A 56,006-nucleotide genomic window follows, 5' to 3' on the forward strand; every position below is an offset into this window, starting at 1 on the left:
GGCGCCGGCCCGCCGCCACCGCGCCCGTCAGGCGCTCCGCGAGCCCGGGCCCCGGCGTCACCGGCGGACCGGCCACCGCCAGCGAGTGCGCCACCCCGGCGAACTCGCGCGCCCGCGCACGGCACCCGGGACAGTCCCCCAGGTGCTCCTCGAACCGGAAGGCGTCGGCCCTCCCGAGCACCCCCAGCGCATAGGCCCCCACCCGGATGTGGGGTTCGGTCGTCTGCATGTACTGCGGTACGGGAACCAGCTGCCAATCACTCACGCCACCGGGCCCGGGACATCCCAGGAGGTGCTGGGCGGATCGCGGCCGGGCCCGCCCCGAGCCGCCCCGCACCCCCTAAACTCCGGCCCATGCTGCGCGTACTCGCCGTCGACGACGAACAACCCGCCCTGGAGGAACTCCTCTACCTCCTGCGCGCCGACCCGCGCATCCGCAGCGCCGAGGGAGCCACCGGCGCGACCGAGGCGCTGCGCCTCATCGGCAGCGCGGTCGACGCGGGTCCCGACGACCCGTCCGCCATCGACGTCGTCTTCCTCGACATCCACATGGCGGGGCTCACAGGCCTCGACGTCGCCCAGCTGCTCGCCGGATTCGCCGCGCCCCCGCTCATCGTCTTCGTCACCGCGCACGAGGGCTTCGCCGTCCACGCCTTCGACCTGAAGGCCGTCGACTACGTCCTCAAACCGGTCCGCCGCGAACGCCTCGCCGAGGCCGTGCGCCGCGTCGCCGAACAGGTGGGGGAGCGGTCGGCCCCGGTACACGACAGCGCGAGCGACCAGATCCCGGTCGAGCTCGGCGGCGTCACCCGCTTCGTCCCCGTCGACGAGATCGCGTACGCCGAGGCGCAGGGCGACTACGCGCGGCTGCACACCGCCACCGGCAGCCACCTCGTCCGCATCCCGCTCACCACCCTGGAGGAGCGCTGGCGCACCCGCGGGTTCGTCCGGATACACCGCCGCCACCTCGTGGCGCTGAACCGGATCGACGAACTGCGCCTGGACGCGGGGAGCATGAGTGTCCGCATCGGGGAGGCCGAGCTCGCCGTCAGCCGTCGCCACACCCGCGCCCTGCGCGACCTCCTCATGCGTCAGGGCGGCCGCTGAAGGAGGGTGCGGGGCCGTCGCTGACCTGCTGCGTTCTTCGGCGGTCCCTTCCCACCAGCACCCGCCGCCGCCTACACTCCGAGCCCATGTCCGCAGAGCCATCCCCCCGGCGCGAAGTGGTCACGCGGGAACCGAGGCGGGTGCGCCCGCTGCCCCGCCACCGCACCCAGTCGGAGATCGACGAGCAGACCGCCCTCGGCGGCGCCTATGTGCGCTCCCTGATGCGCGGCCAGCTCCGGGCGGCCCTCACCGTCTTCGGTGTGCTGGCCCTCGTCGCGGGCACCCTGCCGCTCCTGTTCGCCGCGCTGAACAGCTCCGCCCTGGTCTGGGCGGTGCTCGGCTTCGCCACCTACCCGCCGCTCACCCTGGCCGCCTGGTGGTACGTCCGCCGGGCCGAGCGCAACGAACGCGACTTCGCCCGGCTGGTGGAGGGCCGCCCCGCCTCGTGAGTACCCCCGCCCCCATGGCGTCCTGGGTGGCCGTGGCCCTCGTCGTCCTCGCCACCGTCCTCGTCGGCGGCTTCGGCCTGCGCATCTCCCGTACGACCTCCGACTTCTACGTCGCCTCGCGCACCGTGCGCCCCCGCCTCAACGCCGCCGCGATCAGCGGGGAATACCTGTCGGCCGCCTCCTTTCTCGGTATCGCCGGGCTCGTCCTCGTCCACGGCCCCGACATGCTCTGGTACCCGGTCGGCTACACCGCCGGATACCTGGTGCTGCTGGTCTTCGTCGCCGCCCCGCTGCGCCGCTCGGGGGCGTACACCCTGCCCGACTTCGCCGAAGGGCGTCTCGAATCGCCGCAGGTCAGAAGGCTGGTGAGCGCGCTCGTCGTCGGGGCGGGGTGGCTCTACCTCGTGCCGCAGCTCCAGGGCGCCGGGCTCACCTTGAAGATCCTCACCGGCGCGCCCGGCTGGCTCGGGGACGTCCTCGTCGCCACCGTCGTGACGGCCGCCGTCGCGGCGGGCGGCATGCGCTCCATCACCTTCGTCCAGGTCTTCCAGTACTGGCTGAAGCTCACCGCCCTGCTCGTCCCCGCCCTCTTCCTGGTCCTCGCCTGGCAGGGCGACGGGCGGCCCCGGGTCAGCTTCGACGACCAGCTCGCCGTCTTCCGCGCCGACCACCCGCTGTACGCCACCTACGGGCTGATCGTGGCGACCTTCCTCGGGACCATGGGCCTGCCCCACGTCGTCGTCCGCTTCTACACCAGCCCCAACGGCCGCGACGCCCGCCGCACCACCGTCGCGGTGCTCGCCCTGGTCGGCCTCTTCTACCTGCTGCCGCCGATCTACGGGGCGCTCGGCCGGCTCTACACCCCCGAACTGCGGTACGGGGGCGACGCGGACGCCGCCGTGCTGCTGCTGCCCGCCCGGGTCATCGGCGGGCTCGGCGGCGACCTCCTCGGGGCGCTGATCGCGGGCGGGGCGTTCGCCGCGTTCCTGTCCACCGCCTCCGGGCTCACCATGGCTGTCGCCGGGGTCATCACCCAGGACGTGCTGCCCGGGCGCGGGGTGCGGCACTTCCGGTTCGCCACGGTCCTCGCCGTCGCCGTGCCGCTCGCCGGGTCTCTGCTGGTGAGCCGGGTGCCGGTGGCCGATGCGGTGGGCATGGCGTTCGCCGTCTCCGCGTCCTCCTTCTGCCCGCTGCTCGTCCTCGGCATCTGGTGGCGGCGGCTCACCCCGCCGGGGGCCGTCGCGGGTCTCCTGCTGGGCGGCGGCTCCGCCCTGCTCGCGGTGGGCATCACGGTCAGCGGAGCCGTGACCCCGCCCGGCTGGCCGCACGCGCTGCTGGCCTGGCCCGCCGTGTGGTCCGTGCCCGTCGGGTTCCTCGCGATGATCCTGGTCTCGCTCGCCACGCCGGGGCGGATACCGCCGGGCACCAACGCGGCGATGACCCGCTTCCACCTCCCCGAGGCCCTCACCTCGGCGCGGGCGGCCGCCGGGAGGGACCGATGACGGGGGCAGCCGTCGCCGTACTCGTGGTCCTGGCCGCCCTGCTGTTCGGCGCGGGGTACCGGCTGGGCCGCCGCGCCACCCGCCCGCTGCGCCCCAGCGACGTCGGCACCCCCGTCGAGCACGCCACGTTCGAGACCCTGCACACCGCGTCGCTGGCCGCGCCTCCGCTGCGCGCCGGCCTCACCGAGGAGAGCGCCCGCAGGGCCGCCCGGCGGCTGCGCTCGCTGCTCGGCACGGATGCCCTCTGCCTCACCGACCGGGACCGGGTGCTGGTCTGGGACGGGGCCGGGCACCACCACGGCAAGGACGTGATGGACCATCTGAGGGGGTTGCTGGACAACGGCCGCGACACCGCCTTCGACAGCGGCTGCGGCGATCTCGACTGCCCGCTGCGCTGGGCCGTCGCCGTCCCGCTCACCGTGGAGAACCGGGTCCTGGGCGCGCTCGTCGCCTATGCCCCGCGCGAGTCGGCCGTCCTGGCCAGAGCGGCGGGGGAGGTGGCCCGCTGGGTCTGCGTCCAGCTGGAGCTGGCCGAGCTGGACCGCTCCCGTACGCAGCTCATCGAGGCCGAGATCAAGGCGCTGCGGGCGCAGATCTCCCCGCACTTCATCTTCAACTCGCTCGCCGCGATCGCCTCGTTCGTCCGCACCGACCCCGAGCAGGCCCGTGAACTGCTCCTGGAATTCGCTGACTTCACCCGCTACTCGTTCCGCAGGCACGGGGAGTTCACCACCCTGGCGGACGAGTTGCACTCCATCGACCAGTATCTGGCCCTCGTGCGGGCCCGGTTCGGTGAACGGCTCGCCGTCACCCTCCAGGTCGCTCCCGAGGTGCTGCCGGTCGCGCTGCCCTTCCTGTGTCTCCAGCCGCTGGTGGAGAACGCGGTCAAGCACGGTCTGGAAGGGGCGGTCACCCGCAGCCGCATCACCATCAGCGCGCTCGACGCCGGATCGGAGGCCGAGGTCGTCATCGAGGACGACGGGACCGGAATGGACCCCGAACGGCTGCGTCAGATCCTGCGCGGTGAGGGCGGCACCTCCACCGGCATCGGCCTGCTCAACGTGGACGAGCGGCTGCGTCAGGTGTACGGCGACGACTACGGGCTCGTCATCGAAACCGGCGTCGGGGCGGGGATGAAGGTCACGCTGCGGCTGCCCAAGTACCGTGCGGGGGTGCACGGTTCCTGAGCGCGGCGCTCAGTACAGGTGCACGGCCAGATGCCCCAGCGGCAGCCCCAGCTGCCACGCGGGCGTCCAGACCTGGACCTCGCCCTCCTCGTGCGGTCCCGCCCCCACCGGCTCCCGGGGCACGGGCGGCCCGATCGCGTCCAGGTCCGCGGCTAGCAGCTCGGTCTCCTCCAGCCACCGCCAGGCCGCCCGCGCCAGCGCCAGATCGGGGTCACCGGGCGCGGCCCGCCGGCCCGCCTCATCCAGCCGCTCACAGACCCAGCTGCGCCAGGTGCTCCCGTACGCGGTCAGCAGCCGCAGTTCGTCGACACGGGGTTCGGGCAGGGCGCGGGGCGCGGGGGTGTCCCGGAGGTACTCGCTGAGGAACATCGTCAGCGCGAGCGCGTCGCGCCCCGCCCGGAACTCCAGGGTCGTCGGCTCCATCAGGTCGCCGGTCCGTAACAGCTCGTCGGCGATGTACTCGGTGGACAGCCAGGCCATCGGCACCGGCAGCCCGTTCCCACCGGTCCCATCGCTTGTCTCGGGACGCATCCCGTCTCGCCTCTCTTCCTCGTCCGGTACCGGGCTTCACGCAGCATTGAACCGGGGGCGGGCGCCCCGCGTGGGCAGAAGGGAGCGATCGCCCTCGGGGGAGTAGCCGGGCAGGGTGCGCGACAGGGTCCGCAGGGCGTAGTGCGAACGGGACTTGACGGTCCCGGCGGGGATGCCGAGCGCGGTGGCCGCCTCGCCGACGCTCATCCCGCGGAAGTAGATCTGCACCAGCACCGCCCGGTGCTCGGGGCTCAGGGTGCGGACCGCCTCGCGGACGTCCAGGGCGCGGACGGCCGAGTCCGCGGTGTCCTGGGCGGCCGGGGTGCTCTCCAGTACCGTGTCGCTGACCTCGACCGGGCGGGCCCGGCGGGAGCGGCGCGCGTCGATGGCGAGGCGACGGCCGACGGTGAACAGCCAGGGCCGCATCGAGTCGTAGGGCGCTTCGAACGCCTCGGGGTGCTGCCAGGCGCGTACGAGTGTCTCCTGCACCAGATCCTCCGCCCGCTGCCGGTCCCCGAAGGTCAGGCCGAGCAGGAAGTGGAACAGGGCGGGGCCGTGTTCCCGCTGCAACTCCGCGATGGCCCGCTCATCGGTCGTCGTCGTGGTGTTCATGGACGTCCTCTCCCGCCGAGGCCCCTGACGGCCTCGCTCCGACGGGCGTATACGAACGCATTCGGGGGCGCGGGAACAGGTGGTGTGCCGAGGCGTGCGACGAGCGGTCGCTCAGTGCGGCGAATGGTGCGGTGAACGGTCGAGGGGCCGTCGGGGTCGGCCGGTACGACCAGTTCAGCTAGGTATACGGCAATGCTCCTTGCTTCTGCGGTATGACGATCTATTTAGTCGGATGGTCGTAATCATCCGAACGTGGAGTCGAGCAGATGACGCAGCGCATCCGACCGGGCGCCGTGGCCGCCCTCGCCCTCCTGCTCGCCGCGGCCACCGGCTGCACCGGGCAGCAGCACCCCGCCGCCGCACCCAGCACGCCCGCCGCGGCCCGGGGTGCGGCCGGCCAGGACGCCCACGGGCCCCGCCCCTTCACCCTCATCGCCGCGGGCGACATCCTGCCGCACTCCTCCGTCATCGACCGCGCCGCCGCCGACTCGGGCGGCCGGGGCTACGACTTCACCCCCATGCTGGCGGGCGTCGCCCCGGTCGTCTCGGCGGCGGACCTGGCCATCTGCCACATGGAGACCGTGTACGGGAAGGAGGGCGGCCCCTACACCGGTTACCCGAACTTCAAGTCGCCGCCCGAGGTCGCCACCGCCCTGCGCACCACCGGCTACGACTCCTGCTCCACCGCCTCCAACCACACCCTCGACGACGGGGCCGAGGGCATCCGGCGGACCCTCGGGGCGCTGGACAAGGCGGGCATCCGGCACGCCGGGTCCGCCCGCACGGCCGCCGAGGCCGCCCGGCCCACGATCCTGCCCGCCGGGCCGGGCAAGGGCGCGGCCAAGGTCGCCCACCTCGCGTACACCTACGGCACCAACGACATCCCGCTGCCGGCGGGCCGCCCCTGGGCGGTCAACCTGATCGACGAGCGGAAGATCATCGAGGAGGCCCGGGCGGCCCGCCGGGCGGGCGCCGACGTCGTCGTGCTCTCCGCGCACTGGGGCACCGAATGGCAGGACGAACCGGATGCCGAGCAGCTTCAACTCGCCCAGCGGCTCACCGCCTCCACCGACGGTGGCCGCCCCGACATCGACCTGATCATCGGCACCCACGCCCATGTCCCGCAGGCGTACGAGAAGGTCAACGGCACCTGGGTCGTCTACGGCATGGGCGACCAGATCGCCGGGGCGATGATCAACTACGAGGGCGCCCAGGACCCGCGCGGCAACCAGGGCTCGATGGGGCGCTTCACCTTCGCGCCGCCCGCGAAGCCCGGCGAGCGCTGGACCGTGAAGAAGGCCGAGTTCGTACCGCAGTGGTACGACACCGTCACCGGACGCGCCGTCAACCTCAACGCCACCCCGGACCAGGGGGCCGGGCATCTGCGCGAGGTCCGCGACCGCATCCGGACCGTCGTCCTCGGCCGGGGTGCGGAGGCGGACGGGCTCCTCATGGGCAAGTAGGCGGCCGGGGAAGCGGTCACGGCACTACGGTGACCGGCCAGCGCCCCGCCTTCACCAGGCGCACCGCCACCGAGCCGACGAAGCGGTGCCCCGCCGACTCCGACGCCCCGACCACCACCGCGTCCGCCTTCAGCTCGTCGGCCGCCGTCACGAGCCCGTTGTAGGGGTCGCCCCGGAAGGTGTGGAACTCCCACCGCACGTCCCACGCGTCCCGGAAGCGCTCCGTCGCCTCGCGGATCTCGGTGACCAGGTCCTCTGCCACCTCGGCCGTCGCATCGCCCATCGGCACACCCAGCGCCGCGCTCGCGGTCAGCACCGGCTGCACGTAGACCAGGGCCAGCATGGCGTTCTGCCGCCGGGCGAGTCCGGCGGCGTAGGCGGCCGCACGCATCGACGGGTCGGAGCCGTCGAGCCCCGCGACGATCACCTTGGGGCCGTCCGTGCCGCGTTCGAACTGATGAGGCTGCTGCTCTGTCACGGCTCCGAGGCTATCGGCTCGGCCCGAGCGGCACGGCCCGGGAAGCCCCCTCGCGCTCATCGCGAGGAACATCCTCACGGCGAGCATACTGTGTCGATCGGGTGCAAAACGGTCGATGCCCGGTGTCGGCGACCGGGCCGGACGGCCAGCCGTGCGAGCAGTTGGCCATGAGAAGTGATCACACCGGACCCGAGCGCCGCACCCTGCTGAGAGTCGCCCTCGGCCTCGGAACGGCCACCGCCCTGCACCTGATCGTCGCCGACCCGGCGTCGACGCCCACCCGCCCCGCACGGGCCGCCGGAACCCCGCCCGCCGCCGCGGCGGGACCCCCGGCAGGCGTCCGCGGCAGGCCCTCCCCGTACCGGTTGGAACCCATGACGGCGAGGACGCCGCCCCGGTTCAGACCGGCCCGGCCGCCGGTGCGCACCCGGCCCTTCGAGCACCTCCCCGACCTCGGGCACTCGATGGTCCTCAGCTTCGACGACGGCCCCGATCCGCTGTACACCCCGGACATCCTGAACACCTTGCGCAAGCACCGGGTCCGCGCGATGTTCTTCGTCTGCGGCGAGATGGCGGACGCCAACCGGGACCTGCTGCGCGAGATGGCGGACGACGGCCATGTGGTGGGGAACCACTCCTGGTCGCACCCGCTGATCCCGGAGCTGTCCCGCGCCGCGATCCGCGACGAGCTCGGACGCACCAGCGAGGTGGTCGAGGCGACGCTCGGGACACCGCCGCTCTGGTACCGCGCGCCGTACGGTGCGTGGAACCGCAACTCGTTCGAGATCGGGGCCGAGTTGGGCATGGAGCCCATGGCCTGGACCGTGGACACCCTCGACTGGAAGGAGCCGGGGACGGGCACGATCGTGCGCCGGGTGCTGGAAGGGGCGGCGCCGGGCGTGGTCGTCCTCTCGCACGACGCGGGCGGCGACCGCTCGCAGAGCGTCGCGGCCCTGCGCCGCTACCTGCCCCGGCTGCTCGACTCCGGCTATCGCATCACGGTGCCGCACCGGGTCTGAGCCACGTCGCGCAGGGCTGTGCCCCCGGCTCTCGGCCGGGGGCACAGCCCTGTCCGGCGGACTCAGCGGGTGTCGACCAGCCGGGCGAAGACCACCACGTTCCCGTCGTAGCCGCCCGCCTTCGAGTAGCCGCCGCCGCAGGTAATGACCCGCAGCTCCGCGTGGCCGGTGTCGCCGTAGACCCGGGGGCCGGGGAAGTTGTTCTTGGAGAAGACCTCGACCCCGTACACCTCGAAGATCCCGACCCTGCCGTCGTAGCGGGTGACCTCGACGCGATGCCCCTTCTGGAGCGAGCCGAGGCCGTAGAAGACGGCGGGGCCCGAGTTGTTGTCGACATGACCGACTACCACGGCGGTGCCGCGCTGGCCGGGGGCGATGCCGTTCTGGTACCAACCGGCGAGGTTGGGGTCCTCGGCGGGCGGGGCGTCGATCCAGCCGCCCGCGTCCAGGTTCACATCGACGATGGGGGCGTCGACGTTGATCGACGAGATCTTCACGCGCGAGGCCGGGGCGTAGGGCAGTGGCTGCACCGGCTCGCCCTCGGCCTGCGGCACCGGGGCGTCCTGGCTCAGATCCAACGAGGCGGCGGCGGCGGGCTGGGGCGGGCCCGCCTCCCCGAACTCCGTGCCGTTGCGCATGAGGGCGAGGCCGGTGAGCATCACCAGGGCGACCGCACCCCAGGGCACACGTCTGGTCCGCTCGCCACCGGCGTAGTCCCGGCCCATGGTTCTCCCTTCGTCGCGACGCTGTGAACGCTAGGGGCGCTGCGGCGGGGCGGCGATCAGAGAAGAGCGAACGGGTGGCGGGCGAATTGGCGCCGCCTCGGACGGCTGCCCATCGGAGTAATGAGCGGATAAAAGTTTTGATGGTCTGTGACCTGCGACTCCGTCAGCTCACGGGGTTTCCTGACGGCGTGTCGCGTCACCGGGGTGGAGCAGTGCCGAAGTGCGAGCCGCCGGTCCGCTGGTGAGTGTTCGTCATGGGAGGCGTTCTCGTCGATCCAGCCCGGAGGAAAAGCCTCCGGGGGCGTTTCCCGCAGGAGGTTCACACGATGCGCGCTTCACGCGTTCTCGCGGTCACCGCGACCGCATTCGCGGCCGTCGGGCTCGCGGCCCCCATGGCCGCCGCCACCAACGGTCCGAGCAACGTCACCGTCAACCCGTACTCGGTTCATCAGGGCGCCACCATGAAGGTCACGGCGCAGGGCTGCGGCCACGGCGGCAAGGTCTGGTCGAACGCGTTCCCGACGACCACGCTCTCCGCGGGGGGCACCGGTCACGCCACGGCCCACATCCGGCACAACACCACGCCGGGGCACTACCACCTCTCGGTGAAGTGCAGCGACAACGACCGGATCGCCACGCACAAGTTCACCGTGCTCGCCGGTCAGGGCGCGCAGGGCGGCCTCGGCGGCTCGATGGGCCCGAACTCCGTGGAGATGCAGGTCGGCGGCGGTCTGGTGGCCGCGGCGGCCGTCGGCGGTGCGGTCTTCCTCGTCCGGCGTCGGCGGACGAGCCATGCGGCGTTCTAGGGCGGCGAACCTCCCGCCCGGCCCGATACGCCCGTCGCCCCGAGTCCTGGATCAGGACCCGGGGCGACTGTCGTGCGGCGCACGTGACGGCTTCAGTGCCGGCGGGCGGTGTTGCGCCGGCGGGCGAAGTAGAGGGCGCCCGAGGCGGCCGCGAGCACCAGGCCCGCCCCGGCGGCGACCTCCACCGTGTCGGTGGTGCCGGAGCTTCCGCCGAGACCGCCGCGCACGCCGCCCGGGACAAGGGCCGTGGAGCTCGCGGTCGGGACCCTGGGGGCCGGGGTGGGGGTACTTGTCGCGCCGCCCGTGATGGTCAGGTTGACGTTGCGAGAGGTGCCGGTGGAGCCGCAGGTGAACGTGACGGCGTAGACGGCGCCGCGGCGGGCGTCCGTGTCGACGGTGGCGGTGGCCGTCGTACTGCCGCTCGGGATCACCGTCGTGTCGAAGATGCCCGAGCTGACGGTCGTCTCGCCCGTGCACCCGCCGGCGCCGAGGGTGACGCGGCCGCCCGGCGCGATGACCGAAGGGGTGATCGTCGGGTTGAACGTGCTGGTGGCCCCGTCCGGAGCCGCGAGGGCGGCGGACGGGGCGATCAGCGTCAGGGCACTTGCGCCGAGCAGGGCGAGCGGTGCGACACGTATCGCGCGCATGGTGGATCCTCCGGGTTCCCCGAGGGGCAGCTGCGGAACGTATTTCCACATAGCAGGAAAAATGCACCTCGATGCCCGACACGCTAGGAGGGGTCCCCACCGTGCGCGATCGGGGTCCGGCGAATGGGGCAGTCAGGTCCCCCGGCCGGCGCACCGGGCGGGGGAGCGCGGCATCAGCGGGTGGCGTCCGGAAAGAGGTCGAAGAACGGTGTCGCGGTCGCCGAGACGCCCCGGCCGAAGGGCGCGTCGAAGTCCCAGATCAGGAAGAGCAGGAAGGCGATCAGCGCGCTGAAGAGGCCTGCCAGCAGCAGTTCGCGGAACGTTCTGCGGATCTGGAGGGTGAAGATCAGCCCGACGGTCACCAGCGCCCCGATGATCAGGCCGAACCAGACCACCCCGGGCATCGTCGCCTCGGCGTTCTGCCCCCGTGAGCTGCGGGCGTCGTCCGCCGCCGCCACCTGGTCGACCAGCGGCTGGTAGGCCTGCCCCTCGTGGTCGGTCTGCGGCTCGTAGTCGGTGACGTCGGCCCGCACCCGGTCCAGCAGCTGTGTGCCGCGTTCGGTGAGTCCGCCCCGCTCGGACATCGCCTTCCACTCGTCGTCGACGACGTGGGTGACGTAGGCGTCCACGTCCGCCCGGATGCGGTCGCGGACCTCGGCCGGGTAGACGGAGGCGCGCGCCTGTACCTCGTGCAGCGCCTGCGCCTCCAGGCGCACGGACTCCTGGGCGGCGCTGCGGCCCTCCCACACCCCGGCGATGGCCAGGCCCAGGACGATCGCGTAGACCACGCCGATCATCATCGTCATGTACTCGATGACGTCGGGCGTCTCGGACGGGTCGTCGTCATCCCCGATCCGCCGGTTGTTCAGGACGGCGATCGTGAGGACGACCGCGCAGGCTGACGCCATGGCAATGCTCAGTACGAGCCATTCGGACATGCATCTCTCCTGGTCAGCGAGACGATCGTGGCCGCAGCACGGCGACGGCGAACACCGCGGGGGCGGTGATCAGCAGGGTCAGGGACACCAGAGACGGTCCACTCCGGGGCTCCTTGCGGGTCGGTTTGCGGTACGCGGGCCGCGCCACGGGCCGGGGCGCCGCCGGTCGCACCCGCACCGAGGGCTCCGGTGAGGCCGACGGCTTCGGCGGAGGCGGAGGCGGAGGCGGTGCGGGCGGCGGCGGTGGTGCCGCAGTGGGTGGAGGCGGCGGCGGAGGCGGAGGTGGAAGTGGCGGTGGAGGTGGCGGCGGTGGAGGTTCGGGAGGGGGCGGCGGTGGTGGCGGCTCCGGGGTGGAGACCGCCGCGCACCCCCCGTCGCCCGCCACGGCGACCGAGGAACTGCCGTCGTCCCGTCCGATCGAGGCCACCGCGCAGCTGTCGGCGGTCGCGGGCGGCGGTACGGCTATCAGCCAGAGGAGTGCGGCGGCTGCCGTGAGCCGCCCGATGCGTGATCCGTACACGACGGGGAGCATGATCCACGCAGCCGGGGGAAACGCGGGACTTCCGGGTGATTCCCCTGATCGTGGGGATAATGGGCCATTCGTGTTTGCGCGGTGATCACGCCCCGCCGTAATTCTTCTCCGCCTCCCTTTGAACGCGAACCGGTCGCCGCCCCGTACCTAGGGCCATGAACGACGCGGTCACGCGTCGTCATCGGCAGCGATACGACGAAGTACTACGGGAGTCGACATGAACACCTGGCGCAACGCCTCGCTCGCGGTCACCGCCGCGGCCCTGTTGACGCTCACGACGGCGTGCGGTCAGGAGAACGGCGCGGCCTCGCCCAACGGACAGTCCGTCGGCAACGCGGCCCCGGCCCAGCAGCCCGCGGAGAGCGGGTACGGTTCGGCCGGCGGCGGCTACGGCTCCGGGGCCGACGCGGACGCCGCCGAAACGAAGGAAGCCGGTCAACTCGGCGTGCAGGACAGCAAGAAGCTCGGGAAGGTGCTCACCGACAGCGAGGGCTTCACGCTCTACCGCTTCGACAAGGACACCGCGAACCCGCCCAAGTCGAACTGCGACGGCGAGTGCGCGGCGATCTGGCCCGTGGTGGGCGCGGGCAACGCCGTGGCCGCCGCGGGCACCGACGACGAACTGCTCGGGGAGGTCACCCGGGCCGACGGCACCAAGCAACTCACCATCGACGGGTGGCCGATGTACCGGTACGCGAAGGACACCGCACCGGGTCAGGTCAACGGGCAGGGGGTCGGCGGGACCTGGTTCGCCTCGGCCCCCGACGGAAAGAAGGCGGCGGTCAACGCCGACAGCGCGGGCGCGGGCGCCGCCGAGCCCGCCGACCCCGCGGGGCTCTCGGTCCGCAAGGACCCGAAACTCGGCGACATCGTGGTGGACGGCCGCGGTATGACCGTTTACCGGTTCACCAAGGACTCCGCATGGCCGATGAAGACGGCGTGCACGGGCGACTGCCTCAAGAAGTGGCCGGTAGTCGCTCCCGTGGCCAAAAGCGAGGTGGACGGAGTGACGACGAAGGGATTCGTCACCTTCGACCGCCCTGACGGCATCAAGCAGCAGACCATCGACTGCTGGCCGATCTATACGTTCGCCGGTGACTCGAAGCCCGGCGACACCAACGGTCAAGGAGTCGGCGGCACCTGGTATGCCGTTTCCCCCGATTCGAAACTCGTCGGTGCCGCCAAGTAATCGCGGCAGCGGCGAATAACCGCCCAGGAGCCCCAAGTGGCCCCGAACCACCGGGAAACGGCGCCCGGAGTGCCGGTCCGTCGCTGTGTGCATACGCGCAGCGACGGACCGGCCGCACATGCCACCGGAGTGTGACCAATAACGGACCGCTAATTTCCGTTTCCACTCGCCCTCTTGGCGGCCGATCAGTAGCCTCTGGTCAACACTGACCATGAACATGGCCGGATCGCCGTGGCGAACTTGTTGGAGACATCGATGGAGCGTCCCGCCTGGGCACCGCAGGGCATTGACATTTCGGTGCCGAGCGTGTCTCGCATGTACGACTTCTATCTGGGCGGATCGCACAATTTCGAGGTGGACCGGGAAGCCGCGCGCAAGGCCATGGAGTTCCTCCCGGGCCTCCCCAAGATCATGCAGGCCAATCGGGCCTTTATGCGCCGCGCCGTCCGCCATGCCGTCGACGCCGGGATCGACCAGTTCCTCGACATCGGCTCCGGCATCCCGACCTTCGGCAACGTCCACGAGGTCGCCCAGGCCGCCGACCCCGGGGCCAAGGTGGCGTACGTCGACCACGACCCGGTAGCCGTCGCCCACAGCCAGGCGGTGCTGGAGGGCAACGGCCGCGCGGTCACCGCCGCCGCCGACCTGCGCCGCCCCAAGGACATCCTGGCGCACCCGGAGATCACCGGGCTGCTCGACCTGAACCGCCCGGTCGCCCTGCTGCTGGTCGCGGTGCTCCACTTCGTCGAGGACGCCGACGACCCGTACGCCGCGGTCGCCGAACTGCGCGACGCGCTGGCCCCCGGCAGCCTGATCGTCCTGACCCACGCCTCGTACGAGGGCATCCCACTGCCCAGGGAGGAGGCCGACGGGACGGTCGGCGTCTACCGGAACATCCGCAACCCGCTGATCATGCGCTCGCGCGAGGAGATCGGCCGGTTCTTCGACGGTTACGAGATGGTCGAGCCGGGACTCGTGTCGATGCCCGAATGGCGGCCCGACACCCCGCAGGCGCCGGGGCAGGAAGACCCGTACGCCTTCTCGGGTTTCGCCGGGGTTGGGCGCAAGGCGTGAGCATCCCCGCCCAGGCGTCCGGTGAGCCGGACACGGAACCGGACGGTCCCGAAGGCCGCCTCCGGAGATTCGCCAGGATCTGGAGCCGGGCCATCTTTCCCCTGACGGCCACCTCCCTGACCCGGCCCGAGTTCGAAGAGCATCTGCTGCCCCTGGCACGCGAGCTCAACGGCATCCTGCACGCCCATCCCTTCGACGCCTCGCCCGCCCAGCGGGTCGGCGCGGCCCTGGTCGACGCGCACTGCACCGACCCGGACGCCCTCAGCTCCACGCTCGGCGTCGTCGACTCCTACCTCGTCCTCTACTGCGGCCACAACGGGCCCGGCGTCCTGTCCACCGAGGACGGGCGGGCCCGCTGCGCCCGCATCCAGCACACGCTGGCGGCCGGTTTCTCCCAGGCGCTGCGTGAGCGCACGCTCGCCGAGCAGGAGGCCATCGCCCGCTCGGCGCTGACGGCCCGTTCGCACGCCGAAGAGGCCCTGCACGCCACGGAGGCGCGGTTCCGCGCGGTCTTCGAGGACGCGGCCGTCGGCATCGGCATCGCCGACCTGGACGGCAATGTCCTGGAGGTCAACGACACCCTCACCAAGATGTTCGGCGGTCTGGAGCACCACGTCCGCAGCCACAAGGTGAACGAGTGGGTCCACCCCGAGGACTCGCCCCAGGTGTGGAAGTTCTACAACGAGCTGGTACGCGGCGAACGCGACCACTACCGGGTCGAGAAGGCGTACTACCGCAACGACGGTACGGTCCTGTGGACCAACCTCACCGTCTCCCTGCTGCGCGACCCCGAAGGCCGCCCGCAGTACCAGCTCGCGCTGATGGAGGACACCACCGAACGGCGCCTGCTCAACCTGCGGCTGCGCTACGAGGCCACCCACGACGCGCTCACCGGACTGCCCAACCGGACGCTGTTCTTCGAGCGTCTTGAGAAGGCCCTCACCGCCCGGGACGGCACCCGCTTCGGCCTGTGCTACCTCGACCTCGACGGCTTCAAGGCGATCAACGACAGCCTCGGCCACGCGGCGGGCGACCGCCTTCTCGTCGAGGTCGCCGACCGGCTCCAGAGCTGTGCCACCGCACCCGGCGAGATGGTCGCCCGGCTCGGGGGCGACGAGTTCGTGGCCCTGACCACCGGCCCCGACACCGCCGACGAGGTGGACGAACTGGCGGGCCGCATCCTCAACGTGCTGGCCGCCCCCATCCGGCTGGACGGCCGTGAACTCACCGTCCGCGGTTCGATCGGCGTCGTCGAGGGGCCCTCCGGGGAGCGCAGCGCCGCAGAGGTGCTGCGCAGCGCGGACATCACCATGTACCGGGCCAAGGCGGCGGGCGGCAACCGCTACCAGCTCGCCGACGCGGAGGCCGACGCCCGTGCCATCACCCGGCACGGGCTGACCACCGCGCTCCCGGCGGCGCTGGACCGGGGCGAGTTCTTCATCGAGTACCAGCCGCTCGTCCACCTCGGCGACGGCACGGTGCACGGTGCGGAGGCGCTCGTACGGTGGTGCCATCCCCAGTACGGGGTGCTGGGGCCCGACCGGTTCATCCCGCTCGCCGAGCACACCGGCCTCATCGTGCCCCTCGGGCGCTGGGTTCTGGAGGAGTCCGTCCGGCAGGCGAACTTCTGGCAGGAGCGGCACAGCGACGGCGGTCCCCTGCGGATCAACGTCAACCTCTCGCCGACCCAGCTGCACCACCCCCGCCTGGTCGCCGAGACGGTCGACGTGCTGGAGCGCTCCGGCCTGGAGCCGGGCGCGCTGTGCCTGGAGGTCACCGAATCCGCCCTGATCGGCGCCGACGACGATCTCCTCAAGCCGCTGCGGCAGCTCGCCGAGATGGGCGTCGACATCGCCCTCGACGACTTCGGCACCGGCTACTCGAACCTGGCGAACCTGCGCCGCCTGCCGGTCAGCGTGCTCAAGCTGGACCGTTCCTTCACCCGGGGCATGCAGCAGCACCCGGCCGACCCGGTCGATCTGAAGATCGTGGAGGGCATCGTGTCCCTGGCCCACAGCCTGGAGCTGGCCGTGACGGTGGAGGGCGTGGAGACCGGCGCCCAGGCCGAGCAGCTGCGCCGACTGGGCTGCGACACCGCCCAGGGCTGGTACTACGCCCGCCCCGGCGCCCCGGACCGCATCCACTCCCTGCTCCTGGCCGACGCGGTCTGACGGGAAGGGCCGGGCGCACGGTCCGAACCGGGCGGGCGGGGCGCCGTCTCAGCCGGGCGCCGGGCGAGGTCCGGCGCCCCGGCTCAGCCCGAGGCCGCACCGAGCTCCAGCAGCATCCGCTGGAGCTCGCGCGCGGCCCGGGGCGGGGCGACGTCGCTACGGTGGGCCAGGGCGATCGTGCGCCGCAGCCCGGCCCCCGCCAGCGGGGTCTTCCGCAGATCGTGGCCCGCCCGGTTCGCGGTCATGCCCGGCACCACGGCGATGCCGAGCCCCGCGCGTACGAAACCGAGCACCGCGTCCATCTCGCCGCCCTCCACCGTGAACGAGGGCTCGAACCCCTCCGCGCGGCACGCGGCGAGCGTCAGCTCCCGCAGGTTGTAGCCGTGGCGGAACATCACCATCGGGGCGTCACGCAGATCGGCGATCCGCACCCGCCCGCCGCGCCCCGGCGCGGGCTCCGCCGCAGAGGACACCACCACCAGGTCCTCGTGGAGCAGCTCCACGGTGGTCAGCGCGGGGGACCCGGCGGGCAGCGGCAGCACCACCAGGGCCAGATCGAGCGCACCGCGCGCCAGTTGACGTACGAGGTCGTGCGAGCCGCCCTCCTCCAGCAGCAGCCGCACCCCCGGGTGCCGGTCATGGAAGGCGCGCAGAACGTCCGGCAGCAGACCCGTGCACAGACTCGGCGTCGCCCCGAGCCGCACCCGGCCGCTGCGCAGCTGCACCAGCTCCTGCACCTCCTGCCGCGCGGTCTCCGCGTCGGCGAGGATGCGCCGGGCCAGGGGGAGGAGCGCCTCGCCCGCGTCGGTGAGGGCGATATTGCCCCGGGCCCGGCTGAACAGCTCGGCGCCCAACTCCGTCTCCAGTGCCCGGATCTGCTGGGAGAGCGAAGGCTGCGACACATGCACCGCCTCGGCGGCCCGGGTGAAGTGCCGGGTCTCGGCGACGGCCACGAAATAGGTGAGCTGCTGGAAGTGCATAGGGCGACGATAACGCCCATCGATAGTGATTGCCTATGGAGATCAGCCAGACCATGTCTTGGACTGATCAGGTCGTTCGCCCCTACCGTCAGGTTCATGGCATTGGCAACGCGGACGGACCGACGGCCGTCCATGACGCGTACGCTCTGGGACTCGACCGTCGGCAAGAAGACGATCATGGCCGTCTCCGGCCTGATCATGCTCGGGTACCTCGTCGTCCACATGGCCGGGAACCTGAAGATCTTCTTCGGACCCGGCACGTTCGACGGGTACGCCCACTGGCTGCGCACGCTGGGCGAACCGGTCCTGCACTACGAGTGGGCGCTGTGGATCGTCCGCGTGGGGCTGGTCGCGGCCGTCGTGCTGCACGGCATCTCCGCCTACCAGCTGAGCCGCCGCGACATCAGGGCGCGCCCCGCCAAGTACGTCCACAAGAAGGCCCGTGCCGACTACGCCACCCGGACCATGCGCTGGGGCGGGATCATCCTCGCCCTCTTCATCGTCTGGCACATCCTCGACCTGACGACCGGTACCGTCCACACGAGCTTCGAGGCCGGGCACCCGTACCAGAACGTCATCGACACCTTCTCGACCTGGTACGGCAACGTCATCTACATCGTCGCCGTGCTAGCCATGGGCCTGCACGTCCAGCACGGCTTCTGGAGCGCCGCGCAGACCCTGGGCGTAGGCAACGCGACCCGCGACCGCATCCTGAAGACCCTCGCCAACCTCCTCGCCACGGCGCTGACGGTGGGCTTCATCTCCGTACCCGTCGCCGTCATGACCGGAGTGGTGAGCTGACATGCCCGACTACACGCACTACGCCACCGGCGAGCCCGTCGTCGACACCAAGGCCCCCGAGGGCCCCGTCGCCGAGCGCTGGGACACCCGCCGCTTCCAAGCCAAGCTCGTGAACCCCGCCAACCGGCGCAAACACACGGTCATCGTCGTCGGCACCGGACTGGCCGGCGGATCGGCCGGCGCCACCCTCGCCGAACAGGGCTACCACGTCGTCCAGTTCTGCTTCCAGGACTCACCCCGGCGCGCCCACTCGGTCGCCGCCCAGGGCGGTATCAACGCCGCGAAGAACTACCGCAACGACGGCGACTCCATCCGCCGGCTCTTCTACGACACCGTCAAGGGCGGCGACTTCCGCGCCCGGGAGTCCAACGTCCACCGGCTCGCCCAGATCTCCGTCGAGATCATCGACCAGTGCGTCGCCCAGGGCGTCCCCTTCGCCCGCGAGTACGGCGGCCTCCTCGACAACCGCTCCTTCGGCGGCGTCCAGGTCTCGCGTACGTTCTACGCGCGCGGTCAGACCGGACAGCAGCTCCTCCTCGGCGCCTACCAGGCGCTCTCCCGCCAGATCGCCACGGGCAACGTCGAACTCCACGCCCGTACCGAGATGCTGGACCTGATCGTGGTCGACGGCAAGGCGCGCGGGATCGTCGCCCGCGACCTCGTCACCGGGAAGATCGACACCTACTTCGCCGACGCGGTCGTCCTGGCCACCGGCGGCTACGGCAACGTCTTCTACCTGTCGACCAACGCCATGAACTCCAACGCCACCGCGATCTGGCGGGCCCACCGGCGCGGCGCCTACTTCGCCAACCCCTGCTTCACCCAGATCCACCCCACCTGCATCCCGCGCACCGGCGACCACCAGTCCAAGCTCACCCTGATGAGCGAGTCGCTCCGCAACGACGGCCGCATCTGGGTCCCCAAGGCCAAGGGCGACGCCCGCCCGGCCGACCGGATACCCGAGGACGAGCGCGACTACTACCTGGAGCGCATCTACCCGGCCTTCGGCAACCTGGTGCCCCGCGACATCGCCTCCCGCGCCGCCAAGAACGTCTGCGACGAGGGGCGTGGCGTCGGCCCCGGCGGGCAGGGCGTCTACCTGGACTTCGCCGAGGCCATCGGCCGGATGGGCCGCAAGGCGGTGGAGGCGAAGTACGGCAACCTCTTCGAGATGTACCAGCGGATCACCGACGAGGACCCCTACACGGTCCCGATGCGGATCTACCCCGCCGTGCACTACACGATGGGCGGCCTCTGGGTCGACTACGACCTCCAGACCACCATCCCCGGCCTCTTCGCGATCGGCGAGGCGAACTTCTCCGACCACGGGGCCAACAGGCTCGGTGCCTCGGCGCTGATGCAGGGCCTCGCCGACGGCTACTTCGTCCTGCCCTCCACGATCAACGACTACCTCGCCCGCAACCCGCACACCGAGAAGCCCGACGCCCAACACCCCGCCGTCGCAGAGGTGGTGGCGGAGACCGAGGACCGGATCAACCTGCTGCTCTCCGTCGACGGCGACCGCACCCCCGACTCCTTCCACCGCGAGATCGGTGAACTCATGTGGGAGTACTGCGGGATGGCCCGCACCGAGGACGGACTGCGCGAGGCGCTCGCCAGAATCCCCGAGATCCGCGAGGAGTTCTGGCGGCGCATCAAGGTCCCCGGTACCGGCGAACAGTTCAACCAGTCGCTGGAGAAGGCGAATCGCATCGTCGACTACCTGGAGCTCGCCGAGCTCATGTGCCTCGACGCCCTGCACCGCGCCGAGTCCTGCGGCGGCCACTTCCGCGCGGAGTCCCAGACCCCGGACGGCGAGGCCGAGCGGCGCGACGAGGAGTTCTCGTACGCCGCCGCCTGGGAGTTCACCGTCACCGGTGGCGCCCCCGTCCTGCACAAGGAAGACCTCGTCTTCAGTGACGTCCACCCCACCCAGCGGAGCTACGCATGAAGCTCACCCTGCGCGTCTGGCGCCAGCGAGACGCGGAAACGCCTGGCGCCATGGCCACCTACGAAGTCGACAACATCTCCGCCGACATGTCGTTCCTGGAGATGCTCGACACCCTCAACGAGGAGCTCATCCTCGCCGGTGACGAGCCCGTCGCCTTCGACCACGACTGCCGCGAGGGCATCTGCGGCGCGTGCAGCCTCGTCATCAACGGCGACGCCCACGGCCCGGAGCGCACCACCACCTGCCAGCTCCACATGCGGTCCTTCGCCGACGGCGACACGATCGACATCGAGCCCTGGCGCGCCTCGGCCTTCCCGGTCGTCAAGGACCTGGTCGTGGACCGCTCCTCGTTCGACCGGATCATCCAGTCCGGCGGCTACATCTCAGCCCCCACCGGCACCGCGCCCGACGCACACGCCACCCCCGTGCCCAAGCCGGACGCCGACTTCGCCTTCGAGCACGCCGAGTGCATCGGCTGCGGAGCCTGTGTCGCCGCCTGCCCCAACGGCTCGGCGATGCTGTTCACCTCGGCCAAGGTCAACCACCTGGGCGTCCTGCCGCAGGGCGCCCCGGAACGCGAGACGCGGGTGCTGGACATGGTGGCCCAGATGGACGAGGAGGGGTTCGGCGGCTGCACCCTGACCGGCGAGTGCGCGACCGCCTGCCCGAAGGGCATCCCGCTGCCGTCGATCGCCGCGATGAACAAGGAGTGGCTGCGCGCGACGCGCAAGGTCCGCCGCTGAAGCGGGTGTTGATCCCGTACGGCTGCGACAGTGCGGGAGCCGTACGGGATCAGCGCCGCAACGCCTTCGCCAGATAGGGTGCCGTACGGCTCCCCGCCGCCCGCGCCACCTCCTCCGGCGTGCCGGTCGCCACGATCCGCCCGCCCCGGTCCCCGCCCCCGGGCCCCAGATCGATGACCTGGTCCGCGCCCGCCACCACGGCCATGTCGTGCTCCACGACCACCACCGTGCTCCCCGCGTCGACGAGTCCGTGCAACTGCCGCATCAGCACCTCCACATCGGCCGGATGCAGCCCCGTCGTCGGCTCGTCCAGCAGATACAGCGTGTGCCCGCGCCGCGTGCGCTGGAGCTCGGAGGCGAGCTTGATCCGCTGCGCCTCGCCGCCGGACAGCTCGGTGGCGGGCTGCCCGAGCCGCAGATAGCCGAGCCCCACGTCCAGCAGCGTGGTCAGCGCGCGCTCGGCGGCCGGGGTCCCGGCAAAGAAGGAGGCAGCCGATTCCACGGTGAGATCAAGCACCTGAGCGATCGTCAGGCCGCGCAGGGTGATGTCCAGGGTCTCCGGGTTGTAGCGGGCGCCGTGACAGTCCGGGCAGGGCGCGTACGTGCTGGGCAGGAAGAGCAGCTCCACCGAGACGAACCCCTCGCCCTGGCAGGTCTCGCACCGCCCGCCGCTCACGTTGAACGAGAACCGCCCCGCCGTGTAGCCCCGCTCCCGTGCCGTCCGAGTCCGCGCGAACAGCTTCCGTACCGTGTCGAAGAGCCCGGTGTACGTGGCCAGGTTGGACCGGGGCGTCCGGCCGATGGGCTTCTGGTCGACCTGGACGAGCCGGTCCACGGCCTCAAGTCCGGTCGCGGAAGCGCAGTACTGCACGCCCGCCCCGGCCTCCTCGCCCGACTGCCGGTCCGCGAGCACCCCGGCGAGGACCTGGCCGACGAGGGTCGACTTGCCCGACCCCGACACCCCGGTCACCGCCGTGAACACCCCGAGCGGGAAGGCCGCGTCGACCCCGCGCACGTTGTGCCGCTCCACGCCGGACAGCCGCAGCCACCCGGAGGGCCTGCGCGGCTCCCGTACGGCTGACGGCTCGTCGCCCTCGCGGAACAGGAACCGCCGCGTCGCCGACTCCGGTACCTCCGCCAGCCCCTCGGGCGGCCCGCTGTGCAGCACCCGCCCGCCGTGTTCCCCGGCCAGCGGCCCCACGTCCACCAGCCAGTCCGCCCGCCGCACCACGTCCATCTGGTGCTCCACCACGAACACCGAGTTCCCGGCCTCCTTGAGCCGACCGAGCACCGCGAGCAGGGACTCCGTGTCGGCGGGGTGCAGTCCGGCCGACGGCTCGTCCAGGACATAGACGACACCGAAGAGTCCGGAGCGCAACTGCGTGGCCAGCCGCAGCCGTTGCAGCTCACCCGAGGAGAGTGTCGGAGCGGTGCGGTCCAGGCTCAGATAGCCGAGCCCCAGCTCGGTCACCGTCCCGATCCGGGCCAGCAGATCCCCGGTCAGCACCCGCGCGGTCTCCTCGCCGCCCGCACCGGCCGCCGAGAGCGCGTTGGCCAGGTCGGACAGGGGCAGGGCGGCCAGCTCCGCGATGGTCCGCCCGGCGAACGTCACCGCCATCGCCTCCGGCCGCAGCCTGCTCCCGCCGCACGCCGGGCACGGCACACTGGTCAGGAAGCGTTCCGCCTTCGCCCGCAGGGTGCGGCTCTTGGTGTCGGCGAAGGTGTGCAGCACATAGCGCCGGGCGCTCATATACGTTCCCTGGTAAGGGCGTTGGATGCGGCCCGCGTCCCGCACCGGGTGGACCGTCACCACCGGCTGCTCGTCGGTGAACAGAATCCACTCCCGGTCCTTCGCGTCCAGCTCGCGCCACGGCCGGTCGACGTCGTACCCCAGGGCGTCCAGCACATCCCGCAGATTCTTCCCCTGCCAGGCACCCGGCCAGGCGGCGATCGCCCCGTCCCGGATCGACCGCGAGGGGTCCGGTACGAGCAGCTCCTCGTCCGTCCGGTGGATGCGCCCCAGTCCGTGGCACTCGGGGCATGCCCCGGCCGCCGTATTGGGGGAGAAGGCGTCGGAGTCGAGGCGTTCGGCGCCCGCCGGATAGTCCCCGGCCCGGGAGTACAGCATCCGCAGCGAGTTGGAGAGCGTGGTGACCGTCCCCACCGACGACCGGGCCCCGGGCGCGGAGCGCCGCTGCTCCAGGGAGACGGCGGGCGGCAGCCCGGTGATCTCCCCGACGGCGGGCGCGCCCACCTGGTGGATGAGCCGCCGCGCGTAGGGTGCGACCGACTCGAAGTAGCGGCGCTGGGCCTCGGCGTAGATGGTCCCGAACGCCAGCGAGGACTTCCCCGACCCCGAGACCCCGGTGAAGACCGTGAGGGTGTCGCGCGGGATGTCGACATGCACGTCCTGGAGGTTGTGCTCGCGCGCGCCGCGCACCCGGACGTACGGATCGTGGGGGGAGTGCATGGGGATGGGCTCCGTACGGGGGTGGGGGAGGGGGCGGCGGCCAGAAGGGGCAAACGGTTCGATTCTAGGCGCGGCGGGCTGTGCGAGCCGGTCGGGGCGGCTCGCGACCCGGACCGCCGCCGCTGCTCGACTGCTCGCGCCGGTGCGCGACCCGTGAACGGGTGGCCGCCCACCGGCGGCAGGCCGCGGAACGGGAAGCGGGGGCTGACCTGAGCACCGCCCTGTGACGCGGCCCGCTCAGCCGCTCTGCCGTACGATTCCGGCCAGTCGCCGCAGCGAGTCCGCCAGTGCCTCGCGGTCGTACGTGCTGGTCGTCACGAGCACCTCGTCCGCCCCGGTCTCCTTGATCGCTGTCTCCAGTTGCTCGGTCACCTGCTCCTCGGTGCCGTGGATGTGCCCGTCGAGCCCCCGCTCGTACAGCTGACGCTCCTTGGCCGTCATCGTGCGGCCCTCGATCTCCTCGGCGGGGGCCAGCGGGGGGAAGCTGCCGTGGGTGCGGGCGTACGCCATGGCCCAGGCCTCCGGGACCAGCAGGCGCCGGGCCGCCTCCTCGGTGGCGGCGACGGCCACCGTGCCGGAGACGATCACCTCGGGGCGCTCGGCGCGGGCCGAGGGGCGGAAGTCCTTGCGGTACACCTCGATGGCGCGCAGCACCTTCCCCCGGCCGCGCAGATCGCCGATGACGAGGGGGAGTCCGGCTGCGGCCGCGACCGCCGCGCCCTCGCCTATGGCCAGGACATACGCGGGGATGCGCAGCCCCTCCGCCGGGCGGGCGTGCACCTGGGGATGGGCGCGCTGGGTGCCGTCGATCCAGCCGAGCAGTTCGGCGAGGCGTCCGGGGAAGTCCTCCGCGGCCTCCTTGCCGTGGCCGAGTGCCCGGCGGACGCCGTCGGTGAAGCCCACGGAACGGCCGAGCCCCATGTCGATCCGGCCGGGGAAGAGGGCGGCGAGCACCCCGAACTGCTCGGCCACGACGAGTGGTTGGTGGTTGGGGAGCATCACGCCGCCGGTGCCGACCCGGATGGTGGAGGTCGCGGCGGCCACGGCGGCGGCCAGGACCGTCGGCGCCGACCCCGCGACGCCCGGCACGCTGTGGTGCTCGGAGACCCAGAAGCGGTGGTAGCCCAGCGCCTCCACCTCCCGCGCCAGCGTCACGGTGTCGCGCAGCGCCTGGGGGCCGTCGTGCCCCTCGCGGGTGCGGGAGCGGTCCAGGAAGGAAAACCGGGTGGAGGCGATCACAGAGCTCACACCCTCTATCAACGTCCCGCACCGGTGAGGATTCCCGCGGCCCGAACAGAGGACAGGGTCACGGCCTCACGGGCGGCCGGTGCCGGGGCTTCCTAAGCTGGCCGGGTGAACAACGACGCCCGGCCGCTGGCCGTATTCGACCTCGACGGCACGCTCGCCGACACAGCCCACCGGCAGCACTTCCTGGAAGGCGCGAGCCGGGACTGGTCCGGCTTCTTCGCGGCGGCTCCCGCCGACCCGCCGCTCGCCGAGGGCGTACGGATGGTGCTCGCGAGCGCCGATGAGTGCGAGATCGTCTACCTGACGGGACGCCCCGAGCGGTGCCGCAAGGACACCGTGCGCTGGCTGAGCCGCCAGGGCCTGCCCGAGGGCACCCTGTTCATGCGGCGCAACGACGACCGGCGCCCCGCGCGCCGCACGAAGCTGGAGATCCTTCAGAGGCTCGGCCGCTCGCGGGACGTGCGTGTGCTCGTGGACGACGACGAGCTGGTGTGCGACGCGGCGGAAGTGGCCGGTTTTGCCGTGGTGCGGGCCCGGTGGGCCGAACCGTCGGAGGCGCTCAAGGCTGCGCAGGAGCGCGACGGGCGCACCTGATCAGGTGTTCTCGTCGAGCCGGAAACCCACCTTCAGGCCGACTTGATAGTGCGCGATCCGGCCATCCTCGATATGGCCGCGAACTTGATTAATCTCGAACCAGTCGAGATTGTGCAACGTTTCCGCGGCTCTTGCGATGCCGTTCTTGATCGCCGCGTCGATGCCCTCCTGGGAGGTTCCTACGATCTCGGTGACCCGATACGTGTGATTCGCCATTGTTTGTCTCCTCTCCTGTGACCACGTTGCCTCAAACCGAGGTGTCCCGCGAGGGGGCGGTCGAGGTGGGGCGGGGTGAGCGCGCGCCTTGACCTACTCATTGGTCCATACCAAAATTCAGCCAAACACCCGTGCGAGCGCCGCCCGCAATCCCCCACACCGGGTCCTGATTTCGTCGTGCCGTTTTGCAGAAGGTGACCACGTGAAGAACCGCATACTCGCCGGAGCCGTAGCGCTCGTGTCGTCCGTAGCGCTCGGCGGATGCGGCTACTTGCCGGGTTCGGGTGGCGGAGACCGCACGGTCACGATCTGGCTGATGAAGAACAGCGCCTCGCCCGGCTTCCTGGACAAGTTCACCCGCTCGTACGAGGAGGAGAACCCCTCGATCGAGCTGGAATTCAAGATCCAGGAGTGGGGCGGCATCGGCCCCAAGGTCCTTGCCGCACTGGAGAGCGACGACGCCCCGGACGTGATCGAAGTCGGAAACACGCAGGTCGCGCAGTACGCGGAGAGCGGCGGCCTGCGTGATCTCACCCTGGAGTCGATGCGGGACCTCGGCAGCGAGGACTGGCTGCCCGGCCTCGCCCAGCCCGGCAGCATCAACGGCGTGCAGTACGGCATTCCCTGGTACGCGGCCAACCGGGTGGTGATCTACAACAAGGAGATCTTCAAGGAGGCGGGCATCGACTCCGCCCCGAAGACCCGCGCCCAGTGGATCGCCGACACCGAGAAGCTCAACACCCAAGGCAACCAGGGCATGTACCTGGCCGGTCAGAACTGGTACGTGCTCGCCGGGTTCGTCTGGGACGAGGGCGGTGAACTCGCCGCCGACGACGGCGGCGACTGGCAGGGCACCCTGGACAGTGAAGAAGCCCTCGCGGGCATGGAGTTCTACAAGGAACTCCAGGCGCTCGGTGACGGCCCGACCGACGCCGACGAGGAGAAGCCCCCGCAGAACGACGTATTCGCCAAGGGGGACGTCGCCCAGATCATCTCGATGCCCGGAAGCGCCGCGCTCATCGAGCAGAAGAATCCCGAACTCAAGGGAAAGATCGGCTACTTCCCCATTCCCGGAAAGACCGCGAAGGCCCCCGGCTCCGTATTCACCGGCGGCTCGGATCTCATCGTGCCGAAGAAGGCCGACGAGCGTGCTGCGGGCATCGCCGTCGTCAAGGCGCTGGCGGGCGAGAAGTGGCAGACGGAGCTCGCCCGGAGCATGAGTTACGTCCCCAACAAGCCGAGCCTCGCCCATGTCATCGAGGGCGACGAGGGCACCGCGGCGATGGCGCAGGGAGCCACCGAGGGCCGCGCCACCCCCAACTCCCCGCAGTGGGCCCGGGTGGAGGCGGAGAACCCGATCAAGCCGTACATGACGGCGGTGCTCCAGGGCGGCGACCCGAAGAGGGAGGCCCGGATCGCCTCCGAGCGCATCACCGCGATGCTCGCGGGCAGCTGATCGACCGGGGGCGGGCGTCCCCGGGGGACCGGTCGGCGTCCCCGCGGATTCAACCGTCGCACATCCCCGCTCCCCACAGCGGTCACGTCGAATCCAGCCGGTGACGGAAGAAGTAAGGGGCCGGGCCGTCGCACTCCGCGGCGACCCGGCGGCATCCCCCGCCGATCCGTCCCCGGAGACCGCCATGACCGTGCTGCCCACCGCCCCGCACGCCCCGCTGCCCGGCGCCACCACCCCCGCCCCGGCGTCACCCCCTGCCCAGGCCCCGGCCGGCGAGGCTGAACCCGCCTACCGGGTCTCTCTCGCCACCTGCCAGGAAGACATACGCGACGCCCAGCGCCTGCGCCACCTCGTGTTCGCCGGGGAGCTCGGTGCACGGCTGGACGGGCCCGAACCCGGTCTGGACAGCGACGCCTTCGACGGGTACTGCGACCACCTGCTGGTCCGCGAGACCGCCACCGGGGACGTCGTCGCCACCTACCGACTGCTGCCCCCGGACCGTGCCCGCATCGCCGGACGCCTCTACGCGGAAAGCGAGTTCGACCTCACCCGGCTCGCCCCGATCCGCGACGACCTCGTCGAGGTCGGCCGCTCCTGCGTCCACCCGGCCCACCGCGACGGCGCGGTCATCGCCCTCGTCTGGGCCGGACTCGCCCGCTACATGGAACGCACCGGACACAACTGGCTCGCGGGCTGCTGCTCCCTGCCACTGGCCGACGGCGGCACGCTCGCCGCCCGCAGCTGGAACACCGTACGCGAAGCGCACCTCGCGCCCGAGGAGCACTGGGTCACCCCGCACCGCCTCTGGGACGCCTCCGGTCACGGTCAGGCCACCGGCTCCCGGGCGGACCTGCCGCCCCTGCTGCGCGGCTACCTCCGGCTCGGTGCCTGGGTCTGCGGAGCCCCGGCGTACGACCCCGACTTCAACGTCGCCGACCTGTACGTCCTGCTCTCGCTGCGCCGGACCGACCCCCGCTACCTCCGCCACTTCCGCTCGCTGGCCCCGCTGCGATGAGCGCCTGCCCCGACCCGGCGTGCGCCCGCCCCGCCACCACGAACCCCTGGCTGCCCGTCGCCCCGTGCACCCCGCACGGCTGCGCCCGGCACACCGGAGCCGTACGCGCCCCGCTGCCCGCCGCACTCCTGCTGCTGACCGGCGGCGCCTTGGTCCTGCTGGGGGTGGCCTGCGCCCCGCTCGCCGCGCTGCTCCCGGCCGCCCCGCGCGACCGGCTGATACGGCGCTGGGCGGACGCCGTACCGCGTGCCTTCGGCGTACGGGTCACGGTGCGCGGCCGTCCCGAGGGGCGTTCCACCACCGGCGAACTGGTCGTCGCCAACCACATCTCCTGGCTGGACATCCCGATCGTCACCGCCGTCCTGCCCGGGCGGATGCTCGCCAAGAGCGAGATCGGGCGCTGGCCCGTCCTCGGCCCGCTCGCCGCGCTCGGCGGCACCCTGTTCATCGAGCGCGACCGGCTGCGCACCCTGCCCGCAGCCGTACGGACCCTCACCGGTGCCCTGCGCTCCGGCTCCCGGGTCGTGGTCTTCCCCGAGGGCAGCACCTGGTGCGGAAGGGGCGGAGGCGTGTTCCGGCCCGCCGTGTTCCAGGCGGCGATCGACGCGGGCGCGACCGTACGGCCCGTACGCATCACCTACCGCGCCGCCGGGCCCTCCGGCCCGCCCGCGGGCGCCGTCGCGTTCGTCGGGGACGACCCGCTCGCCGCCTCCCTGTGGCGGGTGGTGCGGGCCGCCGGGCTCACCGCCGAGGTCGACGTCCTCGCGCCGATCCCCGCAGACGGTGAGCCCGGTCGCCGCGCCCTGGCCGACCGGACGCGGGCGGCCGTGTTCGAGCGGCCGGGCTCACCGGCCCGATCCGGTCGTCAGACGGCCGTCGCCAGCGACAGGGCGAACCGGCCCGCCGCATCCGTCCACCACTGAGACAGCCGCAGTCCGGCCGCCGCCAGCTCCTCGCGCACGTCCTCCCGCCGGAATTTCGCCGACACCTCCGTACGCAGCTCCTCACCGGCCTCGAACGGCACCACCAGGTCCAGTTCCCGGATCTTCACGCTCAGCGCCCGCCGGGCGCGCAGCCGCATCTCGACCCACCGGCTCTCCGCGTTCCACACGGCGACGTGCTCGAACTCTCCCAGCGGGAAATCGGCCCCCAGCTCACGGTTGACGACGCTCAGCACGTTCTTGTTGAAGGCCGCCGTCACCCCGGCCGCGTCGTCGTACGCGGCCACCAGCGTCTCCTTCTCCTTCACCAGGTCCGTGCCCAGCAGCAGGGCGTCGCCGGGGGAGAGCAGCGAACGCACCGAGTGCAGGAACGTCGCCCGCTCCTCCGGCAGCAGATTGCCGATCGTGCCGCCCAGGAACACCACCAGCCGGGGCCCCGGAGTTCCCGGCAGGGCCAGACCGCCGGTGAAGTCGGCGATCAGCGCGTGCACGTGCAGCTCCGGATGCTCGGCGAGCAGCGACTCGGCCGCGCCCCTCAGTGCGCTCTCGCTCACATCCACCGGGACGTAACTGTGCAACTGGGGCAGGGCGTCCAGGAGGTGGCGGGTCTTCTCGGACGACCCCGAGCCCAGCTCGATCACCGTCCGAGCCCCCGAGACCGCGGCGATCTCCTCGGCCCGCTCCTCCAGGATCTCCCGCTCCGCGCGGGTCGGGTAGTACTCGGGCAGCCGGGTGATCTCCTCGAACAGCTCACTGCCGCGCGCGTCGTAGAACCACTTCGGCGGCAGCGTCTTGGGGTGCCGGGTCAGGCCGCTGAGGACGTCGGCGCGCAGCGCCGCGTCCGTAGCGTCCACCGGCAGGGTGCGGGTCAGCAGGAAGGGACTCACGCGGGGGGCTCCTTGAGCGGGGTGAGCAGGACGTCTGCGGAGGTCGCGACCAACAGGGTGCGGTCGGGGACCTCGCGCCAGAGGGGGTCGTCGTCGTACGGCTCCGAGGCCACCGCCGTGGAGCGGCCCGGCACCGTGCGGTACCAGAGGGTGTCGCCCCAGGCGGTCGCGGTGATGGTGGCCCCGTCGGTGAGGAGCAGGTTCAGCCGCGAGCCGGGGGCGGTGGCCGCGACCTCGCGGACGGTCTCCGCGACCGCGCGCGGCACCTCGTCCCCGGCCTCGGCCCGGTGCCGGATCAGCGCCCAGATCAGCGCGGAGTCGTTGCGGGCCGCCAGGGACAGCAGTCTCTCGGCGGGCAGGGCGGCGGCCAGCGGGGCGAGCGATCCGGGCCAGCCCCGCACGGCCCCGTTGTGGCTGAACAGCAGCTGCCCGGCGGCGTACGGCGCGGCCGCCGCCTCCCCGTCCGCCCCCGCCTCGGTGGCGTCCCGTACGGCGGCCAGCAGCGCGGTGCTGCGGACCACCCGGGCCAGATCGGTGAAGGTCTCGTCGCCCCATACGGGCCCCTGGCGCCGGTAGCGTCCGGGCACCGGGTCGCCGTCCGCGTACCAGCCGACGCCGAACCCGTCCGCGTTGACCGTGCCGTACCGCTGGCGGCGCGGCTCCCAGGACTGCCGCACCAAGCAGTGCGGGGGCTTGAGCAGGATGTCCCCGAGCGCCACCGGCTCCCCCACGTAAGCGATGTGACGGCACATCAGGCATCCCTCGCCGTGCGGAACCCGGAGAAGATCTGCCGCCGCACCGGGAGGTCCCAGTTGCGGAACGTGCCCCGGCAGGCGACCCGGTCCACGGCGAACGAACCGCCGCGCAGCACCTTGTGGGCCGGGCCGAAGAACACCTCCGAATACTCGCGGTAGGGGAACGCCATGAACCCCGGGTAGGGCAGGAAGTCGCTTGACGTCCACTCCCACACGTCGCCCATCAACTGCCCCGCACCGGAGGGCGACCGGCCCTGCGGATACGCCCCGGCCCGCGCCGGACGCAGATGGCGCTGCCCCAGATTGGCCCGCTCCGGCGTCGGATCCTCGTCGCCCCACGGATAGCGCCGGGAGCGGCCGGAGGCGGGGTCGTGCCGGGCGGCCTTCTCCCACTCGGTCTCCGTGGGCAGCCGCCGCCCCGCCCAGCGGGCGTACGCGTCCGCCTCGTACCAGCTCACGTGCAGCACCGGCTCGTCGTCCGGCACCGGCTCGGTCACCCCGAACCGCCGACGCAGCCACTGCCCGGCCTCCCGGTGCCAGAACAGTGGCGCGGCCAGGCCGTGTTCGCGGACCATGGCCCACCCCTCGGGAGCCCACCAGCGCTCGTCCCGGTAGCCGCCGTCCTCGATGAAGCGGACGTAGGCGCCACAGGTGACCGGGGCGGTGTCCAGGCGGAAGGCCGCCACATCGCGGCGGTGCGCGGGCCGCTCGTTGTCCAGGGCCCACGGCTCGGCCGAGGTCCCCATGGTGAACGGGCCCGCCGGTACGAGGACTTCGTCGGGAAGTGCCACGGCCCCGACCGGCTCCGGCGGCGGGGGAGCGGCCAGCACCGCCGGACCTGATCGCAGCTGATGGGTGATCAGCATCGTCTCGTCATGCTGCTGTTCATGCTGGGCGATCATCCCGAAGGCGAACCCGGCCCGCTCCAGCGGACGTCCTCCCTCGTGCAGCGGTGCGCCCTCCAGCAGCTCCAACGCCCGGCCCCGGACGTCGGAGGCGTATGTCCGTGCCTCGGCGGGAGCCAGCAGCGGCAGCGAGGGGCGGGAGGCGCGGGAGTGCTCGAAGGCGTTGTACAGCCCGTCGATCTCCGGGCGCAGAGCGTCCCGGCCGCCGACGGCGCGCAGCAGCCACTGCTCCTCCTGGTTGCCGATGTGCGCCAGGTCCCAGACCAGTGGCGACATCAACGGGGAGTGCTGGGCAATCAGTTCGCCGTCGTCCACGCTGTCGGTGAGCAGCGCGGTGCGTTCGCGCGCGGTCAGCAGCGCGTCGAGGGCGCGTTGCCGCAGGGCTTCGGGGTCGGTGCCGGGGGCGACGGGGAAGCCGGTGGCGGCGGGCCCGGCGGACCGGGCCGGATCGAAGGCATCGGAGTGCTGACGCCGCTCGGTGCGGTCGCAGTGCCCGGTCATGCGGAGGCCGCCTTTCCGGAGTGCGGCGGGAGATCCGAGTGCGGCGGCCCGGCGACGGAGCCGGGAGCGGTGCGCGCGGGCCCGTCCGGCGGGTCGGCCGACGCCCCGGTGCCGGTCAGCAGGCGCGGATCGGTGAGGCCGCCCGGATCAGTCAGGTCATCGGCCGGACAACGCCCACGGGCCACATAGCGGTCGGTGAAGTCGGCCACGCAATCCCGTACCGCCTGGCTCGCGCCCATCCGCTCCAGCGCCGGCAGAGCGGCCGAGAAGCAGCCGGTGGCCGCGGCCCGCAACTCCGGGTCGGCGAGGCCGTCGCGGGCGGCCGCCGTCCAGAGCGGATTGCGCGGAGGAGCGGCCGTCCCCGCCGTCTCGGCCAGCGGCTTCACAGCGCGGTACACGGTCTCGGCGGCCTCCGGGTCGTCGAACAGGGCCGTGGCGACGGCGAGCGGTACCAGCCACCCGTCGGGGCCGTTCTGCGCGTCGATCATGCGCAGCTCCAGGTGACCGCGCGGCCGGATCGGCGGAAACAGCGTCGTGAGGTGATAGTCGAGATCGGCCCGGACCGGCGGGCGGGGCGCCCCGGTGCGGATCCACTCGCGGAAGGTCAGCCCCTCCGGCACCTCCCACGGGCCCGCTTCACACCGGATGCACATCACCGCGGCGTCCAGGACGTGCGCGGCCCAGGCCTCGCGCGGAGCGTGCCCACCGTCCGGCGCCAGCGCCCGGCCCGGGTCCAGCTCGGCCCACAGCGCCTGCCGGGTGGAACGCCACCCGGTACGGCGGCCCTGCTGGAACGGCGAGTTGGCGAACGCCGCCACCAGCACCGCGCCCAGCAGATGCGCGAGCTGCCAGCGCCGCCCGTACCCCAGCGGCCCCGGCTCCTCCTCGCCCGCGTCCAGACAGACCTGGACCGAGGCGGAGGTGCACATCATGGCCCGCCCGGCGGGCCCCGAACGGTCGAGCGCGGCCTCCATAGCCTCGTAGCGCGGCTCCCGCAGTCTGCGGCGAGGCGGCTGCCACGGGTCGACGCCAAGACCGACCGGCGCGAGCCCCGCCGCGCCCAGCGAGGCGCGGACGGCCGCCAGATCCGCGGCGGTGGTCTCGACGCACTCCATCAGGGAGCCGGCCGGCTGCGAGCTGAGCTCCAGCTGACCGCCCGGCTCGAAGGTCAGCGCCGCGCTGAGCGGCAGCGCCCGGACCGCCTCGACGGCGCTGTCCAGCCGCTCCTGGCCGACCGGGAGGTCAGGATGTTCCCGGTCGTGAATGAGCCATTCGAGTTCCACCCCGACGGTGCGGGGCGGGCCCGTCTTGAAGCATATGCCGCGCAGTAAATCCTCTGCCCCGGTCTCGTCGAGGGGGGCGGCGGCCGGGCGCGAGCCGGTTGCGCCGGGAATGTCCGGAGCCATGAGGGGCCTCCTTCTCAGCTGTCTGCCTACCACCCAAACCCGTACGCGGAGATCGCACAAGAGTGCCCCCGAGCCAGGGGAATACGGTTGCGCCCAGGCCGGGGTCACCATCAGCATGCACCGGATGCACCACACGGGGGAGCGCGCGTGGGCGCGCCGCCGCACGGCATCGCACGGGAGACGAAAGCGGTGGCCGAGGCCGGTCGCTATCGCAAGGCGGCAGGTCAGTTCCAGCCGTACCGCTCCCGCAGACGCCCGGTGACCCGGTCGAAGCGGTCGCGGTCCAGGGCGCAGGCCTCCCGGCGCATCCCGTCCTCGTGGACCCGCAGCACCCGGTCCAGATCCACCCAGGACGGCCGCCCCGAACTGTCCCAGGGGCCCGCACCCAGAGCCACCCACTCGTGGTCCCGGTCGTGCTGCTTGCTGGAGAGCTGCACGGCGAGCAGCGTGCCCGCCTCCTCCCGGGCGACGACGAGCACCGGCCGGTCCTTGCCGCGCCCGTCGTTCTCCTCGTACGGCACCCAGGTCCAGACGATCTCGCCGGGGTCGGGATCGCCGTCGCGGTCGGGGGCGTAGGAGGTGCGTACGGGACCGACGTCCTCGGGATCGGCCTGCAACGTGGCAGTCGGGCCGCTGCTGCCGGGGACGTCGAAGGGATTGCCGGAACGGTACGCGCTGTCATGGAACGTCATCGCAACACCGTAGAACCTCCGGTGCCCGTTCCCGGGAGCGGGGCTTCGGACCACGACCGCGGGGCGTTGTTCCGGCCATCGCGGCCGGGCAGGCGGCACCCGGGCCGGGACCCGGCCCCACGGGTCTGGAAGACTGCCGGACGCCATGAGCCAGTTACCCAATCAGCCCGCCGAAGTCTCCGTTCCGACCAGCGCCGATGTCGCGCGCCTCGCCGGAGTGTCCCGGGCCACCGTGTCGTACGTACTGAACAACAACGCCACCGTCCGGATCAGCGAACCCACCCGACGCCGGGTCAGGGAGGCCGCCGGCCAGCTCGGTTACGTCCCGCACGCCGCTGCCCGCAGCCTGCGCGCCGGACACAGCCGCATGGTCCTGCTGCCCTCCGGCCACATACCGGCAGGACCGCTGCACCACTACTTCTTCGAGGAACTCCAGTCGGGGCTGCGCCGACTGGACTACACCGTCGTCCAGTACGGCAGCGTCGGCCTCACCGCCGACGAAGCGGCCACGGCCTGGGCCGAACTGCGGCCCGTCGCCGTCGTCGTACCACCGGGCATCGCCCTCACCTCGCACGGCACGGGCATCCTCACTCGCTCCGGCGCCAAAGCGGTGATCACCCTCGGCCCCGAACCGGTGGCCGGAGCACACGGCCTGGTCATGGACCAACGGCGGGTCGGCGCCAGCGCCGTGGAACACCTGCTGGCCCGCGGCCGCCGCCACATCGGCGTCGTCATGCCCGGGGAACCGGGCCGCTCACCGTTCTCCGAACCCCGCCTCGCCGGGGCCCGGCGCGCCGCGGAGGCGGCCGGGGCCCGAATCCGGCCGCTCCCGCTGCGCTACGAGGAGGACTCGGCGGCCCGGCTAGCCGCCCGCTGGGAGCGGCTCGGTCTGGACGCCGTGTTCGCGTACAACGACGAGTACGCCATGCTGCTGATGCGGGCCCTCCAGGACGCGGGGATCTCCGTGCCCGCCGACACGGCGGTGATCGGGGCGGACGACTCCCTCATCGGCAGGCTGCTGCGCCCCCGGCTCAGCACGGTCCGCATGGAACTCGCCATGCCGCAGCCGCTCGCCGAGACCATCGACCGCATGGTTCAGCACCCGGGCGGGCCACCGGTCCGCCACGACCTGCTGCGCACCGCCGCCGTGCACCGCGAATCCAGCTGACCGCCCGCGGTGCGACGACATGCGGGGCGCACGGCGGATGTCTAGCGTCGGAGGCATGAGCCATCCGCAGAGTTACGAGCTGCTCCTGATCCCCGACCACAGCAGGACCCGGACGGGGGCCCCGGGGCGGCCGATCCGGTCCGCGGTGGTGGCCGCCACTGGCGAGACCGGGGCGTCGGGCTACCCCCGGTATGTGGGGGAGGGCATGGAGGCGGACATCGACCCGGAGACCCGGACGGTGGAGGCGGTGCTGATCGACGGCGAGGAACTGGACTACGGGATGTCGGTGCGCGTCGCGGAGGGCGAGGGCCCGGCATGACCGAGGGGCCCTGACCGGTACCACCGCGTCCGCGACGATGACGGTGTCGGTCAGGGCCCCTCGCCCGCTGCCGTGCGCCGGACGGCCGGCTACTGGGGCTCCGGCTGCCCCTGCCCGGCCTCGGCCGCCCGCTTCTGCTCCTCGACGGACTTGCGGACCTCGTCCATGTCCAGATTCCGGGCCTGCCCGATGACGTCCTCCAGGGCCGCCTCGGGCAGCGCACCCGGCTGCGCGAAGACTGCCACGTTGTCGCGGACGATCATCAGCGTCGGGATGGACCGGATCTCGAAGGCCGCCGCCAGCTCCTGCTGCGCCTCCGTGTCGACCTTGGCGAAGACCAGGTCGGGGTGGCGCTCGGAGGCCGAGTCGTAGACCGGCGCGAACTGTCGGCAGGGGCCGCACCAGGAAGCCCAGAAGTCGATCAGGACGAAGTCGTTGTCACTCACGACCTGATCGAAGTTTTCCTTGGTGAGCTCTACGGTGCTCATGCTTGGGATACCTCTTCCTGTGCCCGCCCGTGGGGTCCTGTCGGGGCCTGTCCGGCACAACAGTGACTGCGCTTGCGCTATTCCGCCTGCCCATGTGGCCGGGGCGCACACCCGCGACGACACTGTTTCCATGACTGACGCAGGGAAGATCCCCGAGTACTCCCCGTACGACGTAGTGGTCGTCGGTGCCGGTCCGGTGGGGGAGAACGTGGCCGACCGGGCCCGCGCCGCCGGACTCTCCACGGCGGTGGTGGAGTCCGAGCTCATCGGAGGCGAGTGCTCCTACTGGGCCTGCATGCCGAGCAAGGCGCTGCTGCGCCCCGTCGTGGCCCGCGCCGACGCCCGCCGTGTCCCCGGACTGAGCGCGGCCGTGCAGGGCCCCCTGGACGTGCGGGCGGTCCTCGCCCACCGGGACGACGAGGCGAGCCACTGGAAGGACGACGGTCAGCTCGCCTGGCTGGAGGACATCGGAGCGGACGTCTTCCGCGGTACGGGACGGCTCACCGGCCCCCGTGAGGTCTCCGTCACCACCGCCGACGGCACCGGGCACCGGCTCACCGCCCGGCACGCCGTCGCCGTCTGCACCGGCACCCGGGCCGTCGTCCCCGACCTCCCCGGCGTCGCCGACGCCCGCCCGTGGACCAGCCGCGAGGCCACCAGCGCCAAGGAGGCACCCGGGCGGCTCGTGATCGTCGGCGGGGGAGTCGTGGGCGTGGAGATGGCGACCGTCTGGCAGGCGCTGGGCTCCGAGGTGACGCTGCTGATCCGGGGCAAGGGCCTGCTCCCGAAGATGGAGCCCTTCGCGGGCCAGCTGGTGGCCGAGGCGCTGACGGAGGCCGGTGCCACGATCCGTACCGGCGTCTCCGTCACCGCCGTGCACCGCCCCGCACCGGACGGCCCCGTCACCGTGGAGCTGGACGACGGCGGCCGGGTCGAGGCCGACGAGATCCTCTTCGCCACCGGCCGGGCCCCGCGCACGGACGACCTGGGCCTGGAGACGATCGGCCTGGAACCCGGCTCCTGGCTCACCGTGGACGACAGCTGCCGCGTCGAGGGCACGGACTGGCTGTACGCGGTCGGGGACGTCAACCACCGCGCACTGCTCACCCACCAGGGCAAGTACCAGGCCCGCATCGCGGGCGCCGCGATCGCCGCCCGAGCCCAGCGGGTCCCCCTCCTCGAAACCGACCGCTGGGGCGCCCACGCGGCCACCGCCGACCATGCCGCCGTCCCCCAGGTCGTCTTCACCGATCCCGAGGCCGCATCCGTGGGCCTCACCCTCGCCGAGGCCGAACGCACCGGCCACCGCGTCCGCGCCGTCGACCACGACCTCGCCGCCGTGGCGGGCTCCGGCCTCTACGCCGACGGCTACCGGGGCCGCGCCCGGATGATCGTGGACCTGGACCGCGAGATCCTGCTCGGCGTCACCTTCGTCGGCCCTGGCATCGGGGAGCTCCTGCACTCGGCGACGGTCGCGGTCGCGGGCGAGGTCCCCATCGACCGCCTGTGGCACGCGGTTCCCGCGTACCCGACGATCAGTGAGGTGTGGCTGCGGCTGCTGGAGGCGTATCGGGGCTGAGGGCCTGCATCCTGCCGGGCGCGGCCTCGTACGACGCGTACGCAAGGCTCCGGCGTCGCCCGCCCCCGTCTCGCCTACGGTACGGCGGGACCTCGGCTCACCCGACGGAGAGGGCCCCGGCGTTCACGCCGGGGCCCTCTCCGTGTGCGGGCACCGTGACCGGTGCGCCGGAGTCCTTGTCAGACGTTCACCTTCGTCTGCTCCTCGGCATCGTCCCCGCCCGTTCCGCCGGTGTTCCGGGTGCGGACGTACTCAAGGAACTTGTCGAGTTCGCGCTTGACGAGGGGGGCGAGCAGGTAGAGGCCGACGATGTTGATGACGGCGAGGGTGAAGAGCACCGCGTCGGCGAGGTCGATGAGGGTCTGCAGGGTGAGCAGGGACCCGGCGACGGCGAACAGGGTGTAGAGGATCTTGTAGATGGTCTCGCTGGTGCGGCTGCGGCCGAAGAGGTACGTCCAGGACTTGAGGCCGTAGTAGCCCCAGGTGAGGACCGTGGAGATCGCGAAGAGGATCACTGCGACGGTCAGGACGTACGGGAACCAGGGCAGCACGGTGGCGAAGGCGTCCGAGGTGATCGTCACGCCGCCGATGGACTCTCCGCCGCGGGCCTCGCCCCAGCTGGCGGGGTTGGCGATGACGATGGTCAGCGCCGTCATGGTGCAGATGACGACCGTGTCGATGAACGGCTCCAGCAGGGCGACCAGGCCCTCACTGGCGGGGTGCTTGGTCTTGACCGCGGAGTGGGCGATCGGCGCGGAGCCGAGACCGGCCTCGTTGGAGAACGCGGCCCGCTTGAACCCGATGATCAGTGCGCCGAGCACACCGCCCGCGACGCCCTCGGGGTTGAACGCGCCCTCGATGATCGTGCTGATCGCGGCGGGCACCGCGGTGACGTTGACGAGGATGACGACGAGGCAGGCGGCGATGTAGATGCCGGCCATCGCGGGGATGAGCCGGCTGGTGACCTGGGCGATGGAGCGGATGCCGCCGAGCAGGACGATGCCGACGAGGGCGGCGATGAGGATGCCGAAGAAGAGCGCCCCGCCGGAGGAGCCCATCGCGCCGCTCTCGCCGCCGGTGACGGAGACGAGCTGCGCGTAGGACTGGTTGACCTGGAAGAGGTTGCCGCCGAAGAGCCCGAAGAACAGGATCATGATCGAGGCGAGGACGGCGAGGGCCTTGCCGAGGGTCTTGCCGTTGTTGCCGAAGCGCTCGGCCAGCCCCTTGGGCAGGTAGTACATCGGCCCGCCGGAGACGGTGCCGTCGGCGTGGACCTCGCGGTACTTCACGCCGAGGGTGACCTCGACGAACTTGGTGGCCATACCGAGGAGACCGCAGAGGATCATCCAGAACGTGGCTCCGGCGCCGCCGATGGAGACGGCGACGGCCACACCGGCGATGTTGCCGAGGCCGACCGTGCCGGAGACCGCGGCGGTCAGCGCCTGGAAGTGGTTGACCTCGCCCGCCGAGTCCTTGTCGTCGTACTTGCCGCGCACCACGTCGACCGCGAGGCGGAACTTGCGTACCTGGACGAACCCGAACCAGCCGGTGAAGACCAGACCCGCCACCACCAGCCAGGTGACGATGAGCGGCACCTCCGCCCCGGCGATGGTCACGGAGTAGAAGACGATCCCGCCCAGCCAGTCGGCTATGGGCTCGAAGAACCCGCTGACGGATTCGTCGATGTTCTGGGTGATGGAGTCGAGTGTCACGTGGGCTACCTCGATGACGCAGGGCCGGCAGAGGGTTCTGTGCCGGTGGGTGTGCGGTGGGGGGATGCACGAACGTCGTTGTCCGGTGGGGGTGCGAGAAGCCGCGTGGGTACGCGGACCGCGGTCGCTCCGGTCGTGGTCCGGCTGGCTACCGGTCGTTCACAGCGGCGGCTGTTCCGCCTGCGGAGTGGGGAATTTTTACCACGCCCCTTACAGAACGTTTAGTGACATGGGTCACATAGCTGACAATCTCCCGCTCCGCCATGGGGCGGGTGACCGGATCGTTATCCGCCATCGGAAGTCTGTTTATCGGACACCTATCGGACGTCTCTCATTTGAGTGGTGAGGTGTCACTCAGGGTCACGCTTGGCTCGCCTCGCGACGGCGGGCCGTGGTGCGGTCGCCCGGCGACACGGCTGCGCGGGGCATCAGCCGGTCGGCCCGTCGTGTCCCGCGGGCGGGACGGGTCCTGCGGCCGGGCGGCGACGCGTGCTGGGGCGGCTTCTTCTCAAGGGCATGGTGAAACCTCTGAAGTGCTCACGGGGCAGGAGAAGGCGGTTGCCCTCTCCTGCGCCGACCAGGCTTCCCGGCACACCGGCGCCCCGAGGCGCGTGCGCACATCGTAGTGGCGACTCTCCGGTAGCACACGGGGCCGGACGTGACCGTGTCCGCCGCGCGGGACTCCGGCGATGCCGGGCTCGTGGCCCGCGGATGCCAAGCTCCGAGACGGAGGGTGCCCGGCGTGCTCATGTTGGCCCGTCGGGCCCGGTTCGGATTCAGCATCCTCGGTGATCCAGGGCCTCCGTCGGTCCTCCCTGTGACAGTCGCGGGCCTCTGCCCGGAGCGGGCGAGGGGTCCGGCCGGCCGTCACAGGCAGGGGCCGTGGTGCGGACCGGTGGGCCCGGATTCGTGTTTACCGGATCAGTGGACCCGGATCAGTGGGCCCGGCGGAGCTCCAGCGTGCAGCACTTCACGCTGCCGCCCGCCTTGAGGAGCTCCGAGAGGTCCACGCCGATCGGGTTGAAGCCCCGGTCGCGGAGCTGGTCGGCCAGGCCGGTCGCGTTCTGTGGGAGTACCACGTTGTGGCCGTCCGACGTCGCGTTCAGCCCGAACGCCGCGGCGTCGGCGGCGGAGGCGAGGACCGCGTCCGGGAACAGGCGCTCCAGCACGGCCCGGCTGCCGGGGGAGAAGGCGCCCGGGTAGTAGGCGACCGTGTTCTCGTCGAGCACCGTCAGGGCGGTGTCCAGGTGGTAGTAGTCGGGGTCGACGAGCTGCAGTCCGATCACCGGACGTCCGAAGAACTCCTGCGCCTCGTCGTGGGAGCGCGGGTCGCTGCGGAAGCCGGTGCCCGCCAACAGCCAGTTCCCGGCGGGGAGATAGTCGCCCTCCCCCTCGTTGGTGAAGGCGGCCGTGCGCAGCTCCGGAAAGCCGTTGTCGCGCAGCCAGTCGTGGTAGGCCGGACCTTCCGCTATGCGTTCGGCGTCACGGAACCGGGCCACGAGGGCCCGGCCCGCGATGACGGTCGCGCCGTTGGCGGCGAAGACCATGTCGGGAAGGCCGGGGACGGGGTCGATCGTGTCGACGGTGTGCCCGAGGTTCAGGTAGACCTCGCGCAGCCGCTCCCACTGGGCGATGGCCAGTGGGGTGTCGACGGGCTTCGTCGGGTCCATCCAGGGGTTGATGGAGTAGACCACGTCGAAGTGGGTGGGCCGGCACATGAGGTAGCGCCGGGCACGTGCGGTACGCATGGGTGGGTCCCGATCGTCAGGGGCGGTCGGTGAGGCAGCCGCTCATCGAGGTGAAGTGCTCGGTCCGGGAGGGCTTGGGCGATCAATTGGCGCCTCAGTAAAGCAAGGCTTACCTAACAACACAACGGCCGTTAATGGCCAAGGCTGTTGACACCGAGGGGCGGGCCACTGTCCACTCCATCCCGTCGGCAGATGGGGGAGTCGGGGGTGCGGATCGCCGTCCCCGGACCCGCGAGGGACGGACCGGTCATGCTCTGTACGAGGCTGACGAACGCTCACATCCTCACGATGGACCCGGGTCACCCGGTCGCCCACGACCTCGGCATCTGGCGGGGGCGGATCGTCGGCGTGGGCGAGGCGGTGACCTCCCTGCCCGCCCGCGAGATCCTCGACCTCGGAGGCGCCACCGTACTGCCCGGCTTTATCGACAGCCATGTCCACCTGGCCTGGGCCGGGTTGAAGGCCGGGACACCGAGCGTCGCACCGTGCGAGCGGGTCGAGGACATCCTCGCCGTGGTGGACGCGGCCGCCCGCCGTCCGGCGCCGTCCGGCGCCTGGGTGGAGCTCGCCGGGTACGACCAGCGGGCGCTGGGCCGCCACCTCACCGCCGCCGAACTGGACCGGGTCAGCCACGGTCGCAAGGTCTTCCTGATGCACGACTCCGGGCACGCCTGTGTGGTCAACACCGCCGTGCTGGAGCTGCTGCCGGCCGAGATCCCGCACGAGCAGGGTTTCCTCGCCGAGAGCGCCATGACCGCCGCCCGCAGGCTGCGGCTGCCCTACTCGCAGGAGGAGCTGGCCGACGCGATCGAGGTGGCCGCCCGCGGCTGTCTCGACGAGGGCGTCACGGCCTGCGCCGAGGCGGGTATCGGCGGCGGCCTCCTCGGCCACAGCCCCGTCGAACTCGGCGCCTACCAACTGCTGCGGGACCGGGGCCGCCTGCCCCTGCGGGTCCAGCTCATGGCCTCCGGCGACACTCTGCGGCCGCGCGCCGCGCACGCCGACGACGGCTTCATCCGGGCCCTGGACCTCGGCCTGCGCACCGGGTTCGGTGACGACTGGCTGTCGCTGGGCGCGCTCAAGATCTACACCGACGGCGGGATGATGGCGCGTACGGCCGCGCTGACCTCCCCGTACGAGGGCACGGCCGGCGACACCGGCCGGTTCCAGGACGACCCCGAGCGCCTCGCCGCCCTCATCGTCGACGGGCACCTCGCCGGATGGCAGCTCGCCGTCCACGCCATCGGTGACCGCGCCGCCGACCTGGCCCTGGACGCCCTGGAGCGGGCCCAGAAACTGCGGCCCCGGCCGGACGCCCGCCACCGTATCGAGCACGCGGGGCTGATCCGGCCCGACCAGCTGCCCCGCTTCGCAGCCCTCGGCGTGAGCGCTGTGATCCAGCCCAACTTCCTGCGCTCCTTCGGTGACGACTACGCGACGGTGATGGGGGAGGAGCGGTCCGGCTGGATGTACCGGGGCCGGGGCTTCCTGGATCACGGGGTCGCCCTGGTCGGCAGCTCCGACCGGCCCGTCACGGACGGCTCACCGCTGCGGGCGATCCAGTTCATGGTCGAACGCACCTCCGCCTCGGGCCGCCTCATAGGCCCCGGCGAGGCCGTCACCGTCGACGAGGCGCTGCGCGCCTACACGGTCGCCGGAGCCCGTGCCTGCCACTGGGAGCGCACGGCGGGCGCTCTGACCCCCGGCAGCCGCGCCGACCTGGTGGTCCTGGGTGACGACCCGCGCCGGGTGGACCCCTCGCGGATCGGGGCCATCGAGATCCTGAGGACCTTCGTGGACGGGGTGCAGGCCTCCTGAGTCTGCCCCCCCCGGCCGGCCCGTGGTGCGACCACCGGGCGACTTCAACTCCTGCCGCGGCAAATCCACTTGGGGTTGACGGCGCACTGCCCCCTGCCTGCGGTCGCCGGTGCGGCGGAAGCCGAGGCGGCGCGGTGGAGGGGCGGTGGAGGGGCGGTGGAGGGGCGGCGCCCGAACAATACGCGCCCCTTTTCGTGTTATTTGGGATGTATGGGGACATTGGCCCGTAGGTTGGGGAGAAACGCCACCCGAGTGGCGTCCCGTGTCCCCGACGAGGAAAGGCAGGGCAGGTGAACGTGCTGGGGATCATCGCCTCCGGTGTGGCCGCGCTGTTCATCACGGTCGTACTCGCCAAGGGCGCCCGCCGCGCGGCGCTCCGGCTCCCCGTCCCGTACGAACCCGGCGGGCGGGCCCCACGGACCCGGCGCCGGGCCATGGGCGGTGCGACGGTCGTCCTCGGTGTCGGTACGGCGGCCGGCGGGGCCCTGTGGCTCGGTGCGGTGGACGGCTCCGCGGACCCGGTGGCGGGGATGCTCGCCGGGGCCGCGATCGTGGCCGCTCTCGGGCTGGTCCACGACCTCAAGCCGCTGCGGGCCGCCCTCCGCCTCGCCGTTCAGTGGGCGGCCGCGGTCCTCGTCGTCTGCCTCGCGGATCTGTCACCGGCGGCGGGCGCCCTGGCCGTGCTCTGGATCGTGCTCGTCACCAACGCCTTCGCCCTGCTGGACCACTCCGACGGGGCCCTGCCCGCTGTCGGCATCGTCACCGCCTCCGGGCTGCTCGCCTGCGCGGCCCTCGACGGCGGTACCGGACCGGCCCTTCTCCCGGCCGCCCTCGCCGCGGGCCTCATCGGCTTCCTGCCCCACAGCTGGCGCCCCGCTCGCCTCCACCTGGGCGGGTGCGGCGCGCAGTTCACCGGATTCGTCCTGGCGTCCTCCGGTGCGCTGATCCAGGCGGTCACCCCGTCCGGGCGCGCCGCGTGGGCCGCGCTGCCGGTGCTGGCGACGGTGGCCCTCGCCGACGCCGCCCTCGTCGTGATCTCCCGTCGCCGCGCCGGGCGTTCCCCGCTGCGGGACGCGGAGGACCACATCGCGCACCGACTGCGCCGGGTCCGCGTCACCGTGCCGGGGACGGCGATCCTCCTGGCCCTCTGGGCGGGCGTGTCGGTGGCGGCCGGAACGCTGGTGTACGCGCAGGTGCTGCACCCCGCCCTCCTCCTCGTACCGTCGGCCGGGACCGTGGCCGCCGTGCTCGCCCTGCTGAGGATTCCGGCGTACTCCGCCCTGCCCCGCCCCGCCGCCCGGCGCACCCCGACGGGACGCGCCAAGGGCGCCACGCCCACGGCCCCCACGCCGAGCTGCACCCGGCTCGCGCCTGCCGCATCGGCCGCCCCGTCCGGGCCCGGGGCCCCCGCCCTCGCGAGGCCCACGCCGGTCACCCCCGCACCCGCCCCCGCGAAACCCGAGCCGATCACCTCCGCCCCCGCCTTCACCGCCGCGGGTCACCCCACCGTGCCTCCGCCCCCCGCCGGCCGTTCCGTCGCTCCCCTCGCCGCCGAGCGGAGCTGAGCCCGTACGGTCCGTCTCGCCCCCGCCACCGTCCGAGGGTGGCTCGGGCCGCGGTCCGTGCGTACGGGGAGAGCATCAGCAGTGGCGCCCACGGCCAGGTGTGGCGCAGGCAGTAGACGCACCACTGACGGGGCGGCAGTTCCCGTACGGACGTCACCCGGCGCAGCGCCTCCCGGACGCCGATGCCCGGTTCCCGCGAGCCGGGAGCGTCCGGGCCGTCCGCGCACACGCCCGCGTGGCCGGGGGCGACGAACGCGTGCACCCCGGCCCGCCGGGCACGGCACCCGTGGTCGTAGTCGCCCATCCGGTGGCGGAAGACCTTGTCGGGGTCCCCGACCAGGTCGTACACGGCACGGGACAGCAGCACGACCCGTCCGTCGTAGGTGTCGCAGCGCTCGGGCCGGTGCTCGCCGGGCTCGACGAGCGCCAGGGACCTGCCCCGCCTCCCGGAGTACACGGTGTCTCCGTACGCGTTGCGGACCGCGCCCACGACGACCGCGTCGGGTCCGACCGCCTCCGCCGTTCCCAGCAGGGTCGCGAGCGCGTCCGGGTGCAGTTCGACGCCGTCGTCGAGCCACAGCTGGTGCGTCCATGTGTGGCTCGGCCCGCCCGGCGCGCCGAGCGGGCCCCCGCCTCCGCCCCCGCTCCGGCTGTTGCGGCTCGCGATGCGCAGCGCCTGGCTGCGGAGGACGCCCGGGCCCACCGTCATGACCTCCACGGCCGGATACCGCAGCCGTACCGCCTCCGGCGTGCCGTCGGTGCTGCCGGTGTCGACCAGATGCACGCCGAGCGTCGTCCCGGCGGGGAGCCCGCGCTGCTCCTCCAGGGCGCGCAGCGCGGACAGTGTCCTCGTACGGTGGTCGTGACTCGTCATCAGCACAGCCAGGTGAACGGAGCGCGCAGGGGACTCCTCCATGGAACGGATCTCATCACCCATGCATGGAATAGGATATTCCGCCTAGGCTGATGGAGTGAGCGCCGAACCGATCACGAACCCGCTCCGGCCCGGGCAGGGGCCCGCCCCGCTCCGGTCCGGCCCTCTCGTTCCGGTGGTCGCCTTCCTGCTCGCCGCGCTGTGCGTGACGACCGTCGCCCTGACCGCCACCGTTCGCGGCACCGCCGCCTCGCCCGGCTTCTACCAGGCCGTACTTGACGAGGAGTCGGCGTACGACCGGCTCTACAGCGAGGTGCTCGTCGACCCGGAACTCTCGCCCGTCACCCGTGATCTGCTGGCTCGCCTGCCCGTGCCCGAGGCGCTGGTGACGTCCAACATCAAGGTCGTACTGCCGCCCGACACCGTGCGGGCGCTCACCGACCAGCAGATCCACGCGGTCACCGGCTATCTGCGCGGCGAGGACGACGAACTGCGGCTGCGGGTGGACATCACCCCGGTGCTGGAGAACCTCGGCGACCTCGCCCGTATCTACTTCGGTGACCTGGTGGCCAGCCTCCAGGGACGCGACCAGCCGGACTTCGATCGCTTCACCGCCGACCTCGACTCCGCGCTCGACGAGCTGACGGAGGGCCGGGCGCCCGCCCTGCCCGCCCTGCCGCTCACCGACGAGCAGGCCGACCGGGCCGCCGACGCCCTGCTGGCGGCCGCCCCGGGGCAGGAGCGGGCCGCCCTGCGCCCCGAGGTCGAGGTGGCCCTGGCGGAAGGGGATGTGGCCACCGCCCTGGCGGCCACCGTCGCGGCCGTCCTCTCCGACAGCTCGCGGAACGCCGCGGCCGGTCTCCGCACCACGCTCCAGGGCGGTACGTGGGACTTCACCGGCTCCCTGGCCGCCGCCGGGAACGACCTCACGGCCCTGGAGCGGACACGCGACGGGATCCGGTTCCTGCCCCTGCTCCAGATCCTCGCCGCCACCCTGGCCCTGGCCGCTCTCGCGACGCTCTGGTGCACCGGTCCCGCCGCCCCGGCCCGGCGCGTGATGCGGCTGGGCCAGGCGCTCGCCTGCGGAGGCGCCCTGACCGCCGCGACCGTCCTCCTGGCCCGCCTCATCACCGGAGGACGGTTCCTCACCACGCCGTCCTCCTGGGCCCCGAGCGTCACCGCCCTCGTCGACGACCTCCAGCGCACCGCCGTGGACCAGGTGGTGGCCATCGGTCTCGGCGCCGCCCTCGTGGCCCTCGTCGGCGGCGTGCTCCTCACCGGCGCGGGCTGGGCGCTCCTGGTGCGCCCGGGCCGACTGCTGCCCCCGACCCCGGCCGTGCTGCGCGGTACGGCGGCGGGCGTGGCCTGCGCCGCACTGGCCGGAGTCCTGATCGTGCCGCCCGTGTTCGGCCCGTCCGCGCCCCGCCGCTGCCAGGGCAGCAGCCGCCTGTGCGAGCTGCGCTACGACGAGGTCGCCCACCTCACCTCCCACAACGCCATGTCCACGACGGCCGACCGGTTCATCGGTCCCCTCCAGGACCCCGACATCACCACCCAGCTCAGCACCGGTGTCCGGGCCCTCCAACTGGACACCTACCGCTGGGAGAGCCCGCAGGACATCACGGCACGGCTCGACACCTCCGAGTTCACCCCCGAACAGCGGCGGCTGATCTCCGGCGCCGTCGACCGGGCCAACCCGCCGCGCGAGGGCCTCTGGCTCTGCCACAGCGTCTGCCGCGCCGGAGCCGTCGAACTGGTCCCGGCCCTGACCGACATCGGGGACTGGCTCCGCGCGCACCCCGCCGAGATCGTGACGCTGATCATCCAGGACGACATCAGCGCCGAGGACACCGAGAGGGCGTTCCGCGCGGCAGGCCTCGACGACCTCCTGCACACCCCCGCCGAGAACCCGGACGAACCGTGGCCCACGCTGGCGGAGATGATCGACAGCGGCCGACGGCTGGTGGTGTTCGCCGAGAAGGCCGACGGACCGGCACCCTGGTACCGCAACTTCTACCGGTACGGAATGGAGACCCCGTTCGCCTTCCGCAGCCCCTTTGACATGACGTGCGAGCCGAACCGCGGTGGCACCGGCAAACGGCTCTTCCTGCTCAACCACTTCATCACCGACGGGGGCGGCAGCCGCCTGGACGCCGGGCAGGTCAACACCCGCGAATGGGTCCTGGAGCGGGCTCGCGCCTGCGAGGCGGAACGCGGCCGTCCGGTGACCTTCATCGCGGTCGACTACACGACGATCGGCGACGCCCTCGGAGCGGTGAACGAACTCAACTCCCGCCGCGCGCAGAAGTGACGGGCCGCAACCCCGGGGGAAGTGCCGGACCGGCGTGAGAGGCTACGTTCCCAGCGGCGCCGTACCGTGCGGACGGGGCCGGACGACTGCCGACAGATCGGGAACCAGCGCCCATGACTGCTCCGAGCGAACCCGCACCGCACGGTGCTCCCGCCGCCGTTCCGTCCCCCGGTGGGGGGACCCGACCGCCGGGCGCGGGCCGCCTGCTGGCCGTGAGCGATCTGCACGCGGCGGTCACCGACAACCGGCCCATCGTGGAGTCCCTGCACCCCACATCCGACGCGGACTGGCTGATCGTCGCGGGCGATGTGGCCGAGCGCCCCGAGGACATCCGGTGGGCGCTCGAACTCCTCGCGGAACGCTTCGCCCACGTCATCTGGACCCCTGGCAACCACGAGCTGTGGACGCTCGACAAGGACCCGGTCCAACTGCGCGGCGAGGCCCGCTACACCTACCTCGTCGAGCTGTGCCGGAGCCTCGGAGTGACCACCCCCGAGGACCCCTTCCCGCTCTGGCCGGGCCCCGAAGGGCCGGTGGCTGTGGCGCCGCTCTTCCTCCTGTACGACTACACCTTCCGCGCCCCGGGCACGCACACGAAGGAGGAGTCGCTGGCCGTCGCCCACGAGGCCGGGATCGTCTGCAACGACGAATACCTCCTCCACCCGGACCCCTACCCCGCCCGCGACGACTGGTGCCGCGACCGGGTGGCCCTGACCGAGCGCCGACTCGCGGAGCACGACCCCGAGATACCCCTCGTCCTCGCCGGACACTGGCCGCTCGTCAGGGAACCCACGTCGGTGATGTGGTATCCGGAGTTCGCCCAGTGGTGCGGCACCGAACTCACCGCCGACTGGCACCGCCGCTTCAACGTCACGGCCGTCGTCTACGGCCACCTCCACATCCCCCGTACGACCTGGTACGACGGGGTGCGCTTCGAGGAGGTCTCCATCGGCTACCCCCGGGAGTGGCGCGACCGGGGCCACCCGCGCGGACTGCTGCGCCAGATCCTCCCGTACGAGGGTGAGCCCGCCCCCACCGTCACGACCGGGGCCGAACCGTCCGCCCGGCACCACACCCCCGGAGGCTCCTCGTGATCGAGCGGCTGTTGCCCTCCGACGTCTCCTGCGCCGCCACCCGCGCGGAGACCGTCCCGGACGGAACCCTCTTCCCCGAGGAGGAGGCGCTGGTCGTCAAGAGCGTCGCCAAGCGCAGGAACGACTTCGCGACGGCGCGTGCCTGCGCCCGCCGCGCCATGGCCGGGCTCGGCCTGCCCCCGGCCCCCGTGCTCCACGGCCACCGGGGGAGGCCGCTGTGGCCCGAGGGCATCGTCGGCAGCCTCACCCACTGCGGCGGCTACCGAGCGGCCGCGCTGGCGCGGGCCACGGACGTGCTGTCGCTGGGCATCGACGCGGAGCCGCACGCCCCGCTCCCCGTCGACGTAAGGGAGTTGGTGGCCCTGCCCGCCGAACGCGAGCGGATCGGCCCTCCCGCACCGGAGGGCACGGACGCCATCCACTGGGACCGCGTTCTGTTCAGCGCCAAGGAGAGCGTCTTCAAGGTCTGGTATCCGGTCACCCGACTCGAACTCGACTTCACGGAAGCCGATCTGGTGTTTCGCCAGGCAGAAGGCGGGGTGGACGGCGGCACGAAGGACGGGGTGGCCGAGGGCTCCTTCGCCGCCCGGTTGCTGCGGACCGACCCGGCCCTGCCGACGGTGCTGGAGGGGCGCTGGCGCATCGAGGAGGGCATCGCCGTCACGGCGGTGCTGGTGCGGCCCGACTGGGCGGAGAACGACGGCCGATGACGGTCAGTCAGCGGACGGGCCGGGGGTGGCGGCGGTAAGGGGGCGTCCCAGCCGGACGTTCCAGCGGCCCGACCGCCCGGCGAGTTCGGTCAGCGAGAGCGGGGCGACGTCCAGTCGCCAGAACGCCTCCAGGGGCAGCCGCAGACCGTGGACGACCGCCGCCCGGACCACCGAGGGCTCGACGACCGCGAGGACGCCCCCGCCGCTCCCGCCGCCCGGACCCTGGAGGGTGTCCAGGTACCCCCCGGTCCGCCCCACCAGGTCCCGCAGCGATTCGCCTCCGTGCGGGGCCGCCGAAGGGTCGCCGAGCCAGGCCGCCACCTCCGCCGGTTCGGCCGCGCCCACCTCGTCGAGCCGACGGCCGGTCCAGCGCCCCAGGTCCCAGCCCGCCAGGGCCGGTTCGGTCACTACGGCCGCCAGCCCGAGCGCGGCGGCGGTCCCGAGGCACCGCGTGGACGGGCCGCTCAGGTGGGTCCCGGCCTCCGGCACCGCACCGGCCGCCGCCTCCGCGAGCTCCCGCCCGGACCGGTCCAGCGGGGCGTCGCCGTCGAAGCGGGCCTCCCTCAGGGCCGCGTTCATCGCCGGTGAGATCAACATCACGCGTATCGTCATGCCCCTGTCCTCACTCCTTCAACACGGGCCCCAGGGCCCTGTTCCGCCAAGGTATCCGCGCTCCGCGGCCCCGCAGATTGCACCATGGCGGTGCCTGCGTACAGGCGGTATGGTCTCGTCGACCATGACGACGGTGTGACGGAAGTCCGGTGAGAATCCGGCACGGTCGCGCCACTGTGTACCCGCACTCCTGCGGGAAGTCAGACCCAGCACCTTCGTCCGGGGCACCACTACTAGGGACGCGTGTTCCCACAGGAGGTTCTGCCATGGCACAGTCCGCCGCTCCCGCCGCGGGGGCATCGGCGATCACCCCGATCTCGGCGAAGGCCATAGCCCCATGGGCGGTCTTCTTCGGCATCCTCATGCTCGTCCTGCTCTACTTCGTCGGCGCCGAACAGGGCGCCACCGCGCTCATCTCGGGCCAGGGCGTCCACGAATGGGTCCACGACGGCCGTCACCTGCTCGGTTTCCCCTGCCACTGAGGCACCTGAGGCACCTGAGGCACCTGAGGCACCCAGGAATTCAGCGGACACGGGAAGCAAGAGAAACCGAGAAATCAGGGATACATCGTGAACTCCATATCTGTCAGGGCTCTGCTCGTGCGCGGCATGCTCGCGGGCCTGATCGCGGGCGCACTGGCGCTCGCCGTCGCCTACTTCCTCGGTGAGTCCCAGGTGGACGCCGCCATCGCCCTCGAAGAGGCCCACAGTCACGCCGGCCACGGCGGGGGCGAGGAGGAGGAGTTGGTCAGCCGCACCATGCAGGCCACCGGCGGACTCGCCACAGCCCTCCTGGTCTTCGGCGTCGCGGCGGGCGGGATCGCCGCCCTCGTGGTCTCGTACGCGCTGGGCCGCATCGGCAACTTCGGCCCGCGGGCCACGGCCGCACTGATCGCCGGAGCGGCCCTGCTCACCGTCTACATCGTGCCGTTCCTGAAGTACCCGGCGAACCCGCCGGCCGTCGGCAACCCCGACACCATCGGGCAGCGCACCACCCTGTTCTTCCTGATGGTCGCCCTCAGCGTGCTGCTGGCCGTCGCCGCCGTCATCGTCGGCAAGCGGCTCGCACCCGGCCTGGGCAACTGGAACGCGACCATCGCGGCGGCCGCCGGTTTCGTCGTCGTGATCGGCCTCGCCCATGCCTTCCTGCCCTCGTTCGACGAGGTCGGCAAGGACTTCCCGGCCAGCCTGCTGTGGAAGTTCCGGCTCTCGACGCTCGCCGTCCAGGTCACGTTCTGGAGCGGCTTCGGCCTGATCTTCGGCTACCTCACGGAGCGCCTCCTGACGCCCGCCGCGGGAGCGGGGCGTCAGGAGGCCGAAGAACGAGCCGTGGTCGGGGCGTCCTGATCACGGAGGCCGTCCTCCATGCGCCGCGCAGTGTTCTCGACGATCCTCGCGAGGCCCTCCTGTACGTCCACGTGCCGCTCCTCACTTCCGTGCGGAGCGTACGCGGACACCGATAGCAGGAGGTCTCCGTTCCGGAGGATCAGGGTCCGGCCGGGGCGGCCCCGTTCCTCGGAGGGCGGGGCGCAGGCTGCCGCGTGCACCCTGGCCGGACCTCGCCCGTGCGCCCGGTCGAGGTCCTCCTTGACGGGGTAGGCGTGCCGGGCGGGCTCGTCGTCCTCGTGGACGCAGGCCGTGGCTCTGAGTTTCCGGTCCGTACCGTCCGGGGCCTTGAGGTCAACGAGGCAGGCGGTGCGGCGGTAGCGCGGCCGGGCGCCGTCCTCGCCGATGTCCGCCCGGGCGCCGGGCGCCCGGGCGAGGCGGAGTCGGTGGTGCTGCCGAGCGTGAAGCCCTCGGCGGGTGGGGCGCCCATGAGCAGGTCACACGGTTCGGCGGTCCAGCTGTGGACGCCCGGAGGCCCGGCGACCGAAACGTCCGCGTCCCCGCTGCCGCCGTCCCCGCCCCCGGAGCACGGTCGCGGCCACAGGCATCAGTGCGAGCGGCGCGCCCCCACGCGCGGCCCGCGCCTGGCGCAGTGCGGCCCGCGCCTGGCGTACCGAGGCATGCGCCCTGCCCAATGCGGCACTCCTGGATTCACGCACCTCCACCCCTTCGCCCCGGAGATCCCATTGTCCGATGCCCGTACCGGCGGGTAATGGAGAGCGGGCCCGCGCCGGGGAGGCGCGGGCCCGGCCCGCTGTACGAGGCGGCGGCTCAGGGGCGGTCGGCCCCCGGGCCGAAGTCACCGGCGAACGCGGCGGCCATCCGCAGATGCGGCGCCGCGTCGGACGGCCGCCCCTGCCGCTCCAGCGTCCGGCCCAGCATGAGCCGCGCGTAGCCCTCCACCGGGTCCAGTTCCAGGACGGCCCGCAGCTCCTGTTCGGCCTTGCCCAGCCGTGCGGAGTGATAGTAGGAGCGGGCCAGCAGCAGCCGCGGAGCGACCTGCTCAGGCGCCTCCTCGACGAGTCCGCCCAGGATCCGGGCGGCCGTCAGGTACTCCTTGGCCTCGAAGAACAACTGCGCCCGGTCCCACCGCTCGGCGGCCGTGCCGAATTCGTAGTAGGTCTCGTCCATCTGTCCTCCTCCGTGTGGTGCGGCCCGCGGGGAGCCGCCCCGCCGTCCGTTCAGCGATGACAACACCGCAGAATGGTTGAACATTCCACTAAAATTCTGGCGTGGGACCCGGCGCTCCGCGCGCCCACGGGAATAGGTTGAGCGCCATGAGCAATCTCGATCGCCAGGCCACTCCCTCCGTCTGCGGAGGGCGCGGCTTCGTCGTCGCCGAGCCGGTCCGCGAACTCCTCACCCCCCGCCGCGTCCAGCTCGGTGAGTCCACCGAGGTCCGCCGCCTGCTCCCCAACCTCGGCAGGCGCATGGTCGGCGCCTGGGCCTTCGTCGACCACTACGGCCCCGACGACATCGCCGACGAACCCGGGATGCAGGTTCCGCCGCACCCCCACATGGGGCTCCAGACCGTGAGCTGGCTCCACGACGGAGAGGTCCTGCACCGGGACAGCCTGGGCAGCCTGCAGACGGTACGCCCCCGGGAACTGGGCCTGATGACCTCCGGCCGGGCCATCAGCCACTCCGAGGAGAGCCCGAAGCGGCACGCCAGGTTTCTGCACGGTGCCCAGCTCTGGGTCGCCCTCCCCGACGCCCACCGTGACGTCGAGCCCCACTTCCAGCACCACACGGACCTGCCCGCCGTCACCGCCCCCGGCCTCACCGCCACCGTCATCCTCGGCGAACTCGACGGAGCGGCCTCGCCCGGCACCGCCTACACCCCCATCGTCGGCGCCGACGTCTCCCTGACCGGGGGAGCGGAAGCCCGCCTGCCGCTGGACCCCGACTTCGAGTACGCGGTCCTGTCGATGTCCGGCGAGGCCGAGGTCGACGGTGTCCCCGTGCTGCCCGGCTCGATGCTCTACCTCGGCTGCGGCCGCACCGAACTGCCGCTCCGCGCCGTCTCCGACGCGAGCCTGATGCTGCTCGGCGGCGAGCCCTTCGAGGAGGAGATCGTGATGTTCTGGAACTTCATCGCCCGATCCGGTGAGGAGATCGCACAGGCGAGAAACGACTGGGAGAAGGGTTCGCGGTTCGGCGAGGTGCAGGGCTTCGACGGCGCTCGCCTGACCGCCCCGGAACTGCCCACGACCCCACTGAAGCCACGCGGACGAGTGCGCTGACCTGGGGATACCCATAGACGGGCTGGCCGTGTCTCCACTGGCGGCAGCCATGCTGGGGCCCCGGTCCGCACGCTGTCCTTGGGTCGGGGCTTGGGGGGGGGGCTACTGGATCTGAGGGGAGGCGCGTCGAGTCTCGTGTTCGAGCTTGTGTGTCAGGGTTCAATCGGATCGGTGCTGACCTCTCGCTGACTTCCCTGATTGTCAGTCAGGTGGTGGTCGCCGTCTGCCGCCCGGATGCCGGAAGCCGGTCCCGGACGGAGTCGCTGAGGGGTGACTGGGTGCCGCGGAACCCGTTCGCGGGGTTGCGGCTGAGGATCCGATCGGCTGAACAGATCACCGGTCGCCGGATCCAGTACACAGTGCTGCCACTGGCCGCTTTCAGTATCGGAGGCCGCTTCATCGGGCAGCTCGGAGAGACCCAGGAACTGCTGCCGCGCTACGGCGGGGACAACATCTTCGACACCGCGAGCTGGGCTTGCTCGTGATCGTCGTGCTGGCTATCGCAGGGGTCCTACTCGTCGGCGACCACAGGTATGCGATGGTCACCGACGAGGCAGGCGTCTCAAAGCGGAAGTACATCTCCGACCTACGGTTCGATCTTGAGGTTGCAGAGGACCAGCGACTCAGCATCGCCGCCTCCACCGTTCGCCCCGTGCGCGAGCGCCGGTACGCCTACCGTGACGCCATCCCGGCGGAAGTCGAGAGACTTCGCACCGAGGGACTGCGATACCGCCGCTGGCGCAATGGCTTCCAGTGGCTGTTGATCCTCTGCTCAGCTGCCATCCCCGCCGTAGCAGCCCTCCACGACCCACCGCAGCCCGGCAAGGGCCTCCTTGTCGGCCTCGGTGCCGCCGTGTCTGTCATCACCTCGGCGATGGGCTACTACAAGTTCCGCGAGCGCAGCTTCAACCTGCAGCAGACCGCGGACTCAATCGCTCAGCATCTCTCTGCCCTGGACCTCTCGATCACCCCGTACGGCGATGTCGATGAGGCACAGAACCTCATACGGTTCGCCGAGACCGTGGATTTGCTGCGAGATGAGCAGCGCAAGCGCGAACAGCAGCTTGATCAGCCCCACCAAGCCCAACAAGGAACTGTCCAGTTGCACGCGGTTCTCCGTTTTCAGTGCCGCGGAACGCACCCTGACCTGCGAAGCGGACACCTCCACCGGCAGGAGTCGTCCACCACCCGGCGGTGTACGTGATGGGCGACGTCAGTCGATCTGCGCCTGCATCAGGTCACGGAGAAAGGGGAGAGATGCCATGCAAGCTATTAGGTCATTTGGTCGATTTTTGCGGAGCTGGCTCTCGTCCTGGCCCGGGCCAAGGCCGCTGTCCTGTGCCATCGAACCTTGATCATTGCCATCGAAGGTTGATGATCATTAGTTTTGTGCCACCGAAGTTTGAGTGGCACGAGGTGCTGATCGTCAGGGGTGTCAGTGGGGAACTCGCTGGTTCATCCGCGGATCCTGATCTCGGAGCGTTTGACCTGGGGTTCTTGGAGGGTTGCTCTCAGGCTCGTAACGGCCGACCAATCCGAGCGGGCAGACGGGTTCTATGATCCGCGCATGTCGAACATCTGGGGGCGGGCTGCCCTACTGGCGCTGTTGACAGGAGTCACCGCCTTGGGGCTCGGGCGGCTTCTGGTCGTGGAATGCGTACGAATACCTGCTGGCGGGGGCAGCCGGTGCGGCGCGTTCGTCCATGCGTACGACTACCTGGCCATCGTCGCGTCTATCGGGGGTTGGGGTTGTGCCCAACTCCTTCTTCGGAGCAAGCGCTACCGGGCCGACTGGCGTCCTGCCCTGGGCGTGACCGCCGGCGCGCTCGTCAGCGCGGGCGTCATCATGGCGGTCGCCCCTTCGGCCGCCGCAGGCGTGATGGTCATTCTTGGACTCGTCGCACCGCCGTTGGCTCGCCGGTACGGGCGCGAACCACTGCCTGAGAACCATCGCCTCCCATGGGAGCGAAGCAACGAGTAGTCGGGCACCAGCTGCCGCACGCGAGCCAATACCCAGGAGTGCCCTTGCTTCGTGATGCCAGCCGCCCACCAATGGAGACACGGCCTAAAGGCAGCCACCGGACCACTCAAACTTCGATGGCACCCGCTCAAGGTTCGATGGCACAGAACAGCCGCGGCGGTCGCGGAACGCCCCGAGGCGGCGGGCACCCTGGTCGTCGGCTGCGACTCGGTGCTGGAGCTGGACGGCGAGGCGCTCGGCAAGCCCGCCGACGCCGAAGAGGCCACCGCCCGCTGGAAGTCCATGCGCGGCCGCGCGGGCGTGCCGCGGACCGGGCACAGCGTGATCGACACCGCGTCCGGCCGGTCCACGTCCGCCACCGCGTCCACCACGGTGAACTTCGGTGGGCCGTCGGGCGCCGAGATCGTC

54 protein-coding genes and 1 pseudogene (1 of these 55 running past the window's edge) are annotated in these 56,006 nt (G+C 72.0%); 32 read left to right on the forward strand and 23 right to left on the reverse strand.

The genetic code is table 11. The features are described 5' to 3' along the window. On the reverse strand, nt 1–229 hold a 229-nt coding region (locus tag CIB93_RS25370; RefSeq protein ID WP_179500246.1), incomplete at its 3' end, for a zf-HC2 domain-containing protein. Nucleotides 230–354: 125 nt separating this feature from the next. Here CIB93_RS25370 and CIB93_RS25375 point away from each other — a divergent pair. From CIB93_RS25375 to CIB93_RS25390, 4 genes are all read left to right on the forward strand, one after another. Further along, on the forward strand, nt 355–1,107 hold the full coding sequence (locus CIB93_RS25375; RefSeq protein ID WP_096630110.1) for a LytTR family DNA-binding domain-containing protein: 753 nt from the start codon (nt 355–357) through the stop codon (nt 1,105–1,107). A gap of 86 nt (nt 1,108–1,193) precedes the next feature. Then, nucleotides 1,194–1,556: a hypothetical protein gene (locus CIB93_RS25380; protein ID WP_096630112.1), complete on the forward strand. Its 363-nt coding sequence runs from the start codon at nt 1,194–1,196 to the stop codon at nt 1,554–1,556. Further along, complete coding sequence (locus tag CIB93_RS25385; RefSeq protein WP_179500243.1) at nt 1,553–3,058, forward strand: cation acetate symporter; 1,506 nt, start codon at nt 1,553–1,555, stop codon at nt 3,056–3,058. The genes CIB93_RS25380 and CIB93_RS25385 overlap by 4 nt, the downstream gene beginning before the upstream one ends. Next, nucleotides 3,055–4,245, forward strand: coding sequence for a sensor histidine kinase (locus CIB93_RS25390; protein WP_096630115.1), 1,191 nt, complete (start codon nt 3,055–3,057; stop codon nt 4,243–4,245). The genes CIB93_RS25385 and CIB93_RS25390 overlap by 4 nt, the downstream gene beginning before the upstream one ends. Nucleotides 4,246–4,254: 9 nt before the next feature. Here the strand turns inward: CIB93_RS25390 and CIB93_RS25395 are convergent, their stop codons facing one another. Both CIB93_RS25395 and CIB93_RS25400 read right to left on the reverse strand, forming a co-directional pair. Next, on the reverse strand, nt 4,255–4,776 hold the full coding sequence (locus CIB93_RS25395; protein ID WP_096630117.1) for a hypothetical protein: 522 nt from the start codon (nt 4,774–4,776) through the stop codon (nt 4,255–4,257). Nucleotides 4,777–4,812: 36 nt separating this feature from the next. Then, nucleotides 4,813–5,388, reverse strand: a complete 576-nt coding sequence (locus CIB93_RS25400) for a sigma-70 family RNA polymerase sigma factor (protein ID WP_096630118.1) — start codon at nt 5,386–5,388, stop codon at nt 4,813–4,815. Between the two features lie 266 nt (nt 5,389–5,654). On the opposite strand from CIB93_RS25400, the gene CIB93_RS25405 reads away from it, so the two are divergent. After that, nucleotides 5,655–6,851 (forward strand): CapA family protein, encoded by a 1,197-nt coding sequence (locus CIB93_RS25405; protein ID WP_096630120.1) that lies wholly within the window; start codon nt 5,655–5,657, stop codon nt 6,849–6,851. A 16-nt stretch (nt 6,852–6,867) separates the two neighbouring features. Here the strand turns inward: CIB93_RS25405 and CIB93_RS25410 are convergent, their stop codons facing one another. Beyond that, complete coding sequence (locus CIB93_RS25410; protein ID WP_096630121.1) at nt 6,868–7,329, reverse strand: universal stress protein; 462 nt, start codon at nt 7,327–7,329, stop codon at nt 6,868–6,870. A 167-nt stretch (nt 7,330–7,496) separates the two neighbouring features. Here CIB93_RS25410 and CIB93_RS25415 point away from each other — a divergent pair, with 167 nt between their 5' ends. Further along, nucleotides 7,497–8,348, forward strand: a complete 852-nt coding sequence (locus tag CIB93_RS25415; RefSeq protein ID WP_096630184.1) for a polysaccharide deacetylase family protein — start codon at nt 7,497–7,499, stop codon at nt 8,346–8,348. 62 nt (nt 8,349–8,410) lie between these two features. Here the strand turns inward: CIB93_RS25415 and CIB93_RS25420 are convergent, their stop codons facing one another. Then, nucleotides 8,411–9,073, reverse strand: a complete 663-nt coding sequence (locus tag CIB93_RS25420; RefSeq protein ID WP_096630123.1) for a class F sortase — start codon at nt 9,071–9,073, stop codon at nt 8,411–8,413. Nucleotides 9,074–9,399: 326 nt separating this feature from the next. Between CIB93_RS25420 and CIB93_RS25425 the strand changes: the two genes are divergently transcribed. Beyond that, a complete protein-coding gene (locus tag CIB93_RS25425; RefSeq protein WP_096630124.1) occupies nt 9,400–9,879 on the forward strand; it encodes a hypothetical protein in 480 nt (159 codons plus the stop codon). 92 nt (nt 9,880–9,971) lie between these two features. Here the strand turns inward: CIB93_RS25425 and CIB93_RS25430 are convergent, their stop codons facing one another. From CIB93_RS25430 to CIB93_RS38095, 3 genes are all read right to left on the reverse strand, one after another. Beyond that, nucleotides 9,972–10,526 carry a hypothetical protein gene (locus CIB93_RS25430; RefSeq protein WP_096630126.1) on the reverse strand — a complete coding sequence of 185 codons (555 nt, stop codon included), beginning with the start codon at nt 10,524–10,526 and terminating at the stop codon, nt 9,972–9,974. Nucleotides 10,527–10,699: 173 nt separating this feature from the next. After that, the gene (locus tag CIB93_RS25435; protein ID WP_096630128.1) at nt 10,700–11,464 is read right to left on the reverse strand and encodes a DUF4239 domain-containing protein; all 765 of its coding nucleotides are present in this window, start codon (nt 11,462–11,464) and stop codon (nt 10,700–10,702) included. Then, the gene (locus CIB93_RS38095) at nt 11,443–11,832 is read right to left on the reverse strand and encodes a hypothetical protein (RefSeq protein WP_179500242.1); all 390 of its coding nucleotides are present in this window, start codon (nt 11,830–11,832) and stop codon (nt 11,443–11,445) included. The genes CIB93_RS25435 and CIB93_RS38095 overlap by 22 nt, the downstream gene beginning before the upstream one ends. 381 nt (nt 11,833–12,213) lie before the next feature. On the opposite strand from CIB93_RS38095, the gene CIB93_RS25445 reads away from it, so the two are divergent. The 3 genes from CIB93_RS25445 to CIB93_RS25455 all read left to right on the forward strand — a co-directional run bounded on the left by CIB93_RS25445 (nt 12,214) and on the right by CIB93_RS25455 (nt 16,430). Then, the gene (locus CIB93_RS25445) at nt 12,214–13,185 is read left to right on the forward strand and encodes an SCO0930 family lipoprotein (protein WP_096630130.1); all 972 of its coding nucleotides are present in this window, start codon (nt 12,214–12,216) and stop codon (nt 13,183–13,185) included. Between the two features lie 255 nt (nt 13,186–13,440). After that, nucleotides 13,441–14,259: an SAM-dependent methyltransferase gene (locus CIB93_RS25450; protein ID WP_096630131.1), complete on the forward strand. Its 819-nt coding sequence runs from the start codon at nt 13,441–13,443 to the stop codon at nt 14,257–14,259. Continuing rightward, nucleotides 14,256–16,430: a bifunctional diguanylate cyclase/phosphodiesterase gene (locus CIB93_RS25455; RefSeq protein WP_096630133.1), complete on the forward strand. Its 2,175-nt coding sequence runs from the start codon at nt 14,256–14,258 to the stop codon at nt 16,428–16,430. Before CIB93_RS25450 ends, CIB93_RS25455 begins: the two co-directional genes overlap by 4 nt. A gap of 83 nt (nt 16,431–16,513) precedes the next feature. Here the strand turns inward: CIB93_RS25455 and CIB93_RS25460 are convergent, their stop codons facing one another. Then, entirely contained in the window at nt 16,514–17,410 is an 897-nt protein-coding gene (locus CIB93_RS25460) for a LysR family transcriptional regulator (RefSeq protein WP_096630134.1), read from the reverse strand. A gap of 96 nt (nt 17,411–17,506) precedes the next feature. On the opposite strand from CIB93_RS25460, the gene CIB93_RS25465 reads away from it, so the two are divergent. Genes CIB93_RS25465 through CIB93_RS25475 form a run of 3 tightly spaced genes read left to right on the forward strand, consistent with a single transcriptional unit; the run spans nt 17,507 to nt 20,905 of the window. Beyond that, complete coding sequence (locus CIB93_RS25465; RefSeq protein ID WP_096630136.1) at nt 17,507–18,211, forward strand: succinate dehydrogenase; 705 nt, start codon at nt 17,507–17,509, stop codon at nt 18,209–18,211. A 1-nt stretch (nt 18,212) separates the two neighbouring features. Then, nucleotides 18,213–20,162, forward strand: a complete 1,950-nt coding sequence (locus tag CIB93_RS25470; protein ID WP_096630137.1) for a fumarate reductase/succinate dehydrogenase flavoprotein subunit — start codon at nt 18,213–18,215, stop codon at nt 20,160–20,162. Continuing rightward, the gene (locus CIB93_RS25475; RefSeq protein WP_096630139.1) at nt 20,159–20,905 is read left to right on the forward strand and encodes a succinate dehydrogenase/fumarate reductase iron-sulfur subunit; all 747 of its coding nucleotides are present in this window, start codon (nt 20,159–20,161) and stop codon (nt 20,903–20,905) included. The genes CIB93_RS25470 and CIB93_RS25475 overlap by 4 nt, the downstream gene beginning before the upstream one ends. A gap of 49 nt (nt 20,906–20,954) precedes the next feature. Here the strand turns inward: CIB93_RS25475 and uvrA are convergent, their stop codons facing one another. Further along, complete coding sequence (gene uvrA / locus CIB93_RS25480; protein WP_096630140.1) at nt 20,955–23,375, reverse strand: excinuclease ABC subunit UvrA; 2,421 nt, start codon at nt 23,373–23,375, stop codon at nt 20,955–20,957. A 237-nt stretch (nt 23,376–23,612) separates the two neighbouring features. Next, the gene (locus tag CIB93_RS25485; protein ID WP_373558804.1) at nt 23,613–24,614 is read right to left on the reverse strand and encodes an MsnO8 family LLM class oxidoreductase; all 1,002 of its coding nucleotides are present in this window, start codon (nt 24,612–24,614) and stop codon (nt 23,613–23,615) included. Between the two features lie 114 nt (nt 24,615–24,728). Here CIB93_RS25485 and CIB93_RS25490 point away from each other — a divergent pair, with 114 nt between their 5' ends. Beyond that, complete coding sequence (locus CIB93_RS25490; protein WP_096630143.1) at nt 24,729–25,217, forward strand: hypothetical protein; 489 nt, start codon at nt 24,729–24,731, stop codon at nt 25,215–25,217. On the opposite strand, the gene CIB93_RS25495 is transcribed toward CIB93_RS25490, so the two are convergent. After that, nucleotides 25,218–25,433: a dodecin gene (locus tag CIB93_RS25495; RefSeq protein ID WP_096630145.1), complete on the reverse strand. Its 216-nt coding sequence runs from the start codon at nt 25,431–25,433 to the stop codon at nt 25,218–25,220. A gap of 202 nt (nt 25,434–25,635) precedes the next feature. Between CIB93_RS25495 and CIB93_RS25500 the strand changes: the two genes are divergently transcribed. The 3 genes from CIB93_RS25500 to CIB93_RS25510 all read left to right on the forward strand — a co-directional run bounded on the left by CIB93_RS25500 (nt 25,636) and on the right by CIB93_RS25510 (nt 28,827). Continuing rightward, the gene (locus CIB93_RS25500; protein ID WP_096630146.1) at nt 25,636–26,889 is read left to right on the forward strand and encodes an extracellular solute-binding protein; all 1,254 of its coding nucleotides are present in this window, start codon (nt 25,636–25,638) and stop codon (nt 26,887–26,889) included. 184 nt (nt 26,890–27,073) lie between these two features. Beyond that, a complete protein-coding gene (locus CIB93_RS25505) occupies nt 27,074–27,904 on the forward strand; it encodes a GNAT family N-acetyltransferase (protein ID WP_096630148.1) in 831 nt (276 codons plus the stop codon). Next, entirely contained in the window at nt 27,901–28,827 is a 927-nt protein-coding gene (locus CIB93_RS25510) for a 1-acyl-sn-glycerol-3-phosphate acyltransferase (protein ID WP_096630149.1), read from the forward strand. Before CIB93_RS25505 ends, CIB93_RS25510 begins: the two co-directional genes overlap by 4 nt. Here CIB93_RS25510 and egtD read toward each other — a convergent pair. From egtD to CIB93_RS25540, 5 genes are all read right to left on the reverse strand, one after another. After that, nucleotides 28,770–29,732 (reverse strand): L-histidine N(alpha)-methyltransferase, encoded by a 963-nt coding sequence (gene egtD, locus CIB93_RS25515; protein ID WP_096630151.1) that lies wholly within the window; start codon nt 29,730–29,732, stop codon nt 28,770–28,772. The genes CIB93_RS25510 and egtD overlap by 58 nt on opposite strands. Next, nucleotides 29,729–30,484: an ergothioneine biosynthesis protein EgtC gene (gene egtC / locus CIB93_RS25520; RefSeq protein ID WP_096630153.1), complete on the reverse strand. Its 756-nt coding sequence runs from the start codon at nt 30,482–30,484 to the stop codon at nt 29,729–29,731. The genes egtD and egtC overlap by 4 nt, the downstream gene beginning before the upstream one ends. After that, complete coding sequence (egtB, locus tag CIB93_RS25525) at nt 30,484–31,893, reverse strand: ergothioneine biosynthesis protein EgtB (protein WP_096630154.1); 1,410 nt, start codon at nt 31,891–31,893, stop codon at nt 30,484–30,486. Before egtB ends, egtC begins: the two co-directional genes overlap by 1 nt. Beyond that, complete coding sequence (gene egtA / locus CIB93_RS25530) at nt 31,890–33,299, reverse strand: ergothioneine biosynthesis glutamate--cysteine ligase EgtA (RefSeq protein WP_179500244.1); 1,410 nt, start codon at nt 33,297–33,299, stop codon at nt 31,890–31,892. Before egtA ends, egtB begins: the two co-directional genes overlap by 4 nt. Nucleotides 33,300–33,523: 224 nt before the next feature. Continuing rightward, a complete protein-coding gene (locus CIB93_RS25540) occupies nt 33,524–33,991 on the reverse strand; it encodes a type II toxin-antitoxin system PemK/MazF family toxin (protein WP_096630156.1) in 468 nt (155 codons plus the stop codon). 145 nt (nt 33,992–34,136) lie between these two features. On the opposite strand from CIB93_RS25540, the gene CIB93_RS25545 reads away from it, so the two are divergent. Then, nucleotides 34,137–35,159, forward strand: coding sequence for a LacI family DNA-binding transcriptional regulator (locus CIB93_RS25545; RefSeq protein WP_096630157.1), 1,023 nt, complete (start codon nt 34,137–34,139; stop codon nt 35,157–35,159). Nucleotides 35,160–35,214: 55 nt separating this feature from the next. Beyond that, nucleotides 35,215–35,478 carry a hypothetical protein gene (locus CIB93_RS25550; RefSeq protein WP_096630159.1) on the forward strand — a complete coding sequence of 88 codons (264 nt, stop codon included), beginning with the start codon at nt 35,215–35,217 and terminating at the stop codon, nt 35,476–35,478. 89 nt (nt 35,479–35,567) lie between these two features. Here CIB93_RS25550 and trxA read toward each other — a convergent pair whose 3' ends face one another. Then, complete coding sequence (gene trxA / locus CIB93_RS25555; RefSeq protein ID WP_096630160.1) at nt 35,568–35,966, reverse strand: thioredoxin; 399 nt, start codon at nt 35,964–35,966, stop codon at nt 35,568–35,570. Nucleotides 35,967–36,096: 130 nt separating this feature from the next. Between trxA and CIB93_RS25560 the strand changes: the two genes are divergently transcribed. Continuing rightward, nucleotides 36,097–37,545: an NAD(P)/FAD-dependent oxidoreductase gene (locus CIB93_RS25560; RefSeq protein ID WP_096630162.1), complete on the forward strand. Its 1,449-nt coding sequence runs from the start codon at nt 36,097–36,099 to the stop codon at nt 37,543–37,545. Between the two features lie 179 nt (nt 37,546–37,724). Here CIB93_RS25560 and CIB93_RS25565 read toward each other — a convergent pair whose 3' ends face one another. Then, on the reverse strand, nt 37,725–39,257 hold the full coding sequence (locus CIB93_RS25565) for a sodium:alanine symporter family protein (protein WP_096630163.1): 1,533 nt from the start codon (nt 39,255–39,257) through the stop codon (nt 37,725–37,727). A gap of 935 nt (nt 39,258–40,192) precedes the next feature. Beyond that, nucleotides 40,193–41,041: pseudogene (ddaH, locus tag CIB93_RS25570) on the reverse strand (dimethylargininase); the annotation flags it as partial. Nucleotides 41,042–41,254: 213 nt separating this feature from the next. On the opposite strand from ddaH, the gene CIB93_RS25575 reads away from it, so the two are divergent. Both CIB93_RS25575 and CIB93_RS25580 read left to right on the forward strand, forming a co-directional pair. Next, entirely contained in the window at nt 41,255–42,823 is a 1,569-nt protein-coding gene (locus tag CIB93_RS25575; RefSeq protein ID WP_096630188.1) for an amidohydrolase, read from the forward strand. Nucleotides 42,824–43,113: 290 nt separating this feature from the next. Then, complete coding sequence (locus CIB93_RS25580) at nt 43,114–44,388, forward strand: MraY family glycosyltransferase (protein WP_096630166.1); 1,275 nt, start codon at nt 43,114–43,116, stop codon at nt 44,386–44,388. Here the strand turns inward: CIB93_RS25580 and CIB93_RS25585 are convergent. Beyond that, nucleotides 44,309–45,325 carry a glycosyltransferase family 2 protein gene (locus CIB93_RS25585; RefSeq protein ID WP_257002351.1) on the reverse strand — a complete coding sequence of 339 codons (1,017 nt, stop codon included), beginning with the start codon at nt 45,323–45,325 and terminating at the stop codon, nt 44,309–44,311. The genes CIB93_RS25580 and CIB93_RS25585 overlap by 80 nt on opposite strands. A 34-nt stretch (nt 45,326–45,359) precedes the next feature. Between CIB93_RS25585 and CIB93_RS25590 the strand changes: the two genes are divergently transcribed. From CIB93_RS25590 to CIB93_RS25600, 3 genes are all read left to right on the forward strand, one after another. Then, on the forward strand, nt 45,360–47,573 hold the full coding sequence (locus CIB93_RS25590) for a hypothetical protein (RefSeq protein WP_096630168.1): 2,214 nt from the start codon (nt 45,360–45,362) through the stop codon (nt 47,571–47,573). 113 nt (nt 47,574–47,686) lie between these two features. Beyond that, nucleotides 47,687–48,667 (forward strand): metallophosphoesterase, encoded by a 981-nt coding sequence (locus CIB93_RS25595; RefSeq protein WP_096630170.1) that lies wholly within the window; start codon nt 47,687–47,689, stop codon nt 48,665–48,667. Further along, a complete protein-coding gene (locus tag CIB93_RS25600) occupies nt 48,664–49,377 on the forward strand; it encodes a 4'-phosphopantetheinyl transferase (protein ID WP_096630171.1) in 714 nt (237 codons plus the stop codon). The genes CIB93_RS25595 and CIB93_RS25600 overlap by 4 nt, the downstream gene beginning before the upstream one ends. 3 nt (nt 49,378–49,380) lie before the next feature. On the opposite strand, the gene CIB93_RS25605 is transcribed toward CIB93_RS25600, so the two are convergent. Further along, nucleotides 49,381–49,989, reverse strand: a complete 609-nt coding sequence (locus CIB93_RS25605) for a histidine phosphatase family protein (protein ID WP_096630173.1) — start codon at nt 49,987–49,989, stop codon at nt 49,381–49,383. A gap of 266 nt (nt 49,990–50,255) precedes the next feature. Between CIB93_RS25605 and CIB93_RS25610 the strand changes: the two genes are divergently transcribed. Together CIB93_RS25610 and CIB93_RS25615 are read left to right on the forward strand one after the other, a co-directional pair. Further along, nucleotides 50,256–50,471, forward strand: a complete 216-nt coding sequence (locus CIB93_RS25610) for a CbtB-domain containing protein (RefSeq protein ID WP_096630174.1) — start codon at nt 50,256–50,258, stop codon at nt 50,469–50,471. Nucleotides 50,472–50,558: 87 nt separating this feature from the next. Beyond that, nucleotides 50,559–51,335, forward strand: a complete 777-nt coding sequence (locus tag CIB93_RS25615) for a CbtA family protein (protein WP_096630176.1) — start codon at nt 50,559–50,561, stop codon at nt 51,333–51,335. 810 nt (nt 51,336–52,145) lie between these two features. Here the strand turns inward: CIB93_RS25615 and CIB93_RS25625 are convergent. After that, on the reverse strand, nt 52,146–52,505 hold the full coding sequence (locus CIB93_RS25625; RefSeq protein WP_096630178.1) for a tetratricopeptide repeat protein: 360 nt from the start codon (nt 52,503–52,505) through the stop codon (nt 52,146–52,148). A 146-nt stretch (nt 52,506–52,651) separates the two neighbouring features. Here CIB93_RS25625 and CIB93_RS25630 point away from each other — a divergent pair, with 146 nt between their 5' ends. The 5 genes from CIB93_RS25630 to CIB93_RS25645 all read left to right on the forward strand — a co-directional run. Then, a complete protein-coding gene (locus CIB93_RS25630; RefSeq protein WP_096630179.1) occupies nt 52,652–53,617 on the forward strand; it encodes a pirin family protein in 966 nt (321 codons plus the stop codon). 209 nt (nt 53,618–53,826) lie between these two features. Then, complete coding sequence (locus CIB93_RS38100; protein ID WP_179500245.1) at nt 53,827–54,102, forward strand: hypothetical protein; 276 nt, start codon at nt 53,827–53,829, stop codon at nt 54,100–54,102. Beyond that, a complete protein-coding gene (locus tag CIB93_RS37505) occupies nt 54,099–54,821 on the forward strand; it encodes an SLATT domain-containing protein (protein ID WP_218839796.1) in 723 nt (240 codons plus the stop codon). The genes CIB93_RS38100 and CIB93_RS37505 overlap by 4 nt, the downstream gene beginning before the upstream one ends. A 363-nt stretch (nt 54,822–55,184) precedes the next feature. After that, nucleotides 55,185–55,598, forward strand: coding sequence for a hypothetical protein (locus CIB93_RS37510; RefSeq protein WP_143660083.1), 414 nt, complete (start codon nt 55,185–55,187; stop codon nt 55,596–55,598). A 51-nt stretch (nt 55,599–55,649) separates the two neighbouring features. Further along, nucleotides 55,650–56,006, forward strand: the 5' portion of a protein-coding gene (locus tag CIB93_RS25645) for a nucleoside triphosphate pyrophosphatase (RefSeq protein ID WP_257002352.1). The gene runs 192 nt beyond the window's last position; only the first 357 of its 549 coding nucleotides appear in the window; its start codon is at nt 55,650–55,652; its stop codon lies off the right edge, out of view.

Origin of the sequence: Streptomyces sp. WZ.A104 (assembly GCF_002382885.1) — a bacterium.
In the GTDB taxonomy this organism is placed as follows: Bacteria; Actinomycetota; Actinomycetes; order Streptomycetales; family Streptomycetaceae; genus Streptomyces.

Coding starts and splice junctions, on each gene's coding strand:
- CIB93_RS25595 (WP_096630170.1), top strand. CDS start 47,687: ATGACTGCTCCGAGCGAACCCGCACCGCACGGTGCTCCCGCCGCCGTT.
- CIB93_RS25400 (WP_096630118.1), bottom strand. CDS start 5,388: ATGAACACCACGACGACGACCGATGAGCGGGCCATCGCGGAGTTGCAG.
- CIB93_RS25585 (WP_257002351.1), bottom strand. CDS start 45,325: ATGGGTGATGAGATCCGTTCCATGGAGGAGTCCCCTGCGCGCTCCGTT.
- CIB93_RS25495 (WP_096630145.1), bottom strand. CDS start 25,433: ATGGCGAATCACACGTATCGGGTCACCGAGATCGTAGGAACCTCCCAG.
- CIB93_RS25415 (WP_096630184.1), top strand. CDS start 7,497: ATGAGAAGTGATCACACCGGACCCGAGCGCCGCACCCTGCTGAGAGTC.
- CIB93_RS25545 (WP_096630157.1), top strand. CDS start 34,137: ATGAGCCAGTTACCCAATCAGCCCGCCGAAGTCTCCGTTCCGACCAGC.
- trxA (WP_096630160.1), bottom strand. CDS start 35,966: ATGAGCACCGTAGAGCTCACCAAGGAAAACTTCGATCAGGTCGTGAGT.
- CIB93_RS25550 (WP_096630159.1), top strand. CDS start 35,215: ATGAGCCATCCGCAGAGTTACGAGCTGCTCCTGATCCCCGACCACAGC.
- CIB93_RS25420 (WP_096630123.1), bottom strand. CDS start 9,073: ATGGGCCGGGACTACGCCGGTGGCGAGCGGACCAGACGTGTGCCCTGG.
- CIB93_RS25575 (WP_096630188.1), top strand. CDS start 41,255: ATGCTCTGTACGAGGCTGACGAACGCTCACATCCTCACGATGGACCCG.
- CIB93_RS25460 (WP_096630134.1), bottom strand. CDS start 17,410: ATGCACTTCCAGCAGCTCACCTATTTCGTGGCCGTCGCCGAGACCCGG.
- CIB93_RS25465 (WP_096630136.1), top strand. CDS start 17,507: ATGGCATTGGCAACGCGGACGGACCGACGGCCGTCCATGACGCGTACG.
- egtB (WP_096630154.1), bottom strand. CDS start 31,893: ATGACCGGGCACTGCGACCGCACCGAGCGGCGTCAGCACTCCGATGCC.
- CIB93_RS25390 (WP_096630115.1), top strand. CDS start 3,055: ATGACGGGGGCAGCCGTCGCCGTACTCGTGGTCCTGGCCGCCCTGCTG.
- CIB93_RS25510 (WP_096630149.1), top strand. CDS start 27,901: ATGAGCGCCTGCCCCGACCCGGCGTGCGCCCGCCCCGCCACCACGAAC.
- CIB93_RS25425 (WP_096630124.1), top strand. CDS start 9,400: ATGCGCGCTTCACGCGTTCTCGCGGTCACCGCGACCGCATTCGCGGCC.
- CIB93_RS25605 (WP_096630173.1), bottom strand. CDS start 49,989: ATGACGATACGCGTGATGTTGATCTCACCGGCGATGAACGCGGCCCTG.
- CIB93_RS25610 (WP_096630174.1), top strand. CDS start 50,256: ATGGCACAGTCCGCCGCTCCCGCCGCGGGGGCATCGGCGATCACCCCG.
- CIB93_RS25405 (WP_096630120.1), top strand. CDS start 5,655: ATGACGCAGCGCATCCGACCGGGCGCCGTGGCCGCCCTCGCCCTCCTG.
- CIB93_RS25475 (WP_096630139.1), top strand. CDS start 20,159: ATGAAGCTCACCCTGCGCGTCTGGCGCCAGCGAGACGCGGAAACGCCT.
- CIB93_RS25430 (WP_096630126.1), bottom strand. CDS start 10,526: ATGCGCGCGATACGTGTCGCACCGCTCGCCCTGCTCGGCGCAAGTGCC.
- CIB93_RS25560 (WP_096630162.1), top strand. CDS start 36,097: ATGACTGACGCAGGGAAGATCCCCGAGTACTCCCCGTACGACGTAGTG.
- CIB93_RS25375 (WP_096630110.1), top strand. CDS start 355: ATGCTGCGCGTACTCGCCGTCGACGACGAACAACCCGCCCTGGAGGAA.
- CIB93_RS25435 (WP_096630128.1), bottom strand. CDS start 11,464: ATGTCCGAATGGCTCGTACTGAGCATTGCCATGGCGTCAGCCTGCGCG.
- CIB93_RS25505 (WP_096630148.1), top strand. CDS start 27,074: ATGACCGTGCTGCCCACCGCCCCGCACGCCCCGCTGCCCGGCGCCACC.
- CIB93_RS25395 (WP_096630117.1), bottom strand. CDS start 4,776: ATGCGTCCCGAGACAAGCGATGGGACCGGTGGGAACGGGCTGCCGGTG.
- uvrA (WP_096630140.1), bottom strand. CDS start 23,375: ATGCACTCCCCCCACGATCCGTACGTCCGGGTGCGCGGCGCGCGCGAG.
- CIB93_RS25450 (WP_096630131.1), top strand. CDS start 13,441: ATGGAGCGTCCCGCCTGGGCACCGCAGGGCATTGACATTTCGGTGCCG.
- egtC (WP_096630153.1), bottom strand. CDS start 30,484: ATGTGCCGTCACATCGCTTACGTGGGGGAGCCGGTGGCGCTCGGGGAC.
- CIB93_RS37510 (WP_143660083.1), top strand. CDS start 55,185: ATGTCGAACATCTGGGGGCGGGCTGCCCTACTGGCGCTGTTGACAGGA.
- egtA (WP_179500244.1), bottom strand. CDS start 33,299: ATGGCTCCGGACATTCCCGGCGCAACCGGCTCGCGCCCGGCCGCCGCC.
- CIB93_RS25470 (WP_096630137.1), top strand. CDS start 18,213: ATGCCCGACTACACGCACTACGCCACCGGCGAGCCCGTCGTCGACACC.
- CIB93_RS25380 (WP_096630112.1), top strand. CDS start 1,194: ATGTCCGCAGAGCCATCCCCCCGGCGCGAAGTGGTCACGCGGGAACCG.
- CIB93_RS25625 (WP_096630178.1), bottom strand. CDS start 52,505: ATGGACGAGACCTACTACGAATTCGGCACGGCCGCCGAGCGGTGGGAC.
- CIB93_RS25445 (WP_096630130.1), top strand. CDS start 12,214: ATGAACACCTGGCGCAACGCCTCGCTCGCGGTCACCGCCGCGGCCCTG.
- CIB93_RS25540 (WP_096630156.1), bottom strand. CDS start 33,991: ATGACGTTCCATGACAGCGCGTACCGTTCCGGCAATCCCTTCGACGTC.
- CIB93_RS25630 (WP_096630179.1), top strand. CDS start 52,652: ATGAGCAATCTCGATCGCCAGGCCACTCCCTCCGTCTGCGGAGGGCGC.